Source organism: Rugamonas rivuli (assembly GCF_009380165.1).
In the GTDB taxonomy this organism is placed as follows: domain Bacteria; phylum Pseudomonadota; class Gammaproteobacteria; order Burkholderiales; family Burkholderiaceae_D; genus Rugamonas; species Rugamonas rivuli.
Genome location: NZ_WHUF01000008.1, coordinates 223,605 through 280,900, shown reverse-complemented (window position 1 = coordinate 280,900; position 57,296 = coordinate 223,605). Strand labels below are relative to the sequence as shown.

The window sequence follows — 57,296 nt, the reverse complement described above, 5'->3', positions numbered from 1 at the left end:
CCGATAATGGCAACCACGATCATCAGTTCGATCAGGGTGAAGCCGGCTTGTGCTTGTTTCTTCATCATTTTCACGGATTTCATTTTCGACTCCTGGGGGTGTGTTGAACATCAAAATTTGGTAGGACACTTAGCTATGAGCAATTGGTGTGCCACCCAATTTCCGGGGTGAAAACCCGCAAAATCTGCCAAAAACTGTCGCTTTTCGCCACCAGGGCTGCCGTTTTTTGTCAATCGCAGCGACGCAATTTGTCAACCGGCTAGGACGCTGACAAATATTGTCAGGCGATTCTGAGGGGCCCCATGCGTGCCGCCCAAGTCGCCCGGCCTGCCGGGCACTGATCGTCGAGCGTCAAAAAATCGTCGGAAACGAAAAAACCCGCCAGTCTGAACGCGATCTTGATCGCGCTCAGACTGGCGGGTTTTTTTTCGTCTAACCCAGGAGCGTTATGGGACGATGTTGTTCTTGGTCAGCGCTTGCGACGCTGCGGTGTTGGTGACGGTGGTGGTCACGTTCCAGGTTACGTTAGCTGCACCGGCGGCGATGGTCGGGGTAAAGGTTGCGGTTTTGCCATCGATGTTTTTGCCGACGCCGGTGGCGAAGGTTTCAACGATCACGCCGTCGGTAACGGTGGCGGCGGACACTTCCTTGGTCACGGTGAAGGTCGGTACGCCTTTGGCGCCGGCGTTGCAACCGGTCAGATCGCCTCCACTTTCCTGAGCGCACAGTGCCACCGCAGTCTTGATCGAATCGATCGCGCCCTGGGCATTCGCCATCTTGGCTTTCACCGTGTAATCGCTGTACGCCGGGATCGCCACGGCGGCCAGGATACCGATAATGGCGACTACGATCATCAGTTCGATCAGAGTGAAGCCGGCCTGTGCTTGTTTCTTCATCATTTTCATGGGTTGCATTTTCGACTCCTGGGGGTGTGTTGAACGACAAAATTAGATGGGACACCCAGCTATTCGCAATTGATGTGCCACCCCGTTTTGCTGCTCAAAACCGCCAAATCTGCCAAAAACTGTCGCTTTAGGCTGCTCGGACTGCCGTTTTTTGTCAGTCGTGGCGTCGCAATTTGCCTGCTTGCCACGTAGCTGACAAATATTGTCAGGAGATGCGAAAGGCCATGTGCGTGCCGCCCAGGTCGATCACGTCGCCATGGTTCAAGCGCTGCGGCTGCTTGCCGAGGGGGATGTCGTTGACCAGCGGCGCCTGCGCGCCCTCCTGGTGGGTGATGGTGTAGGCGTCCGGGTGGCGATGGATCACCACCACCTGCACGCCGGCGCGGCCGAGCGTGGTCTGCGGCTTGGTCAGCGCCATTTGTTTGCCGGCATTGTTGCCGTTTAAGACTTCGATCTGCGCCAGCACGGGCGCCGCCGCCATCATCGGCCGTACGCCGTCGGCGACAAACTCGACCTGGAACTTGGCCATCTTGATCACATCCTGGTGCTGCAGGAAGTGCTTGCCGATACGGTGGCCGTTGACGAAGGTGCCGTTGGTGCTGTGCAGATCTTCCAGAAAGGAGTCGTCAAGGATGGTGACGATGACCGCGTGGTCGCCGCTGACGGCCGGATGCGTCAGCACGATGTCGTTGCGCGGGTGACGGCCGATGGTCATCCGCTCTTTGCTCAGTTGTACTTGCTGTTCTAATTGTCCGTCCCGCGAGATAAGGATCTTCGCCAATCTGTTCTCCAATGAAAAAGGGGAGCCTGAGCTCCCCTTCATTATTCCACATTAAAGCAAGCTGTTATTACAGCATGGCTTTCAGCAGACGCGCCATTTCGGACGGGTTTTTGGTGACGGTGATGCCGCAAGCTTCCATGATTTCCAGTTTGGCTTGTGCGGTGTCAGCGCCGCCGGAGATCAGCGCGCCGGCGTGGCCCATGCGCTTGCCCGGAGGAGCGGTAACACCGGCGATGAAGCCGACGACCGGTTTTTTCATGTTGTCTTTGATCCAGTAAGCCGCGTTGGCTTCGTCTGGACCGCCGATTTCGCCGATCATGATGACCGCGTCGGTATCAGGATCGTCGTTGAACATCTTCATGACGTCGATGTGCTTCAGACCGTTGATCGGGTCGCCGCCGATGCCGACTGCCGACGATTGGCCCAGGCCCAGTGCGGTCAGCTGACCGACTGCTTCATAGGTCAGGGTGCCCGAACGCGAAACCACGCCGATACGACCCTTGCGGTGGATGTGGCCTGGCATGATGCCGATCTTGATTTCGTCAGGGGTGATCAGGCCTGGGCAGTTAGGGCCCAGCAGCAGGGTTTTCGAACCGGCTTTAGCCATGCGATCCTTCAAAGCCATCATGTCGCGGACAGGGATGCCTTCGGTGATGCAAATAGCCAGATCCATTTCAGCTTCGACAGCTTCCCAGATCGCGGCGGCCGCGCCTGCTGGCGGTACGTAGATGACCGACACGTTGGCGCCGGTTTCTTTTTTCGCTTCGGTAACGTTAGCGAAAATAGGAATGCCTTCGAAGTCTTCGCCGGCTTTCTTAGGGTTCACGCCTGCTACGAAAGCAGCTTTGCCGTTCGCGTAGTCGCGGCACATGCGGGTGTGGAACTGGCCGGTCTTGCCGGTGATCCCTTGAGTAACAACTTTGGTATCTTTATTGATCAGAATGGACATGTTGATTCCTTAATTAAGCTTGACCGGCAGCGGCTGCTACGACGCTCTTCGCTGCATCTTCCATGGTGTCGGCAGCGATGATAGGCAGACCGGAATCGGCCAGCATCTTCTTGCCCAGGTCTTCGTTGGTGCCCTTCATGCGGACGACCAGTGGCACTTTCAGCGAAACAGCTTTCGATGCGGTGATCACGCCTTCGGCGATCACGTCGCAGCGCATGATGCCGCCGAAGATGTTGACCAGGATGGCTTTCAGGCCTGGGTTTTTCAGCATGATCTTGAACGCTTCGGTCACTTTCTCAGCCGTGGCGCCACCGCCTACGTCCAGGAAGTTGGCTGGCTCACCGCCGAACAGCTTGATGGTGTCCATGGTAGCCATGGCCAGGCCGGCGCCGTTCACCAGGCAGCCGATGTTGCCGTCCAGGGAGATGTAGGCCAGGTCGAATTTCGATGCTTCGACTTCAGCTGGATCTTCTTCGTCCAGATCGCGGTAAGCGACGATTTCCGGTTGACGGAACAGCGAGTTGGCGTCGAAGTTGAACTTGGCGTCCAGAGCGATGACCTTGCCCGAACCGGTCAGGATCAGCGGGTTGATTTCGGCCAGCGACGAGTCGGTTTCCCAGTAGGCTTTGTACAGGCCTTGCAGGTTGGTGACGGCGTCGGCGATCGAAGCTTCCGGCACACCGATCTTGGCGGCGATGCCAGCGGCTTCAGCGTCGGTCAGGCCGATCGACGGATCGATGGCGATCGAGTGCAGCAGTTCTGGGTGGGACTCGGCAACTTCTTCGATGTCCATGCCGCCTTCGGAGGAAGCCATCAGCACAACGCGCTGCGATACGCGGTCGGTGACCAGCGAAACGTACAGTTCTTTCTTGATGTCCGCGCCTTCTTCGATCAGCAGGCGGCGTACTTTCTGGCCTTCAGGGCCGGTCTGGTGCGTGACCAGCTGCATGCCCAGGATCTGCTCGGAGAATTCTTTAACTTGTTCCAGCGATTTGGCAACTTTAACGCCGCCGCCTTTACCACGGCCACCGGCGTGGATTTGTGCTTTCACAACCCAGACCGGACCGCCCAAGGTTTCAGCAGCTTTGACTGCTTCTTCAACGGACATGCACGGAATACCGCGCGGAACCGTCACTCCGAATTTTCGGAGGATTTCTTTGCCTTGATACTCATGGATTTTCATGCTGGCTTCCCTTCTGATGCTGATGTGTAAAAATCGGTTGATACTGCGAAATGTGTGAATCTAGTAAGCAGAGATTGCTACGCGCCACCTGGTGCTGCTTTGGCCACCCAGCGCGGGTAAAACTGTGCCACTGCTGCGCCGTCGGTGCGCAGGGCATGGCATTTGTCGAGTTGAAACGGCTTGTGGCGCGGCACGCCTTGGTCCTCGGTGGCCGCGTCGTTGGTCGACCAGACATCGTTGGCGAACGCCTGCACCGCGGCCGTGGGCAGGATCTGCGCCAGTTCGGTCAAATGGGTGCAGCCGGAAATACCGGCCAGGCGTTGCTTGAGCTCGTGGCGGAAACCCTTCATCAGGTTCAGGCCGACCAGCTGTTTTTTGTAATCGGGGGCGATGGTGTCGCAGTGGCCGGGATACGGAACGGCATCGGATGCGGCTTCGGCATCGACGATGTTCAGTTGCAGATCGACGGTCAAACGCAGGTGCAGGTCATGCAGGGGAGTGCCGGCAGCGCGCGGGCCGGAGGCCAGCATGGTGTCGATGACTTTGATATCGGTGATATGGGCGTCAAGATCCCACAGCCCGTCATCGCGTGCGTACGCTTGGACGGCAATTGCGCGCGTGTGCCGGAGCGCACGTCGGGTAACTGGAGTTGACAGGGACATAAGACCGATGCCGCTCTCGCGGCAGAAATTTAGTAAGCAGCCATGTGCTGATCGCACGTGTCCGCAGCTTCTACGGACAACTACCGCACCTGCGGCGCTGCAAAAACCCCAAAAGTGTAGCACATCGGTGCCTCAAGTTGCGTCAGAACATAACTTTGAGCATTGAAAATGGCGGTTTCGAGAGCTTTTTGGCAAGAAATTCACCAGTCTTATTTCAGTCATGGAAACATTGCATGGTGCGGCGCGGCAATGTTCTAGTCGTCTTCCGGGGCGCCCTTGAGCGCGGTCTGCACGGCGCGCTGGGAAAATCCCCGTTGCAGCAGGAAGCGCATCTGCTTGTTGCGTTCCTGTGGATCGGCGGCCACGGTGCCGAACTTGCGGTTCCAGACTTCGACGCAGCGCTCGGTTTCGCCTTCGGCCAGGCCGGCCTTCAATTCCTGCAATTCCTCGCCCTTGATGCCGTGGCTTTGCAGCTCGGCGACGATGCGGCTGTTGCCGAAGCGGGCCGAACGGCGGTGGATCAGTGCTTCCGAAAAGCGTTCCTGCGACAGCCAGTTGTTCTTTTCCAGCAGGTCGAGCAGAGCTTCGACGTCGTCGCCCTCTTCCGCGTAGCGCGCCAGCTTGCGGGCCAGCTCCATGCGGCTGTGTTCGCGCATCGACAGGTAGCGCAGGGCGCGGCCCTTCAGGCTGAGTTGCGGTGCTGCCATAAAAACCCTCTGCACAATGAGAAAACCACCGCTTGCACAGGCAAGGCGGTGGTTCGGGATAAAGCGGACGCGCTGATTACGCGGCGTCGGCCTTGTCGCCCTTGTCCGCCTTGTCGACGGATTTCAGCTTGACGACGGTGTCGCCCTTGTCGGCGGCCAGCGGTGGCAGTGCGCGCACGCCCAGCGATTCGCGGACCTTGTTTTCGATTTCCCATGCCAGCTCAGGACGCTCTTGCAGGAAGATACGGGCGTTGTCCTTGCCCTGGCCGACGCGCTCGCCGTTGTAGCTGTACCAGGAACCGGACTTCTCGACAATCTTCGCTTCCACGCCCAGGTCCAGGATCTCGCCTTCGCGCGAGGTGCCGGCGCCGTACAGGATGTCGAAGTGCGCTTCCTTGAACGGCGGCGCGATCTTGTTCTTGACGACCTTGACCTTGGTTTCGTTACCGATCACCTCGTCGCCCGATTTGATCGAGCCGGTGCGGCGGATGTCCAGGCGAACGGAGGCGTAGAACTTCAGCGCGTTACCGCCGGTGGTGGTTTCCGGGCTGCCGAACATGACGCCGATCTTCATACGGATCTGGTTGATGAAAATGACCAGGGTGTTGGTGCGGTTGATCGAACCGGTCAGCTTGCGCAGCGCCTGGGACATCAGACGGGCTTGCAGGCCCGGCAGCGAATCGCCCATGTCGCCTTCGATCTCGGCGCGTGGGGTCAGCGCGGCGACGGAGTCGACCACGACCATGTCCACCGAACCGGAGCGCACCAGCGCGTCGCAGATTTCCAGGGCCTGTTCGCCGGTGTCCGGCTGCGAGATCAGCAGTTCGTGCAGGTTGACGCCCAGTTTCTGTGCGTAGCCGACGTCCAGCGCGTGTTCGGCGTCGATAAAGGCGCAGGTGCCGCCCAGTTTTTGCATTTCCGCGATGGTTTGCAGGGTCAGCGTGGTTTTACCCGACGATTCCGGACCGTAGATTTCCACCACGCGGCCGCGCGGCAGGCCGCCGACGCCCAGGGCGATATCCAGACCCAGCGAACCGGTCGACACGACCTGTACGTCCTCGATCGGCGTGTTGGCGTCCATGCGCATTACGGAGCCTTTGCCGAATTGCTTTTCAATCTGTGCCAGCGCGGCAGCCAGCGCCTTAGCCTTTTCAGATGCAGGTACAACAGCTTTTTTATCGTCCATAATGTTCTTTCAACCAGTAGGTGGGTGCAAATTCGTCGGTACAGGCAGCACTGTATAAAAAAACAGTGCTTAATGCAAGCACGATTTTTAAACAATTTTTGAGACAGCACAAAAACTCGCCACCTTGAGGGAAATGAAACACAATACAAGCTTCTGCAGCCGGAGTGTCTTACATGCGTATTTTACTTGCCGAGGATGACAGCGTACTGGCCGACGGCCTGACCCGCTCGCTGCGCCAGTCCGGTTATGCCATCGATTGCGTCAGCAACGGCCAGGAAGCCGATACCGCCCTCTCGACCCAGGAATTCGACCTGCTGATCCTCGACCTGGGCCTGCCCAAGCTGTCCGGCCTGGAAGTGCTGCGCCGGCTGCGCGCCCGCGCCTCGCTGCTGCCGGTGCTGATACTGACGGCGGCCGATTCGATCGAGCAGCGCGTCAACGGCCTCGACCTGGGCGCCGACGATTACATGGCCAAACCCTTCGCGCTGTCCGAACTGGAAGCCCGGGTGCGGGCGCTGACCCGGCGCGGCGCCGGCGGCGGCGCCACCGTGGTCAAGCACGGCCCGCTCAGCTACGACCAGGTCGGCCGCAGCGCCTACATCAACGAGCAGATGCTGGACCTGTCGGCGCGCGAGCTGGGCTTGCTGGAAATCCTGCTGGCCCGCACCGGCCGCCTGGTGTCCAAGGAGCAGCTGGTCGACCACCTGTGCGAATGGGGCGAGGAAGTGAGCAACAACGCGATCGAAGTCTATGTGCACCGGCTGCGCAAGAAGATCGAGGTCGGCGGCATCCGCATCGCCACCGTGCGCGGACTGGGCTACTGCCTGGAGAAATACTCGGACGCCGCCAAGTGATACCGCCGGCCGCACCGCAACCGCCGTCAGAACTGGAGCTGGACTACCAGCCGCCCGCGGCCGAGGCCGACGACGATATCCAGCACTCGCTGTTCGGCGAGATCCTCGACTGGATGCTGGCACCGCTGCTGTTGCTGTGGCCGATGAGCATCGCCATCACCTACCTGGTCGCCAAGTCCATCGCCAACCAGCCCTTCGACCACGCGCTGGAAGACAGCGTCACCGTGCTGGCGCAGCAGGTGCACGCGGTGGACGGCAAGGTCATCAAGGGCCTGTCCGGCCCGGCCCGCGACATCCTGCGCGCCGATGATGTCGACAGCGTCTACTTCCAGATCCAGGGTCCGCGCGGCGAACATGTGGACGGCGACCGCGACCTGCCGCCGCCGGTCATCGACGAGGACGACAAGCCGCGCGCCAGCGTGCGCTTCCGCAACGACACCATGCACGGCACGCCGGTGCGCGTGGCCTACGCCTACGTGCGGCTGGAGCGCGCCGGCGGCGACGAGCCGCAGCTGGCGCTGGTGCAGGTGGCCGAGACGCTGGAAAAGCGCGGCCAGCTGGCCAACGCCATCATCAAGGGCGTGATCCTGCCGCAGTTCATCATCCTGCCCATCGTGCTGGCCCTGGTGTGGTTTGCGCTGGCGCGCGGCCTGTCGCCGCTGGCGCAATTGCAGGAACGGATACGTGCGCGCAGCTCGGACGACCTGAGCCCGATCGCCTCCAACCAGGTGCCTGAGGAAATCTCGCCGCTGGTCAATTCGCTCAACGACATGCTGGCGCGGCTGTCCTTGTCGATCGAGATGCAGAAGCGCTTCATCGCCGACGCCGCGCACCAGATGCGCACGCCGCTGGCGGGCATGCGCATGCAGTCCGAACTGGCGCTGCGCCAGACCGACAGCGGCGAAATCCACCGCTCGCTGGAGCAGTTGGCCAAGAGTTCGGAGGCAGCCACGCGCCTGGTCAATCAACTGCTGGCCCTGGCCCGCGCCGAGAACCAGCCGCAGGCCGGCACCGCCATGCTGCCGCTGGAACTGTCGGAGCTGGCGCGCAGCGCAGTGCAGGACTGGGTGCCGGCCTCGTTCGCCCAGCGCATCGACCTCGGCTACGAAGCGCCGGCCGCGCCGGTGCAGATCGTCGGCAATCCGACCATGTTGCGCGAGCTGCTGTCCAACCTGATCGACAATGCGCTGCGCTACACGCCGGCCGGCGGCAGCGTCACCGTGCGGGTGCGCGCCGGTGACGAGCACAGCCTGCTGGAAGTCGAGGACACCGGGCCGGGCATCGCGCCGGCCGAGCGCACGCGGGTGTTCGAACGCTTCTACCGCATCCTCGGCAACAGCGCCGAGGGCAGCGGCCTGGGCCTTGCCATCGTGCGCGAGATCGCCCAGCAACACGGCGCCGAAGTCGACATCTACAACAACCCGCGCGCGCAGCTGGCCAAGCTGCCGGGCGCGCTGTTCCGGCTCAGCTTCCCGCTGCCGCCGCAAGCACCGGAAGAAGAAAGCGAAGCGCCCTACTATGGCTAACCCTCCGCTCACCCGCGCCCGGCACTGGCAAAAGACGCGCCGCCTGACCGCCATCCTGCTGCTGCTCTGGCTGGCCACCGGCTTTTGCGCCGCCTTCTTCGCGCGCGAGCTGACCGGGCTGAGCGTGTTCGGCTGGCCGCTGTCGTTCTACCTGGCGGCGCAGGGCGCGTCGCTGGTCTACCTCGCCATCCTGGCCATCTACGCGTGGCGCATGCGGCGGCTCGACCGCGCCGCCGCGCCGGATTTACCGGAGCGGCGCGCATGAGCACCCAGCGCAGCTTCTTCCGCCGCCTGAGCAGCTACTACCTGCTGTTCACGGCCGGCTTCGCCTGCTTCCTGGTCGCGCTCGCCGTGCTGGAGCAGGAAGGCATGTCGCGCGTCTGGATCGGCTACCTGTTCATGTTCGCCACCATCGTGCTGTACGCGTCGATCGGCGTGCTGGGCCGCACCTCCAATGTGCTCGAATACTATGTCGCCGGCCGCCGGGTGCCGGCCATGTTCAACGGCATGGCCACCGCCGCCGACTGGATTTCCGCCGCCAGCTTCATCAGCCTGGCCGGCGGCCTGTATCTGCACGGCTTCGACGGCCTGGCCTACATCATGGGCTGGACCGGCGGCTACTGCCTGGTGGCGCTGCTGATCGCGCCGTATCTGCGCAAGTTCAGCCAGTACACCATCCCCGACTTCCTGGCCGCCCGCTACGGCGGCGGCCACGGCGACAACCGCGGCGGCCGCGCCGTACGCATCCTGGCGGTGGCCGCCACCATCATCGTCTCCTTCACCTACGTGGTGGCGCAGATCTACGCGGTCGGGCTGATCGCTTCGCGCTTCACCGGCGTCGATTTCTCGGTCGGCATCTTCCTCGGCCTGGCCAGTATTCTGGTGTGCTCCTTCCTCGGCGGCATGCGCGCCATCACCTGGACCCAGGTGGCGCAATACATCATCATCCTGGTGGCCTTCCTGATGCCGGCGGTCTGGCTGTCCGGCAAGCACAGCGACAACCCCATTCCGCAAGTCGCCTACGGCAAGCTGCTGCCCAAGCTCAGCGCGCGCGAGCAGGTGCTGCAAAACGATCCGCGTGAAGCCGAGGTGCGCGCCATCTTCCGCCAGCGCGCCGACGACTACGAAGCCCGCATCCGCAAGCTGCCGGCCTCGTGGGAAGCGGGCCGCATCGAAGTGCAGCGCAAGCTCGACAGCGTCAAGCTGCGCAACGCTTCGCTGCTCGACATCCGCAACGCCGAGCGGGCGCTGATCGCCTATCCGAAAAACGCCGACGAGGCGGCGCGCAGCTGGGCCGAGGCGCGCACGCAAAACCTGGCACGCGCCGAACCGATCACGCCGCACGCCACGCCCTATCCCGGCGACAAGGAAACTTCGGACATCAAGCGCAACAACTTCCTGGCGCTGGTGTTCTGCCTGATGATGGGCACGGCCGCGCTGCCGCACATCCTGATGCGCTCCTACACCACGCCGTCGGTGCACGAGACCCGCGTGTCGGTGTTCTGGACGCTGTTCTTCATCCTGCTGATCTACCTGACCATCCCGGCGCTGGCGGTGCTGGTCAAGTACGACATCTACAGCGCGCTGGTCGGCAGCGACTATGCCCACCTGCCCAACTGGGTGTCGTACTGGGCCAATGTGGACAAGCTCAATCCGCTGTTCAGCATCAGCGACATCAACCACGACGGCGTGGTGCAGCTGGCCGAGATCACCATCGACGCCGACGTGCTGGTGCTGGCCACGCCGGAGATCGCCGGCCTGCCCTACGTGGTGTCCGGCCTGGTGGCGGCGGGCGGCCTGGCCGCCGCGCTGTCGACCGCCGACGGCTTGCTGCTGGCGATCTCCAACGCGCTGTCGCACGACGTCTACTACAAGATCGTCGACCGCGCCGCCTCGACCCAGAAGCGGGTGACGATCTCCAAGCTGCTGCTGCTGGGCGTGGCCTTCATCGCCGCCTATGCGGCCTCGCAAAAGCCGGGCGACATCCTGTCGCTGGTGGGCGCGGCCTTCTCGCTGGCCGCCTCGACGCTGTTCCCGGCGCTGGTGCTGGGCGTATTCTGGAAGCGCGCCAATTACCAGGGCGCGCTGGCCGGCATGACGGCCGGCTTCACCGTCTGCCTGTACTACATGCTGCACACCAATCCCATCCTGGGCGGCAGCGCGGCCGGCCAGTGGCTGCACATCGCGCCCATGTCGGCCGGCATCTTCGGCGTACCGGCCGGGCTGCTGACGATGATCGCGGTCAGCCTGCTCACGCCGGCGCCGGACCAGCAGACCAGCGCGATGGTCGACTACATCCGCGCGCCGGAACTTTAAGATACACGGCGAGTGTGGCGGATTTAACAACTTGATGCTATTGTCCGGTGATACGCCACTCCGAATCCACCTATGACACTCCGCACCATCCTGCTACTGGCCTGCGCCCTCGGCCAGGCTTTCTCCACCGCCCAGGCGGCCGACGCGCCGCCGGCCCGGCCGTCGGTCGAAGACTTCTTCAGCAACCCCGAATTCAGCGGGGCATTGCTGTCGCCCAGCGGCAAATACCTGGCCGTGAAAGTCGGCGCCAAGGACAAGCGCGACCGCCTCGCCGTGGTCGAGCTGGGCCCGAACACGGTCAAAGTGGTGGGCAATTTCAGCGATGCCGACATCGGCAGGTTCCAGTGGATCAGCGACCAGCGCCTGGCCTTCACCGCCGCCGACCGCACGCTGGCCCAGGGCGACCAGCGCTACGCGCCCGGCCTGTACGCGATCAACCGCGACGGCACCGGCTTCCGCCAGCTGGCGATGCGCAACGGCACGCCCTTCATCACCAGCGGCTTCAGCGGCATACAGACGCGCGATCTGCTGCCCTGGCACACGTATATGCTGGACCAGGACGGAGCGCAGGATTCCGAATCCATGTATGTGCTCAACAGCAGCATCAGCGGCCCCGGCCAGGTGGACTACATCGACCTGCAGCGCATCAACACCGTGACCGGCCGCGTGGCGACCACCATCGCCCGTCCCGGCGCGAGCATGGGCTGGCTGCTGGATAACAAGGGCGAGCCGCGCCTGACGATGACCTCGAAAGACCGCACCAGCGAAATCTACTACCGCGATCCGGCCAACAATGAATGGCGCCGGCTGACCGCGTTCGACAGCTACACCGGCGGCAAGGGCGCCTTCACGCCGCTGGCGTTCGGGCCGAACGGCACGCTGTACGTCGTCATCAACCGCAAGAGCAACATCGCCTCGGTGCACAGCTACGATTTCGCCACCAACAAGATTTCCGACGATCCGGTGGTGACGCTGGACGGCTACGATTTCGACGGCCACCTGATCATGGACCAGCACAAAATCCTCGGCGTGCGCTACATGACCGACGCCGCCGGCACCGTGTGGTTCGACGCGGCGATGAAGGCGATGCAGGACAAGATAGACGGCATGCTGCCCAACACCATCAACCTGCTGACGCCGCCGACGCGGCCGGAAGCGCCATGGGTGCTGGTCACGTCCTTCAGCGACGTGTGGCCGTCGCGCACCTTCCTGTACAACCGCGACACCATGCAGCTGAGCGCGGTCGGCGCCAGCCACCCGACCATCAACCCGACGCAGATGGCGCACAGGACCATGGTGCGCTACAAGGCGCGCGACGGCCTGGAGATCCCGGCCTGGCTGACCGTACCACAAGGCGGCGGCAAGAACCTGCCGATGGTGGTGCTGGTGCACGGCGGCCCTTACGTCCGCGGCGGCAACCTGGCGTGGGAGCCGGAGGCGCAGTTCCTGGCCTCGCGCGGCTACGCCGTGCTGGAGCCGGAATACCGCGGCAGCAAGGGCTTCGGCGCGCGCCACTACCTGGCCGGCTGGAAGCAATGGGGCTTGAAGATGCAGGACGATATCGCCGACGGCACGCGCTGGGCCATCGAGCAGGGCACGGCCGATCCCAAGCGCATCTGCATCGCCGGCGCCAGCTACGGCGGCTATGCCACGCTGATGGGCCTGATCAACGATCCCGGCCTGTACCAGTGCGGCATCGACTGGCTGGGCGTGACCGACATCAACCTGCTGCACGACGGCCACTGGGCCTATATATCGGACATGTCGGACGGCTGGCGCCAGTACGGCATGGTGGAGATGGTCGGCGATCCGGTCAAGGACGCGGAGCAGCTGAAGGCCACGTCGCCGCTGCTGCAGGCGGCGCGCATCAAGCAGCCGCTGCTGCTGGCCTACGGCGGCGCCGACATGCGCGTGCCGCTGCCGCATGGCACCAAGTTCTACAAGGCCGTCAAGCAGACCAATCCCAACGTCGAATGGATAGAGTATCCGGACGAGGGCCACGGCTGGGCGCTGCCCAAGACCCGCTACGACTTCTGGAACCGGGTCGAGAAATTCCTCGACAAGAATATCGGTGCGCGGTGAAAGTCGCGCTATAGTCTCGTTGCAGCAAGCCGGTTCAAACTACACGGAGGAGCGCGCATGTCGTCGGGAAAAATTCTGGTCGCACAGGGAGGCGGTCCGACCGCCGTCATCAACCAGTCGCTGGCGGGCCTGGTGCTGGAGGCGCGCCGCTTCCGCGACGTCAGCCGCGTCTACGGCGCGCTGCACGGCGTGCGCGGCATCATCAACGAAGACCTGGTCGACCTGACCCGCGAAACCAGCCACAACCTGGAGCTGGTGGCGGCCACGCCGTCGTCGGCGCTGGGCTCCACGCGCGACAAGCCGGACCTGCCGTATTGCGAGGAAATCTTCAAGGTGCTGCGCGCGCATGAGATCGAGCAGTTCTACTACATCGGCGGCAACGATTCATCGGACACGGTGCGCATCGTCAGCGAGCAGGCGCAGCAGGCCGGCTATCCGCTGCGCTGCATCCACATTCCCAAGACCATAGACAACGACCTGGTCGGCAGCGACCACACGCCGGGCTTCCCGTCGGCCGCGCGCTTTGTCGCGCAGGCGTTCGCCGGCGCCAACCTGGACAACGCCTCGTTGCCGGGCGTGTATGTGGGCGTGGTGATGGGCCGCCACGCCGGCTTCCTGACCGCCGCCGCCGCGCTGGGCAAGAAGTTCCCGGACGACGGCCCGCACCTGATCTACCTGCCGGAGCGGGTGTTCTCGCTGGAGCAGTTCCTGGCCGATGTCAAAGCCACCTATGCGCGCTATGGCCGCTGCGTGATCGCCGTGTCCGAAGGCATCCACGATGCGTCGGGCGAGCCGATCGCCAGCCTGCTGGCCAAGGAAGTGGAGCGCGACGCGCACGGCAATGTGCAGCTGTCGGGCACGGGCGCGCTGGCCGATTTGCTGTGCGACGAGATCAAGGCCAAGCTGGGCATCAAGCGCGTGCGCGGCGACACCTTCGGCTATCTGCAACGCTCGTTCATCGGCTGCGTGTCGGACGTGGACCAGCGCGAGGCGCGGGAAGTCGGCGAGAAGGCGGTGCAGTTCGCCATGTGGGGCGGGCGCGACGGCTCGGTGGCGATCAAGCGCACCGGTTTCTACTCGGTCGACTATGAATTGATGGCCTTGTCCGATGTGGCCGGCAAGACGCGCGTGATGGAGGACGAGTTCATCAGCGCCAGCGGCACCGACGTGACCGACGCCTTCCGCCTGTACCTGCGGCCGCTGCTGGGCTCCGGCATGCCCGACGCCTTCCGCCTGCGGCCGTCGCCGGTGGAGAAAATTCTCAAAAAATAGGCATCTATGACGAATAGGTCCCACCGCGGCGGGCCGTCGCAAAGCCAGAATCTAAACAAAAAAATAGCCAGGAAATTTTCGTCAACGGACAGATGAAGGAGCCAGGGAAATGATTTGTTGCCCGGCCAGTAGCTTGCTACCTGTCCGTCCTGGCAGTGGCTAAGCCACTTCTGCGAAAGAGATTTTTATGCTGCTACGTCTACGTGATGTTTTCTTCAAGCTTGAAGCTGGTGAGTTGTGCGAAGGCTGGATTTACTTCCGAGAACGGACAAATCCATCTTTAGACACAGAATGTTTTTTAGTCTCGGGGGCCGACCTTGATTCCGACGGCGACATCCCCTCGAAAGCTCGACTGGCTGGCTATCTGGTAGAAGGTCTGGATACGGAAGCCATTAAAGACTGCCTCCTATGCGCCAAGCAACTAGGGCAGAAACAGAATGCCTCTACTGAGCTGGAGTCGTTCATCTACTATTGGCGATTTGACGCCTTTCTTCCCTATTCAGGCGCCCCTGAACCTCCGCCGCCGGAGGTAGCAATACTGAATGCTGAACGCCAATTTTATGAGAGCCTTGGACAAGAAAATCTAGCGAATCCTTGTCGAAATCAAAGCTGCCATCGAGGGGCGATTCAGTACAGCGTCTTTTGCAAAGTTCATCACTTCGAAAACATTCGAAAAAAGACCTGTCCATTTACGGACTAATTCGCTCACTAGCGTCAATGGCAACCCCAAGTAGTCTACCAACTCTTGCTGAGTAATTTTGTAGGGTTCAACATAAGACAGAAAAAGATATTCTCCGGGGGCATAGTCATCATGTTCGACTCCAATCGATGCAAGGCCGTTCGCCTAAACGTCGTGCAGAATAATCTTCCGGCTAAAGTCGAGAAAGTCATCCAGATGCGTCTCAATGATGGCGACCGTGATCGGAAGCTGTAGCGCCTGATAATTGTGCACGGCGATATTGCGAAAGCCGACCATGCGCTTCATGACATCCGCGAGCGCTGAGTCTATCCATGCGGCTTGCGCCAACAAACTAAACACATCCCGAGCGCTTTGTGGAACGCCCAGCCGCTCGCGGCGTATCAGATGCTGGCCCATATCCAGCGCGGCTTCGCACGCTCGCTGAATATTCAAAATCGCGGCGTCCTGCCGCGTATGATCCGCACCGAACGTGGCAGGATTTTTGAGATACTCCTCGCGAGCAAGGGCCACGCAGCGCTCTATCGTGGCCGCCTTGTTAAGGATGACGTCATCGGCCATACACGCGCCCCTCACGTTCAATGTCTTCCAGCAGGCCCGCGCGGGCCGTATCCAGATCCGTCTTCTGGCTCAGGATCGCACATTCGTACAAAGAGGCCTGCACGTCCTTGTTCCACAGACGGGTGCCGGTGGTAATCACCTGGTACTGCAAGACCGTCGATGCGGCACGGAGGTCGATCAAATCGACGTCGCAGCCGACCAACCCGGCCAGCGATTGCGCCAGCTCCCATGTCGCCAACGGCTCCAGCTTGCCCTCAACCAGCACTGCAAGATCAAGGTCGCTGTCACCGCCCGCCTGCCCCGTTGCTCGACTGCCGAACAGGTAGACGGCCAGCAGCCCGGGCAAGCGCAGGCGCAATGCGGACACGATCTCCAGTTCAGAAATATTCGCACCCATTGCCACTCCTGCATTCAGTGTGTGGCTAAAGCTTACACTATGGCGCGAGTGCCGGCAGCAGCGGCGTGATGTTGCCGTCGGATGGCAGCGGCTTTAACTCCAGCAGCCGCATCAGCAACGGGTAGACGTCGACATTGTCGAACACCGGCAGCACCACACCCGGCTTGATGGCAGGGCCGGCGGCGATGAAGATGGCGTTCATCTCCGGCGCGGCGTTGTCGTAGCCGTGCGCACCACCCCTCACCATCGTCTTGTCGTTGAACGCCAGCAGCCAGCCGGTTTCGGCCAGGCAGATGAAAGCCGGCACACGCGCATTGCTACCGTACGCCAGCCGCGCCGGGATCTCGCCCTTGCGCCAGCACTGCATATGCTCGTGCGGCTTGAGCAGCGCGGCCGCCAGCTCATCTTCGTGTCCCGCCACCGGCTCCAGCCCCGCATACGATCCGCTGGCCACCTTGCTGTAGCTGCCCTCCGGCAGCAGCCGGTCCATGCGCACCACGCGATCGGCGCTGGTCGGCGCCATGCCGTGATCGGAAACGATGACGATGTTGGCGTCCAGATGACGCTTGGCCAGTCCGTCCAGCAGGCGGCCTATCGCCTCGTCCACCCGCGCCACCGCCCGCGTGGTCTGGCCGGCATCCGGGCCGAAGGTGTGGCCCGCGTGGTCGACGTCATCCAGGTACAGCGTGGCGAAGCCGAGCGGCTCCCCCTTCGCGCTCCCCAGCCACGACAGCAACCGGTCGACCCGCACCACGGCCGGATGCTTGCCGTCGAACGGCGGCGCCATGGTCGGCCGCACGCCATGGATGGCCGCCTCGGACCCCGGCCAGAATAGCGTGCCGGCGCGGATGCGGTGCAGCTCGGCCGTCACCCATACCGGCTCGGCCTGGTCCCACCAGCGGCGGTCGGTGACGGCGGCCTCGTTGTCCAGGCTGAAGCGCACGCTGGGGATCGTCGCGTCGTCCATATTGTTGCCCACCACGCCGTGATGGTCGGGCCGCAGCCCCGTCACCAGCGTGTAGTGGTTGGGGAAGGTCAGCGACGGAAACGACGGCCGCATCGCCACCGCCCGCGCGCCTTTGGCCGCCAGCCGGTTCAGATTGGGCGTGACGCCGCGCTCCAGGTAATCGGGACGCATGCCGTCGATCGATACCAGGATAGTCAGCGGCGCCGCCGTGGCGCAGCAGCTCGCGGCCAGCAGCAACAGGCCGGCCAGTTTTTTCAGGCTTGATGTCATTGTTCAGGGTCCAGGCATAAAAAAAGCGGACGACGCCGGGGCGTGGTCCGCTTTTTGGAAAGTGCTTATCGTTTAAACGACGATGGTCTGGTGCTCGTCACCCACGCGGGCGCGGATCGCGCCGATGGTGTAGACGGTCTCGCCGGCTGCTTCCAGCTGGGCGATGGCGGCTGCCGCGTTTTCTTTCGATACGATGACGGTCATGCCGATGCCGCAGTTGAACACGCGGTGCATTTCAGCGTCGGCCACGCCGCCGTGCTGTTGCAGCCAGGTGAACAGCGGAGGCATGGTCCACGATTTGCCGTCCAGCTCGGCCACCAGGCCAGGCTGCAGTACGCGCGGAATGTTCTCGACCAGGCCGCCGCCGGTGATGTGCACCATGCCTTTGACTTCCATCGAAGCCATCAGCGCCAGCAATGGCTTGACGTAGATGCGGGTCGGCTGCATCAGCACGTCCGACAGCTTGCGGCCGTGGAAGTCGCCTTCCAGGTCCGGCTTGGCCACTTCGATGATCTTGCGCACCAGCGAGTAACCGTTGGAATGCACGCCCGACGACGCCAGGCCCAGGATCACGTCGCCCGGCACGATCTTGGTGCCGTCGATGATTTTCGATTTTTCCACGGCGCCGACCGCGAAACCGGCCAGGTCGTATTCACCGGCCGGGTACATGGACGGCATTTCCGCCGTTTCGCCGCCGATCAGCGCGCAACCGGCTTGTTCGCAACCCTGGGCGATGCCCTTGATGACGTCGGTCGCGGTGGCCACGTCCAGCTTGCCGCAGGCGAAGTAGTCGAGGAAGAACAGCGGCTCGGCGCCCTGCACCAGGATGTCGTTGACACTCATCGCGACCAGGTCGATGCCGACCGTGTCATGGCGGTTCAGCTCGAATGCCAGTTTCAGCTTGGTACCCACGCCGTCGGTACCGGAGACCAGGACGGGCTCCTTGTACTTCTTGCTGATCTCGAACATGGCGCCGAAACCGCCCAAGCCGCCCATCACGCCTTCGCGCATGGTGCGCTTGGCAAAAGGCTTGATCGCTTCGACTAAAGCGTCACCTGCGTCGATATCGACGCCGGCGTCACGGTAGGACAGGGAAACATTAGAAGTTTGGCTCATGGTGTATTTCGCAGCGGAGGCGGTAAAATAGAAGGCGGAGACCTGTTTCGTAGCAAAAAGCCACGAAAATGCAGAAAAAGCAGCACAACAACCCGGTCAATCCGCTATTTTATCAAAATGCCCCGTCCAACAGCCGTTTTTAACCATCTAAATCACACTCCATGCCATTTCCCCTCTCGGTAGAGCAAAAGCAAACGGCATTTTGGGTAGCGGTTTGGGCAGCATTCTTCCTCTTGTTGGTCACGCTGGGACCGGTGCTGACGCCCTTCCTGGCCGCCGCCATCCTCGCCTACGCGCTGAACCCTGGCGTCGATTTCCTCGACCATCTGCGCGTCGGCCGCCTGAAAGTGCGCGTGCCGCGCCCGCTGGCCGTGCTGGTGGTGGTGGTGCTGTTCTTCGCCGCCATCGCCGCGCTGGTGCTGATCGTGGTGCCGGTGCTGCAAAAAGAGATCCCGATGCTGCAGGCGCAGATCCCCGCCTTCCTGGCCAAGGCCAACGACCTGCTGGGCCCCAAGCTGCAGGAAATGGGCGTCAAGGTGCGCCTCGACAGCGACGGCATCAAGAAGCTGGTGTCGCAGCAGATGGCCACCAGTGGCGATGAAATCTGGAGCGCCGTACTCAATTCCGCGCGCGTCGGCGGCACCGCGGTGCTGGGCTGGATCGCCACGCTGGTGCTGATCCCGGTGGTGCTGTTCTACCTGCTGCTGGACTGGCACCCGATGCTGGCGCGTATCGCCGGCTGCGTGCCGCGCCGCTGGATAGGCGCCACCATGGACATGGCCAACGAGGTCGACACCCTGCTGGCCCAGTACCTGCGCGGCCAGTTGCTGGTGATGTTCGTGCTGGCCGTGTACTACTCGGTGGCGCTGGCCATCGCCGGCTTCGACGTCGCGCTGCCGGTCGGTATCATCACCGGCCTGCTGGTGTTCATCCCCTACCTGGGCTTCGGCCTGGGCCTGGTGCTGGCGCTGATTTCGGCGGTGCTGCAATTCTCCGACTGGAGCGGCGTGGTGGCGGTGGCCGTGATCTACGGCGCCGGCCAGGTGATCGAGGGCTTTTTCCTCACGCCGCGCCTGGTGGGCGAGCGCATCGGCCTCAATCCGCTGGCCGTGATCTTCGCCTTGTTGGCCTTCGGCCAGCTGTTCGGCTTTGTCGGCGTGCTGCTGGCATTGCCCGCTTCGGCCGTGCTGATGGTGGCATTTAAGCATCTGCGCCGCCACTACCTGAGCAGCAGCTTCTATAATGCGTGACGTGGAACAGAAAAACGTTATGCAAAAGATCATAATCAGGCGAACGCCATGAAACAACTGGTGCTCGATTTAGGCGCAGACCAGGCGCACAGCCTCGCATCGTTCGAGGTGGGACAGAATGCCGAAGCGGCAGCGCTGATGGCGCAGTTCGCCGACCGCACGTCGCGCGAGCACTTCGCCTACCTGTGGGGCGCGGGCGGCGTCGGCAAGACCCATCTGCTCAAGGCCCTGGCCAGCGCCGGCAGCGAGGCCGAGCAGCTGCGCGCGCGCTATATCTCGCCGTTTTCCATCGAGTCCGAATTCGTCTACTCGCCGGAGGTGGACCTGTACCTGCTCGACGACTGCGAAAAGCTGTCGCCGCTGGCGCAGATCGACGCCTTCGCGCTGTTCAATGAAATCCGCGCCAACAACGCCTTCATGGTGTGCAGCGGCGCCGTCGCGCCGGCCGTGCTGCCGGTGCGCGAAGACCTGCGCACCCGCATGGGCTGGGGCCTGATCTACCAGATCCACGGCCTGACCGACGACGAAAAGGTGGCCGCGCTGAGCGCCGCCGCCACCGCACGCGGCTTGACGCTGTCGCCCGGCGTGATACCCTACTTGCTGTCCCATTTTCAGCGCGACATGCGGTCGCTGTCGACCATGCTGGACTCGCTGGACCAATATTCCCTCGAAACCCAACGCCCGATCACCTTGCCGCTGCTGCGCGAGTGGTTGCAGGCGGAAGCTAAAGAATGACGAATCCTGCATGAACTTAGCCTTATTTGACCTCGACCACACGCTGCTGCCGATCGACTCCGACTACGAGTGGGGGCAGTTCCTGGTGCGCATCGGCGCCGTGGACGCCGCCGAATTCGCCCGCCGCAACGACGAGTTCTTCGCCCAGTACCAGGCCGGCACGCTGGACCCGGTGGAATACCTGGAGTTCTCGCTCGGCACCCTGGCCTCGTTCCCGCAGGACCGCCTGAAAGCCATGCAGCAGCAGTACATGGCCGAAGTGGTGCAGCCGGCGATCCGCCCGGCCGCCCGCGCGCTGCTGCAAAAGCACATCGACGCCGGCGACCTGGTGGCCATCGTCACCGCCACCAACCACTTCGTCACCGCGCCGATCGCCAAGGCGCTGGGCGTGGAGCACCTGATCGCGGCCATGCCGGAAGTGGACGCCGACGGCAAGCTGACCGGAAAACTGGTCGGCACGCCGACTCAGGGCGCGGGCAAGATCACCCACACCAAGGCCTGGCTGGCGAAGATGGACAAGACGCTGGAAGACTTCGACACCGTCCACTTCTACAGCGACTCGCACAACGACCTGCCGCTGATGTCCATCGTCAGCCATCCGGTGGCGACCAACCCCAACGCCGCACTGAAAACGCACGCCACAGCCCAAGGCTGGCCATTAATTGACCTATTCAATGATTAAGAAACTGATCCGCAAAATCCTCGGCACCAAAAGCAAGGCGCGCGACACCAGCACGCCGGTGGTACTCGGCCCCGACGCCCACGGCATCGACCCGCGCCTGCTGTCGTCGAACGCGGTGCGCGTCACCAGCACCCTGCAGGAAGCCGGCTACGAAGCCTTTGTCGTCGGCGGCGCCGTGCGCGACCTGCTGCTGGGCGTGAAGCCGAAAGACTTCGACATCGCCACCAACGCCACGCCGGAGCAGGTCAAGCGCCTGTTCCGCCGCGCCTTCATCATCGGCAAACGATTCCAGATCGTGCACGTGATGTTCGGCCAGGATCTGCTGGAAGTGACCACCTTCCGTGGCACCACGCTGGACAACGCGCCGAAGGATGAACATGGCCGCGTCCTGCGCGACAACACCTTCGGCTCGCAGGCGGAGGACGCGGTGCGCCGCGACTTCACCATCAACGCCATGTACTACAACCCGGCCAACCAGCAGGTGCTGGACTACCACGGCGGCATCGAAGACATCCGCGCCAAGACGCTGCGCATCATCGGCCAGCCGGAAGCGCGCTACCGCGAAGACCCGGTGCGCATGCTGCGCGTGGTGCGGTTCGCCGCCAAGCTCAAATTCACCATCGAACCGAACACCGGCGCGCCGATCGCCGTGATGGCGTCATTGATCGACAACGTGCCCGCCGCACGCGTGTTCGACGAAATGCTCAAGCTTCTGATGAGCGGCCAGGCGCTGGCCTGCCTGCAGCAGCTGCGCAAGGAAGGCCTGCATCACGGCCTGCTGCCGCTGCTGGACGTGGTGCTGGAACAGCCGCTGGGCGCCAAGTTCGTGACGCTGGCGCTGGACTCGACCGACGCCCGCATCCACGCCGGCAAGACGGTTTCGCCGGGCTTCCTGTTTGCGTCGCTGCTGTGGCACCAGGTGCTGGAAAAGTGGACCGCCTACCGCGCCTCGGGCGAGCAGACCATCCCCGCGCTGCACCTGGCGGCCGACGACGTGCTCGATTCGCAGACCGAGAAGCTAGCCTTGCAGCGCAAGATCGGCTCCGACATGCGCGACATCTGGTCGATGCAGCCGCGCTTCGAGCGCCGCACCGGCAAGTCGCCGCACAAGCTGCTGGAGCACCTGCGCTTCCGCGCCGGCTACGACTTCCTGCTGCTGCGCTGCGCCTCGGGCGAGATCGACGCCGAGTTGGGCGAATGGTGGACCGCATTCTATGAAGGCGACGAAGCCACCCGCGAAGACCTGATCGCATCGGCCAATCAGCCGGCCGGTTCCGGCGGCGCCAAGCGCAAACGCGCACCGCGTCGCGGTGGCCGCAGCAAGGGCGGTGCTGAAGGCGGCAACGCTGGTGGCAATTCCGGCGGCGACGGCGGCGCGGAATAAGCTGCGCCCTGACGCATCATGAGCATCATCGGCACACCAGGTGAAGACGGCTTCGCCTTCACCATCGCCTACATCGGCATCGGCGCCAACCTGGGCGACGCGCGCGGCAACGTGGCCGACGCGCTGGAGCGCCTGCAACGCCTGCCCGGCTGCACGCTGATGGCGGCGTCGGGCCTGTACCGCACCGCGCCCATCGATTCGAGCGGCGACGACTACATCAACGCCGTGGCCCGCATCGCCACCACGCTGGACGCCGAAGCGCTGCTGCAAGCGCTGCACGGCATCGAACAGGCGCACGGCCGTGAACGGCCCTACCGCAACGCCCCGCGCACGCTGGACCTGGACCTGCTGCTGTACGGCGACCGGCAGATCGCCAGCGCCACGCTGACGGTGCCGCATCCGCGCATGACCGAGCGCGCCTTCGTGCTGGTGCCGCTGCTGGAACTGGCGCCGGCCATCCACATTCCCGGTCGCGGCGCAGCGCAGGACTATGCCGCCTCGGTAGCCGATCAAGGCATCAGCCCCATTATTTGACTCCCCTGCACGCGATAGCATTCAGGACTACACTATCGCCGTGTCATCACATCTTTAAAGGATTTTCCATGTCTGGTTATTTGCAAGGAAACGAAATGGCCGCGAGCCAAAAGCCTGCCGCCACCACCGCACCTGCACCGGCCAAAGCGGTCGCCAACAAGGCAGTCACCATACCCACGCTGGCGAACCTGCGCGCGGCCGGTGAAAAGATCACCATGCTGACCTGCTACGACGCCAGCTTCGCGTCGCTGATGGACCGCTGCGGTGTCGAGATCCTGCTGATCGGCGATTCGCTGGGCATGGTCTGCAACGGCCACCAGTCCACGCTGCCGGTGACGGTGGCCGAAGTGGCCTACCACACCGCCGCCGTCGCGCGCGGCAGCAAATCGGCGATGATCGTCGCCGACTTGCCGTTCGGCGCCTACGCCACGCCGGAGAGCGCGTTCAACAACGCCGTGCAGCTGATCCAGGCGGGCGCGCACATGGTCAAGCTGGAAGGCGGCGCATGGCTGGCCGACACGGTACGCTTCCTGACCGAGCGCTCGGTGCCGGTCTGCGCCCACCTCGGCCTGACGCCGCAATCGGTGCACCAGCTGGGGGGCTACAAGGTGCAAGGCAAGACCATCGAAAGCGCCGACCTGCTGAAAGCGGACGCGCTGAAACTGCAAGCAGCCGGCGCCTCGCTGCTGGTGCTTGAAGCGATTCCTACGCAGCTGGGCAAGGAAGTGACCGACCTGCTGGCGATACCGACGATCGGCATCGGCGCGGGTCCGGACTGCTCGGGCCAGGTGCTGGTGATGCACGATCTGCTGGGCGTCTTCCCAGGCCGCAAAGCGCGCTTCGTGAAGAACTTCATGGAAGGCCAGACCAGCATCGACGCCGCCGTCACCGCCTACGTCACCGCCGTCAAGGACGGCAGCTTCCCGGCGCTGGAGCACTGCTTCTAAACGAACTGTCTGACGCAGTTTTCAAACGCGGCCAATAGCTGCTTGATGTCGTTGTCGCTGGTATCCGGGCATACCAGCAGCATGTTGTGGAACGGCGTGATCAGCAGGCCTCGGTTGAGCAGGTAAAGGTGGATGATCTGTTCAAGGTCGCTGTCCAGTATCGATTGCGCTTGCGTGCCGTTTTGCGGTGGTGTCGGCGTGAACTGGAACTCGGTGCGGGCGCCGATTTGGGTGACGCACCACGGCAGCTTGTAGCGCGCGATCACGGAACGCAAGCCTTCCGCCAATTGGGCCGCCAGCGCGAACATGTGCTGGTAGGCCTGCTCCGTCATCACCTGCTCCAGATTGGCGCGAATCGCGGCCATCGCGAACATGTTGGCGCTCAGCGTGGTGCCGATGCCTGAATGACCTGGTGGCGCATCATGCTTGGCCTTCTCCACGCGCCGCGCCAGTTCCTCCGTAAATCCATAGACCGCACAAGGAATGCCGCCGCCGATAGGCTTCCCAATTACCAGCGCATCCGGCTGCATGCCATGCGCTTGCGCGTAACCTCCGGGGCCGCTGCTGATGGTGTGCGTCTCGTCGATCACCAGCAGGCTGCCGTGGCGCTTGATGAGCTGCTGCGCGGCCTCCCAATAGCCCGGTCGCGGCAGCACCATGCCGATGTTGGTCATCACCGGCTCGGCCAGCACGCAGGCGATGTCGCCCTGCTTCAACGCCGCTTCCAACGCCGGCAGGTCGTTGAACTCAACAACCACCGTGTGATCCGTCAGTTTGTGAACCTGACCAAGCAGGCTGTCGCGCTGCGTCGGCACGCCGTCCACCAGATCGACAAACACATCGTCCACTGTGCCGTGATAGCAGCCGTTGAAGACCAGCACCTTGCTGCGGCCCGTCGCAGCGCGGAGCCAGCGCAGCACGAAACGGTTGGCGTCCGATGCGGACAAGGCGAACTGCCAGTACGGCAGGCCGAAACGCCGCGCCAGCTCCGCCGCCACCGGCGCGGCGTCTTCCGAAGGCAGCATGGCGGTGTAGCCGCGCGCAGCCTGGCGCGCGATGGCCTGCGCCACCGGCGGTGGCGCGTGGCCGAACATGGCGCCGGTGTCGCCGAGGCAGAAGTCGATGTATTCGTGGCCGTCCGCGTCGCGGAAGCGGGCACCCGATGCTTCGCGTACCGTCAACGCGAACGGCGTGGACCAGTCGTTCATCCAGTGCATCGGCACGCCGAACAGCAGATGCTCCGCGGCCTGCCCCGCCAGCCGCGCCGATTCGGGATTGCGCGCGATGTAGTTGGCGCGTTCAGCGGCGGCCAGCGCCTGCGCACGCGGCCAGTTCAATCCGTCGCGGGTGCCGGCCATGGTTACACCAGCAGCATCAAGTGCTCGCGCTCCCAAGAGCTGATCACGCGGCTGTAGGTGGCAAACTCCAGTTCCTTCACTTCGCAGAAGGCCTGTACGAACAACTCGCCCAGAATCTCGCTCAGTGGCTGGCATTCGCGCAGGCGCAGAATGGCGTCCTCCAGATTGCGCGGCAGCTGGTCGTGCACATGCTCGGCGCTGTCGGCCGTCGGTGGCGATGGCGTCAAGCCTTGAGTCATGCCGAGATAGCCGCAGGCCAGCGTGGCCGCCATCGCCAGGTAGGGATTGACGTCCACGCCCGGCACACGGTTCTCCACGCGCCGGTTCAGCGGCGCGGAATTGGGAATTCGGATGCCGCAGGTGCGGTTGTCGTAACCCCAGTGCACATTGGTCGGCGCCGACATGAAGCGCGACAGGCGGCGATACGAATTCACGTGCGGCGCAAACAGCAGCGTAGCCGCCGCCGCGTATTGCTCCAGTCCCGCGATATAGTTGAAGAACAAGGCGCTAGCCTCTCCGTCGGCGCGACTGAAGATGTTCGCGCCGGTCGCGGTATCGAGCACGCTCTGGTGGATGTGCATCGCGCTGCCGGGCTCCGTCTCCATCGGCTTGGCCATGAAGGTAGCGAAGATCCCGTGCCGCAGCGCCGTCTCCCGCACTGCGCGCTTGAAGAGGAAGACGCGGTCGGCCAGCTCCAGCGCCTCGCCGTGCGTGAAATTGATCTCCATCTGGCCCGCCCCCGCTTCGTGTATCAGCGTCTCCACGCCCAGGTCGTGCTGCTTGCAGAAGGTGGAAAGCTCCAGGAAGAAAGGATCGAAGTCGTTCACGGCGTCGATGGAATACGATTGACGGCCAGATTCCGTCTTGCCGCTGCGGCCCAACGGGGGCGTCAGCGGCTCGTGCGGATTGCTGCTTCGGGCGACCAGATAGAACTCCATCTCCGGCGCCACCACCGGCTGCCAGCCGCGCTCCGCATATAGCTTGAGCACTTTGCGCAGCACGGCGCGCGGCGACAGGCCGACCGGCGAGCCATCGAAATTCTGGCAGTCGTGAATCACCAGCGCGACGTTCTCCGCCGCCCACGGCACCTGCCGCAGCGTGGCCAGGTCCGGCACGCAGATCATGTCCGGATCGGTGGCGCCGGTGTAGGGGAGATTGTTGGGCTGCTCGCCGTTGACGGTGTTGAGCAGAACGCTCTTGGGCAAGCGCATCTCACCCTCGCTGAGGAAGAGATCCTTGGGCAGTATCTTGCCACGGGCGATACCGGTCATGTCGGCGATCACGCACTCCACTTCGTGAATATTGCGGTCGCGTAGAAAGTCCTTCATGGCCTGGCTCATCGCTTGCTCCTAAAAGCGGTCGAGATAGCGCTTGGTCTCCCAGGCGCTGACGTGTTGACTGTATTCGATCCATTCAGCGCTCTTCAGCGCCACAAACTCGTTGACGATATCCGTGCCCAGCGCGGCGATCAGCCTCGTGTCGGCCTTCAGCGCGGCGGCGGCCTCGCCGAGATTCTGCGGCAGCAGTTTCAAGCCCAGCTCCGCGCGCGCCGCATCGGACATCTCGTACACATCCTGATTGACCGGTTCACCTGCGGCCAGCGCCCGGTCGATGCCATCCAGTCCCGCAGCGATCACGCCCGCCAGCGCCAGATAGGGGTTGGCCGAACTATCCGGCAGCCTCCACTCGATGCGTTGATAAACCACCCGCGCCACCGTGGTGCGGTTGTTGTCGCCATAGCCGATAAAGGCTGGCGCCCAGCTGGTGCCAGACTGCGACTGCCCGCACATTAATCGTTTATACGAATTGACTGTCGGCGCGCACAGCGCCGTCAACGCCGGGGCGTGGTTCAGCAGGCCGGCCATGAAGTGATAGGCCAGCGATGACAGGCCGAGATCGCGCCCGCCCGGCTCCGTCTCTTCACCCAGTGCGAACAGCGGCTTCCCTGCGACGTTCGCCAGCGACAAGTGGAAATGCAGCCCGCTGCCCGGACGGTCGGCGAACGGTTTGGGCATCATCGAGAACAGCATGCCCTCCTCTTCGGCGATATGCTGCGCCGCCATCTTGAAGAGCATGAAGTTGTCCGCAGCCTTGAGCGCGTCGGCGTACTTGTAGTTGACTTCAAACTGGCCGGTCGCGTCCTCGTGGTCGATCTGGAAGACGCCAAGGCCGCACTGGTCCAGCGACGTTGTCAGCTTCTCGATGAAGCCGCGCCGGCGCAGCAGACTCTTGGTGTCGTAGGATGGTTTTTCCAGCGTGTCGGCCGCTTCGGCGTCATAGCCGTCGGCACCTTTTTGCAGCAGGAAGAACTCCGGTTCCAGCCCCGTGTTTAAGGTCCAGCCGCGCTGCGCCAGCCGCTCGACCTGCTTGCGCAATACCTGGCGCGGGCAAGCATCGAAAGGCACACCCGCCACATGGCCGTCCAGCACCACGCGTGCGTAGCCCGGCAGCCACGGCATGATCTTCAATGTGGAGAGATCGGCGCGGCCATAGTATTCCGAACGTGGACCTGTGCGCGGCAAACCCGTGCCCCAGATCGACGGCCCCGAAAATCCCGCACCCGGCGAAACGATATCGTCCAGATGCGCCAGCGGTATCAGCTTTCCCTTGGCCGCACCGTGTATGTCCGTGAACTGCGCGAACACGAAGCGCACGCCTTTCGCCGCCAGCTCGCGCTGCGATTCCTCCGTCGAGCGAGCCGCCGTACTGTCTAGCCGATTTGTATCCATGTAGTTTTCAGTTCGGTGTATTTGTCGAAAGCGTGCAGCGATTTGTCGCGGCCATTGCCGGACTGCTTGTAGCCGCCGAACGGCACGGTGATGTCGTCGCCATCGTACTGGTTCACGTGCACGGTGCCAGCACGCAGCGCGCGCGCAGTCTGAATCGCCTTGCTGATATCGGCCGTCCACACGGCGGCCTGCAAGCCGTATGGAGTGGAGTTGGCCTGCTTGACGGCGTCCTTCACGTCGGTGAAGCTCAACACCGACAGCACCGGCCCGAAGATCTCCTCGCGCGCGATGGTCATGCTGCTGTCGACCTGGTCGAACAGCGTCGGCTCGACGTAGAAGCCACCGGTATCGGTGCGCGCCTGGCGGCCGCCGGACAGCAGCTTGGCACCGCCCGACTGGCCGGCTTCGATATAGCCCATCACCGTCTTCAATTGCGTCGCATCGACGATGGCGCCCATGACGGTGTTCTCGTCCAGCGGATCGCCCGGCTGGAAGCTCGGCATCATCGCCAGCGCCTTTTCGAGGAACTGGTCCTTGATCGACGCTTCGACAAACAAGCGCGAAGGCGCGTTGCAGCTCTCGCCCTGGTTGAAGTAGATGGAACCAATCGCCGCCTGCACCGCCTTGTCCAGATCGGGACAATCGGCGCAAACGATGTTGGCGGACTTGCCGCCCAGCTCAGTCCAGGCCCGCTTCAAATTGGATTGGCCGGCCATCTGCAAAATCTGCTTGCCGACACGGGTGGAGCCGGTGAAGCCGATGCAGTCCACGTCCATGTGCAGCGCCAGCGCGGCACCGGCCTCGTGTCCATAACCCGGCAGCACATTGAACACGCCCGGCGGAATGCCCGCCTCCAGCGCGATCTCCGCCAGCCGCAGCGCCGTCAACGGCGATTTCTCGGACGGCTTGAGCACCACGCTGTTACCGGCGGCCAGCGCAGGCGCGATCTTCCACGCGGCCATGATCATCGGATAATTCCACGGCACGATGGCCGCCACCACGCCGACCGCCTCGCGTGTGATCAGCGCCAGGCTGTTGGCCGCCGTCGGTGCGATCTCGTCGTAGATCTTGTCGATCGCCTCGCCGTACCAGCGCAGGCAGTTGGCGGTCGCGCCCACGTCCACGCTCTGGCTGTATTTGATTGGTTTGCCCATGTCCAGCGTTTCAAGCAGCGCCAGCTCGGGGCCGTACTTCTGCACCAGATCCGCAAACTTGATCAGCGTACGCTTGCGCTGCGCCGGCGACTTGCCAGCCCAGCGGCGGTCCTCGAACGCTGCGCGTGCGGAAGCCACCGCCACATCGACATCGGCGCCGCCGCAGCGCGCCACCATGCCAAGCTTGCGGCCGTCGATAGGCGACAGGTTCTCGAACAGCTGCTCCGATTTTGCCGAGACGCGCTCGCCGCCGATAAAGGCGCGGCCGTCGATTTGCAGGCTGTTCGCCCGCTCATGCCACGATGTTGTAGTCATATTCGTCTCCAATCCAGAATTACAGCCAGCCGCGCTGCTGGACGTCCGCGTAGGTCAGGTCCAGGCAGTGGCGAATCAGCGTTATCATCTCGTCGATCTGCGCGCAAGTCATCACCAGCGGCGGCGCGATAATCATGCGGTCGCCGACGGCGCGCATGATCATGCCGTTGCCAAACATGTAGCCACGGCAGACCATGCCCACCGCCTGCTCCTCGTCGAACGGCACATTCTCGTGCACGGTCGCGCCTTTGACGCGTACCAGATTCAACCCGGCGACGAAGCCGCAGCTGTCAGCATAGCCAACCAGCGGATGATCCGCCAGCTCGGCAAAACGCTTTTTCAGATACGGCCCGGTCTCGCCGCCGACGCGCTCGACGAGCTTCTCGTCTTCGATGATGCGGATATTCTCAAGCGCCGCAGCGCAGGCAACCGGATGGCCCGAGTAGGTAAAGCCGTGATTGAACTCGCCGCCCTTCTCGATCAGCACATCGGCCACGCGGTCGCCGACCAGCACACCACCCAGCGGCACATAGCCCGAGGTGACGCCCTTGGCAAAAGTGATCAGGTCCGGCTTGATGCCGAACAGCTCGGACGCAAACCACTTGCCCAGTCGGCCGAAGCCGCAGATCACCTCATCGGCGATCAGCAGGATGCCGTACTTGTCGCAGATGCGCTGGATCTCCGGCCAGTAGGTAGCAGGCGGAATCACGACACCACCCGCGCCCTGTATCGGCTCGCCGATGAAGGCCGCCACCTTGTCGGCCCCGACCTCCAGGATTTTCTTCTCCAGCCACGACGCCGCTTCGATGCCGAATTCGTCCTCCGTCATGCCGCGCCCGGATTCCAGATAGTTCGGCTGGCCGATATGCACGATGCCGGGAATCGGCAAGCCGCCCTGCGCATGCATGCCATCCATGCCGCCCAGCGATGCGCCGGCCACGGTGCTGCCGTGATAGGCGTTGTGGCGGCTGATGATGGTGTGGCGCTCCTTGTAGCCCAGCACATCCCAATAGCGGCGCACCATGCGCAGATTGGTGTCGTTGCCTTCCGAACCTGAGCCGGTGAAGTAGACGTGGTTGAACTGCGGCGGCGAAATCTTCACCAGCTTGGCCGCCAGCTCTACCGCCGGGATATTGGTGGTGTTGAAGAAGCTGTTATAGAACGGCAGCGTCTCCATCTGCTTGTACACAGCTTCCGAAATGCTGGTGCGGCCGTAGCCTACATTGACGCACCACAGGCCGGACATGCCGTCCAATACCTTCTTGCCTTGCGAATCCCAAAGGTAGATGCCCTCGCCGCGCACCATCACGCGCGCGCCTTTTTCGCCCAGCGCCTTGTGGTCGGTGAAGGGATGCATGTAGTGGGCCGTGTCCAGCTTCTGGATGGCGGCGGTGTCATACACTTCCGGGCGCGCTGCGGCCTTCACCGACGCGACCAGAGAGGCGCTAGGCGCCAATGAATTGTTCAACATAGTGGTTCCTATCAAAAGTGATCAGACGTGCAGCAGCAGGTGCTCGCGCTCCCACGGGCTGATGACGGTCATGAATTCCTGATGCTCCAGATCCTTGATGGCGGAGTAGACGTCGATGAAGCGGTCGCCCAGAACGCTGCGCAGCTTGTCCTCGCCACGCAGCAGTTGCAGCGCTTCCGGCAAGCCCTGCGGCAGTTCGACCATCAGGTCGTAGGCGCTGCCGACGGTCATCGGCGTCGGTTCCAGCTGCTCGGTCATGCCGAGATAGCCGCAGGCCAGCGTGACGGCCAGCGCCAGGTACGGGTTGGCGTCCGCGCCGATGATGCGGTTCTCCACGCGACGATCCTGCACGCCAGATTCCGGTACGCGGAAACCGACGGTGCGGTTGTCCATGCCCCACTGGATATTGATCGGCGCCGCCGTGTGGCGCACGATGCGGCGATACGAATTCACATACGGCGCGACGATCGCCATCGCCGACGGCATGTAGCGTTGCAGGCCGCCGATGTAGTGCTTGAAGATCGGCGCGGCCGAGCCGTCGTCCGCGCTGAAGATGTTCTTGCCGGTCTTCAGATCGACCACGCTCTGGTGCACGTGCATCGCGGAACCCGGCTCGCCCGCCATCGGCTTGGCCATGAAGGTCGCGTACATATCGTGCTTAAGCGCAGCCTCGCGCAAGGTGCGCTTGAAGAAGAACACCTTGTCGGCCAGGCCGAGCGGATCGCCGTGCAGGAAGTTGATCTCCATCTGGCCGGCGCCGATTTCGTGAATCAGCGTGTCGACGTCGAGGTTCATCATGTCGCAGTAATCGTAGATGTCTTCGAACAGCGGATCGAATTCATTCACCGCGTCGATGCTGTAAACCTGGCGGCTGGTTTCAGCGCGGCCGCTGCGGCCGATAGGCGGTTTCAAAGGCAGATCAGGATCGCTGTTTTTTGCGGTCAGGTAGAACTCCAGTTCCGGCGCTACGACAGGCTTCCAGCCTTTATCAGCATACAGCTTGAGCACGCGGCGCAGCACGGAGCGCGGCGCGAAATCGACCAGACGGCCGTCGGAGAAGTAGCAGTCGTGGATGACCTGCGCAGTCGGATCGGTGGCCCACGGCACCATGGTGATGGTAGTCGGATCGGCCTTCAGTATCATGTCGCGGTCGGTGGTGGAGATGGCACGGTCGTAGCCTGCGTCCTCCACCGGGTAGTTGCCGGTCACGGTCATGCCCAGCACCGCTTCGGGGATGCGCATGCCGCGCTCCTGGGTGAACTTACCGCGCGGGAGGATCTTCCCGCGTGCCACGCCGGTCAAGTCGGGGACCAGGCATTCGATTTCGGTGACGTGCTTCTCGTTGAGCCACAGGTCCATGTCGGTATAAGTAAAATTTTCGCGGATTGCCATGGTTCTCTCTCTTTTTTAGCGTTGATTTTTATAGTTGCGGCAGGCCTCGCCGAAAGCCTTGAATAATTTGACGGAATCGGGGTTCTCCGTCAGGCGCCACTCTGGATGCCACTGTACCGCGAGCGCAAAACTGCTGGCGTCTGCTACGCGGTAGGCTTCCACCAGGCCGTCGTCGGCGCGTGCTTCCACGGCCAGCGATGGCGCCAGTTGGGCGATGCCCTGGCCATGCAGCGAATTGACCATGATTTGCGAAGCGCCGCCCAGGATGCGTGCCAGTTGGCCGTCCGGCTCCAGCAGCACGCGATGTGACGCTGCGTATTGCTGTGCCAAAGGCTGGTCCTTGCGCTCGCGGTGATCGGCCATGCCGGGTACGTCGTGCACCGCCTGGTGCAGTGTGCCGCCCAGCGCCACGTTCACTTCCTGGAAGCCGCGGCATATCGCCAGCAGCGGTATGCCGCGCTTGAGCGCCGCCCGAATGAAAGGCAGCGTGGTGGCGTCGCGCGCAGCATCCTGCGGCAGCGATGGTTCCAGCACTTCCTGCCCATACAGGCCGGCGTGCACGTTGGAGGGTGAGCCGGTCAGCATGACGCCGTCGGCCAGCGCCAGCAGCGCTTCGAAATCCGTGGCCACGCCCAGGGCCGGCATGATGAGCGGCGTGCAGCCCGCCCCGTCGGCCACTGCGGCAACATATTTGAACTGGGCCGTGTGGTTGGCATGGGCGCCGATCTGGTTCACACAGGCGGGGACAATGACAATTGGGCTACGCATGTCTTCATCATATGCCTATTTTGGTATCATTGTGAGTGCCACTTGTTTAAAATTGATGGAACCACTTTGAGTATCATGCCGCATACCCTGTCGCCCACTTCCGATCTGCTAGCGCAAACGCTGGCCTTATCCGGCTTCCATCCGCGCCTGCCGCAGCAACGCCGTTTGTACGAGGCGGCCAAGAGCGCCATCCACCGCCAGCTGCTGGGCGCGGGCAGCAAACTGCCGTCCAGCCGCGACCTGGCGCGTGATCTCGGCATCTCGCGCAACACGGTGATCGCGGCCTTCGAACAGCTGGCGGCCGAGGGCTACGTCACCAGCGCGATGGGCAGCGGCACCTATGTGGCGGACCTGCAGGCTCAACGCGCCAGCATGCGCGGATCGGGACCGGCGCCGCGTGGATCGTCGCAGGGCCGCGCTGCGCGCTTGTCAAAACGGGGCCGCGAGTTGACCAGCTTTGCGGCCGGCCCGCGCTTCGAGATCCAGCCCTTCGCACCGGGCGAGGATGATTTCTCGTCCTTCCCCTTCAAGCTGTGGCAGCGGCTGCAAAACCGCATCTGGCGCGAGGCCCGCACAGACCTGCTGGACTACGGCCAGTCCGGAGGCCACCTGCCGCTGCGCCAGGCCATCACCGAATATCTGCGGCTGTCGCGCTCCGTGAAGGTGACGGTGGACCAGGTGATGATCACTGCCGGCACGCAGCAATCGCTGGACCTGTGCGCGCAGCTGCTGGCCGATGCAGGCGACACCGCCTGGGTCGAAGACCCGGGCTACTGGGGCGCGCGCCGCGTATTCCAGTCACGTGAACTGAAACTGCATCCGATCGCGGTCGACGACGACGGCATGGTGCTAAGGGAGTCCGACCTCGCCACCAAGCCGCGCCTGATCTATGCAACGCCGTCGCACCAATATCCGACGGGCTCCGTCATGAGTCTGGCCCGCCGACGCGAGCTGCTGAACATCGCCGTGCGCAAAGATGCGTGGATACTGGAGGACGACTACGACAGCGAATTCCGCTACACCGGCCGCCCACTGGCCGCCCTGCAAGGCCTGGACATCGACGACCGCGTGCTCTACATGGGTACCTTCTCCAAGGTACTCTACCCCGGCATCAAAGTCGGCTACCTGGTGGTGCCGCCGGCGCTGGTCGATGGTTTCAAGAGCGCGCTGTACGACCTTCAGCGCCCCGGCCAATTGACGGTGCAGGCGGTGCTGGCGGACTTCATCGCGCTAGGCCACTTCACCACCCACATCCGCAAGATACGCCAGACCTACGGCGCCCGCCGCGAGCTGCTGCGCCGCACGCTGGTGCAGCAGCTCACGCCTCGCCTCGGCGGCAAGGTGACGATCTCCAGCGAAGAATCCGGCCTGCACCTGGTGGTGCAGCTGCCCGACGACGCCGACGATGTGGCGCTGGAAGCAGCTGCCGCCGCTGCGGACATCCGCGTCAAGGCGCTATCGACCTATTACCTCGCGCAGCCGACGCGGCGCGGCCTGCTGGTCGGCTACGCCTACTGCACGCCGGAGAAGATCGCCCACTACGGCCGCATCCTGGCGGACCTGATTGCAGACGGGGTGGCAGCATGAAGACCATGCCATGGCGAGACTTCTGCGCGCTGGTCAGCAGCATCGGCGTGGTCGGGCTGGGACTCGGCGCCACGATCCCGTTGACGGCGCTGCGGCTGGACCAGCGCGGCATCGGCACCGACATCGTCGGCATCATCACCGCCGCCAGCGCCTTCGGCATCCTGGCCGCCACGCCTTTCGTCTCACGCTGGGTGGCGCGCTACGGGCCGCGTGGCTGCATGTTAGGTGCCATCGCTGCAAGCGCGCTGTCCACCGCGTTGATGGAAACGACAGACAACCTGCTGCTGTGGGGCCTTCTGCGCTTTGTGTTCGGCGCCTGCATGGGCGTGCTGTTCACCATCGGCGAGGCGTGGGTCAATCACCTTGCGCCGGTCAACTCGCGCGGCCGCGTGGTGGCCATGTACACCACTGCGTTCACGCTATTCCAGCTGATAGGCCCTGCCCTTGTGGCGGGCCTGGAGGGTAAGGTCGCGTGGCCGTTCGCCGCCTGCGGTGCGTTGTTCCTGCTCGCCCTTCCCGGCATGGCGCTGATCGCCGACGACGCTCATCATGACGAGGACGAGCCGCACGTCTCATGGCGCGCGGTGCTGCCGCGCATGCCGATGATCGCCGTCGGCGCGGCCTTCTTCGCGCTGTTCGACACGCTGGCATTGAGCCTGCTGCCGCTGTACGCGATCCGCCAGGGCATCGTCACCGAACTGGCGCTGCTGTCTGCGACAGTGGTGCTGGTCGGCGACACCGCGCTGCAATTCGCCTTCGGCTGGCTGGCCGACCATGTGGGACGGCGGCGCGTGCACACCGGCTGCGGCATCGCCGTGTGCGTGCTGCTGCCGTTGCTGCCCTTTGCGGCGGGCACGCCGTGGCTGTGGTGGATACTGCTGCTGATGCTGGGTGCGACGGCGGGGGCGATCTACATGCTGTCGCTGGTGGCGTGCGGCGCACGCTTCCAGGGACAATCGCTGGTCGCGGCCAGCGCCATAGTCAATGCCAGTTGGGGGATCACCAGCAGCGGCGGGCCGCTGGTGACAGGACTGCTGATGCAAACCACCGGCATCAATGCGCTACCGGCGGTGCTGTGGTGCGGCGCGGCGATCTTCGTCGCCTGCGCCTGGTGGGAATACAAACAGGGTTATGTAGATTAGCCTTTAGCTGCCGCAGCGACCTGCTTCTGGCGCAGGCGTTCGTTGCGTGCCATGTACAGGCTCGATGCGATCACGCCAATCGACACGACCAGGATGGTCAGCGCCGCCACCGCGTTCACGCGCGGATCGAGGCCGAGACGCGCACGCGAGAAGATCACGATAGGCATCGTCGACGAGCCGGGGCCGGACAGGAAGGCCGACAGCACCACATCATCCAGCGACAGCGTGAACGTCAGCAGCCACGCGGAACCCAGCGCCTGCGTGATGTTCGGCAGCGTCACCAGGAAGAACACCTGGTACGGACGGCAGCCCAGGTCCATCGCCGCTTCCTCCAGCGACTTGTTCATCTCCTGAAGGCGCGACTGCACCACTACCGCAGCATAGGCCATGCCCAGCAAGGTGTGGCCAAGCCAGATCGTCACCAGGCCGCGCTCCGGGAAGCCGAAGGCCTTCTGCACCGACACCAGCATCAGCAGCAGCGACAAGCCGATAATCACCTCCGGCATCACCAGCGGCGCGCTGACCATGCCCGAGAACAGCGTACGGCCGGCGAAGCGCTGGTAGCGGTTCAGCACAAACGCCGCGAACGTCCCCAGCACCACCGAAGCGCAAGCCGTCAGCAGCGCGATGCGCAGCGACAGGCCGAAGCCGCTGATGATTTCCGAATCGTTCATCAGCTCCGCATACCACTGGGTCGAGAAGCCGCTCCAGATCATGTCCTGGCGCGAGCTGTTAAACGAGAACACCACCAGCACCACGATGGGCAGGTAGAGGAACAGATAACCCAGCGACAGCCAGCCGCGCCCGAACCAGCGCTGCACGAAGTTGGAATGTCCTTTCATGGGCGGGCCTCCTGCTCTGCCTTGTATTTATTGAAGATCGCCATCGGCACCAGGATCAGCAGGATCACCACCACCGTCACCGAAGACGCCAGCGGCCAGTCGTTATTGGTGAAGAATTCGTCCCACAGCTGGCGGCCGATCATCAGCGTTTCCGGGCCGCCCAACAGCTCGGGAATCACGTACTCGCCCACCGCCGGAATGAATACCAGCATGGTGCCGGCGATGATGCCGGACTTCGACAGCGGCACCGTGATGCGCCAGAAAGCCTGCAACGGCGTCGCGCCCAGGTCGGCCGCAGCCTCCAGGAAGCGCAGGTCCATCTTCACCAGGTTGGCGTACAGCGGCAGTATCATGAACGGCAGGTAGGCGTACACCATGCCGATGATGAGCGAGAACTGCGTGTTCATCAGATGCAGCGGCTCGGTGATGAAGCCCATGCTGATCAGGAAGTGGTTCAGGATGCCGTTGTTGGCCAGGATGCCCTTCCATGCGTAGATGCGCAGCAGGAAGGAGGTCCAGAACGGCATCATCACCATCATCAGCAGCACCGGGCGCACGGTCGGCTTGGCGCGCGCCATGAAGTAGGCGAACGGGTAGCCGATGATGAGGCACAGCGAGGCCGTGATGGCGGCGAACTTGATGGAGTTCAGGTAGGTGATCGCATACAGCTCGTCCTGCGCGATGAACAGGTAGTTGGATACCTTGACCTTGAGCGTGATGACGCCGTCGGCCAGCGTCATCAAGGTACCGAAGGGGTTGCCGCCGGTGTCCGCCTCGGTGAAGCTGATACGCATCACGATCAGGAACGGCACCAGGAAGGCGAACGTCAGCCACAGGAAAGGCACGGCGATCACCACGTTGCGGCCGGTGAGCCAGCGCCCGGTCAGCAGGTTCTTGAGAAATTTCATGGCTGCGCTCCGCCTTAGCTGGTCAGCACGACGACGTCGGCGCCGTCCCACCACGCGTAGACGCGCTGGTCGCGCTTGAGCGCCGATTCGTCATGGCGGGCCGCGTTGGTGCGCGAGACCTTCATCTCCATGCCGCTGTCGAGGCGCACATGGTACAGCGTCTCGTTGCCGAAGTAGGCCATGGCCGTGATCGTGCCCTGCACGCAGTTGTAGCCATCCTCGCTGGCGTTGGCGCGCTGCGCCGCCGTCGGCGCCTCTGCCTGTACGGCGATCTTCTCGGGACGTACGGCCACCGACACCGCCATGCCCATCGTGCCGGTAATGCCGTGAGTGACGTAGTGGCGGCCTTCCGGCGTTTCGATGATGACGTGGTCCGGCTCATCGACCGCCACGCTGCCGTTGAACATATTGACGCTGCCGATGAAGTCCGCGACGAAGCGGCAGTTCGGCGTTTCGTAGATTTCGCCCGGCGCGCCCACTTGCAGGATGCGGCCTTCGCTCATCACCGCGATGCGGGTCGCCATGCTCATGGCTTCGTCCTGGTCGTGCGTCACCATCACGCAGGTGACGCCCACTTCCTCGATGATGCCGACCAGTTCCATCTGCGTGCGTTCGCGCAGCTTCTTGTCCAGGGCGCCCAGCGGCTCGTCCAGCAGCAGCAACTGCGGGCGCTTGGCCAGGCTGCGCGCCAGCGCCACGCGCTGCTGCTGGCCGCCGGACAGCTGGTGCGGCTTGCGCTTGCCGTAGGCGGTCAGCTGCACCAGCGCCAGCATCTGCTCCACGCGGGCGGCGATTTCGTCCTTCGGCAGGCCGTCGCGGCGCAGGCCGAAGGCGATGTTGTCCCACACCGTCAGGTGCGGGAACAGCGCGTACGACTGGAACATCATGTTGATCGGGCGCTCGTACGGCGGCACGCCGACGATGTCCTTGCCGCCCAGCGTGATCTGGCCCTGGGTCGGCGTTTCGAAACCGGCCAGCATGCGCAGCAGCGTGGACTTGCCGCAGCCGGAACTACCCAGCAGCGCAAAGATCTCGCCCTTGTTGATCGCCACCGACACATCGTTGACGGCGCGGACGCCGTCGAATTCCTTAACCAGGTTGCGGATCAGCAGGAAGGGTTCTCGCTCTTGGGTCATGTTATTAAAATATAAATGATATTAATAATATTACGGGAAAACCCGTGAAAATAGGCCGCCCACAGGGCCGCGCGCTTGGTCGAACCCGTGATTATAAATCACGCAATCACACATGCAACAGCAGGTGCTCCCGCTCCCACGGGCTGATGACGGTCATGAACTCCTGGTGCTCCAGTTCCTTGATCGCCGTGTAGACGTCGATGAAGCGCTCGCCCAGCACATCGCGCAGCCGGTCCTCGCGCCGCAGCAGCTCCAGCGCCTGCGGCAGCCCTTGCGGCAGCTCGAACAGATGGTCGTAGGCGCTGCCGGTGGTCATGGGCGTCGGCTCCAGCTGGTCCACCAGGCCGAGATAGCCGCAGGCCAGCGTCACCGCCATCGCCAGGTAGGGATTGGCATCGGCGCCGATGATGCGGTTTTCCACCCGGCGCTGCTCGACGCCCGATATCGGAATGCGGAAGCCCACAGTGCGGTTATCGATGCCCCACTGGATGTTGATCGGCGCGGCCGTGTGGCGCACGATGCGGCGATAGGAATTCACATACGGCGCCATGATCGCCATCACCGCCGGCGTGTAGCGCTGCAGGCCGCCGATGTAGTGGCGGAAGTGCGCCGACGGCGAACCGTCCGCCGCGCTGAAAATATTGCGGCCGGTGGCGGCGTCGCTCACGCTCTGGTGCACATGCATCGCCGATCCCGGCTCGCCCGCCATCGGCTTGGCCATGAAGGTCGCGTACATATCGTGCTTGAGCGCCGCCTCGCGCAAGGTGCGCTTGAAGTAGAAGACGTTGTCGGCCAGGGCCAGCGGGTCGCCGTGCTGGAAGTTCAGGCCCATCTGGCCGGCGCCGGTTTCGTGGATCAGCGTATCGACATCAAGATTCATCAGCGCGCAGTAGTCGTAGATGTCCTCGAACAGCGGGTCGAATTCGTTGACGGCGTCGATGCTGTAGACCTGGCGGCTGGTCTCGGCGCGGCCGCTGCGGCCCACCGGCGCCTTCAGCGGCAGGTCGGGATCGATGTTCTTCTCGGTCAGGTAGAACTCCAGCTCCGGCCCCACCACCGGCGTCCAGCCGCGTTCCGCGTACAGCTTGAGCACGCGCCGCAGCACCGAGCGCGGAGCGAAATCGACCAGCGTGCCGTCGGCGAAATAGCAATCGTGGATGACTTGCGCGGTCGGGTCGATGGCCCAGGGGACTTTGGTGATGCTGCCGGGGTCCGCGCGCAGGATCATGTCGCGGTCTGTTGAAGAGATGGCGCGGTCGTAGGCCGCGTTCTCGGTCGGGTAGTTGCCGGTGACGGTCATGCCCAGCACCGCCTCGGGGATGCGCATGCCGCGCTCCTGGGTGAATTTGGCGCGCGGCAGGATCTTCCCGCGCGCCACGCCCGTCAAGTCGGGCACCAGGCATTCGATTTCAGTGACGCGATTCTCGTTGAGCCACTGATCCATATCGGCATCGGAGAAATTTTCACGGATAGACATGTTCGCTCTCTGTGGTCATGATCAAGCGATCGATAGTCTAATTTACCATGTTTACAACCTTTCTTCCTCTACCTCCACGCGGGTTTGCACAAGAATTTTCTTGATCTCCGGGACGCAGGAACCGCAGTTGCCGCCCGCTTTCAGACAGGCCGTCACTTCGGGCACCGTCTTCAGGTCTTTTTCGATGATGGCGTTGCAGATGGTGTTGCGGCCTACGCCGAAGCAGGAACACACCGTCGGCCCGGTATCGGCGCCCTTCTCCACCGGCATGCCGACCAGCAGGCCAACGCGATCGATTTCGCTGAGCTCCGGCTTGACGAACAGGCTGGCCAGCCACGCGCGCGACGGCATGTCCTGGCGCGGCGACAAGAAGATGCATTGCTCGATGCGGTCGTTCACCACATGCACGGCGCGGTACACGCCGGCGGTGCGGTCTTCGTATTCGAGCCAGTCCGCATCCAGATCCTGCACGCCCAGCAGCGTGCGCGCCCAGTCGCTGAAGTCCTTGATGGTGTTGCGGCCGGCCAGTTCGTAACGGGCGAACTCGCGGCCCTGTATCCGCGTCCAGTGGGCCACGCTGTCGAGGCTCATCTCGGTGCGGCTGAGGATAAAGCCATGCCAGTTCACGCGGAACTGCTCGATGCGCACCGGCGTGTGCTTGAATTCCGGCTCGCCGGAAACCGGATCGACCACCGGATTGACCAGCGCGCCGACACGGGCGTCGGACGAGGTCTGGCCCGACCAGTGGATGGGAATGAACACGCTGCCGCGCGGGATGCCGCCGCCGTGCTGCACGCGCGCCACCATTGCGCCCCACTCGGAGCTGACGCGCGCCAGTTCCCCCTCGCGCACGCCGTGCAGCAGCGCGTCCTGCGGGTGGATGTCGACGAAGGACTCGGCGATGTGATCGGCCAGCGTTGCGGATTTGCCGGTGCGCGTCATCGTATGCCACTGGTCGCGCACGCGGCCGGTGTTGAGCGTCAGCGGGAAATCCTCGCTGACGGCGTTGGCCGGCGCACGCGTGGCGGTGGCGATGAAGCGCGCCTTGCCGTCGGCGTGGGCGTAGACATTGTCCTTGAACAGGCGGGCTTCCGTTTGCAGCTCGCCGGAGGCGGTGCGGCGCACCGGCCATTGGGTCGGTTCCAGTTCGTCGTACTCGCGCTGATTCAGCCCGGCCAGGCCGGACATGTCGAACGCGCGCGGCACGTCGCCGACCGCGTTGCGGAAGCCGCTCAAACGCGCATGTTCGTCGAATACGCCGTGGGCGCCGCAGAAATCGAAGCCGCCATAGCCCATGCGCTGCGCGAACAGCGACAGGATTTTCCAGTCCGGCAGCGCCTCGCCGGGCGCGGGCAGGAAGGCGCGCTGGCGCGAGATGCGGCGCTCGGAGTTGGTGACGGTGCCGTCCTTCTCGCCCCAGCCCAGCGCGGGCAGCAGCACGTCGGCGTAGGCGTTGGTGTCGGTGTTCTGCATGATGTCGGTGGCGACCACCAGCTCGCACTTTTCCAGCGCGCGGCGCACCTGGTCCGCGTCCGGCAGGCTGACCAGCGGATTGGTGGCGATCACCCACACCGCCTTGACGGTGCCCGCCTCGATGGCGCGGAACAGGTCGACCGCCTTCAGGCCAGGCTTGCCGGCGATGGCTGGCGAATCCCAGAAAGTCTGCACCACGTCGCGATGGTCGGCGCGGTCCAGGTCCATGTGCGCGGCCAGCATATTGGCCAGACCGCCCACTTCGCGGCCGCCCATGGCGTTGGGCTGGCCGGTGATCGAGAACGGCCCCATGCCCGGCTTGCCGATACGGCCGCCGATCAGGTGGCAGTTGATGATGGCGTTGACCTTGTCGGTGCCGGCCGACGATTGATTGACGCCCATCGAGAACGCGGTGATGGTCTTGCGCGTGGCGGCGAAGGATTCGTAGAACTCCATCAGCACCGGCAGTTCGATGCGGCAGATCTTCGCCACGGCGGCGGGATCGCTGCAATCGACGTTGGCCGTCTCCAGCGCCGCATCCAGGCCGTTGGTATGCTGGCCCACGAAGGCAGGATCGACCGCGCCGATGCGCGCCAGGTAGCTCAGCAGGCCGTTGAACAGCCACACGTCCGTGCCCGCCTTGACCGGCAGGTGCAGGTCGGCCAGTTCGCAGGTGGCGGTGCGGCGCGGATCGATGACGACGATCTTCATCTCAGGCCGGCTCTCCTTGGCCTTGAGGATGCGCTGGAACAGGATGGGATGACACCAAGCGGTGTTGGAACCGACCAGCACCACCATGTCGGCCAGTTCCAGGTCGTCGTAACACAGCGGCACAAGGTCTTCGCCGAAAGCGCGCTTGTAGCCGGCCACCGCCGACGACATGCACAGCCGCGAGTTGGTGTCGATGTTGGCGCTGCCGACATAGCCCTTCATCAGTTTGTTGGCGACGTAGTAGTCCTCGGTCAGCAGCTGGCCGGAGACGTACAGCGCCACCGCGTCCGGCCCATGCTCGGCGATGATGGAGCGCCATGTGCCGGCCACCCTGTCCAGCGCATCGTCCCACGATACGCGCCGCAGGCCGCCGGCATCGCGCACCTGTGGATACAGCAAACGGCCTTCCAGGCCCACAGTCTCGCCCAGGGCGGAACCCTTAACGCACAGGCGGCCCTTGTTAGCCGGGTGCAGCTTGTCGCCGGCGATGGCTATCGTGCCGTCGGCCTTGGGCGTCGCCTGCACGCCGCAGCCTACGCCGCAATAGGCGCATGTGGTGCGTACTGCCAGATGGTCGGTGGACAGGTTCAAGATGCTTGCTCGCTCAAATCATGCGGCGCGCGCGGAAAGCGCTTCGCCAAACAACAGGTTTTGCCGGATCGGCGTAATGTCGGTACGGTTCTGGATCAGGTTGAAGTACCACGGGCCGTCCTTGACGTCGCCATACAGCACGGCGCCGGTGACGCGGCCATCCCTCAGCACCAGGCGCTTGTAGACGCCGCGCCGCGCATCGCGCAGCACCAGGTCTTCGCTGCCTTCACCGCCGACGAAGTCGCCGACCGAGTACAGGTCCACGCCGGTCACTTTCAGCCGGGTCGGCGATGTCTGCTGCACGTAACGGCGCACGCCGGCGCCGGCCAGGTGCGCGCCGCAGACGCGCGCCTGGTCCCAGATCGGCGCCACCAGCCCGAAAGTGGCGCTGCGGTGCTGCACGCATTCGCCCACCGCATACACGCGTGGGTCGTAGGTTTGCAGCGTATCGTCCACGACGATGGCGCGTTCGCAGTGCAGGCCGGCCGACTTGGCCAGGTCGATATTGGGGCGCACACCGGCGGTCATTACCACCAGGTCCGCAGGGATTTCGCTGTCGTCCTTGAAGCGCACCGCGCGCACGCGGTCGGGGCCGACGATTTCGGCGGTCTGCGCGTTCATCATGAACTTCAGGCCCTTCGCTTCCAGCGCCTTTTGCAGCAGCAGCGCTGCCGGTTTGTCGAGCTGCTGGTTCATCAGCGCGTCGGTGACGTGGACTACGGTGACGGACATGCCCTGCCGTTGCAGGCCGTTGGCCGCTTCAAGGCCCAGCAGGCCGCCGCCGATCACCACCGCGTGGCGGTGATTGCGCGCCATCGCCAGCATGCTCTCCACATCCTGGATATCGCGGAAGGCCAGCACGCCGGGCAGCTGATGGCCGGGAACCGGAATGATGAAGGGCTTGGATCCGGTGGCGATCAACAGGCGGTCGTAGCGTACTTCCAGGCCGGAGCGGGCGCGCACAATGCGCTTGCGGCGGTCGATGTGTTCGACCGGATCGCCCGCATGCAGCGTGATGCCGTGCTGGACGTACCATTCGCGGGTGTTGAGCATGATGTCGTCCATACTCTTCTCGCCCGCCAGTACAGGCGACAGCAGGATGCGATTGTAGTTACCGTGTGGCTCGGCGCCGAACACGGTGATGTCGTACATGTCCGGCGCAAGCTTGTGCAGCTCCTCGACCGTGCGCATGCCGGCCATGCCGTTACCGATCACGACCAGCGCGGGTTTCACAGGCCTACCCACACTTTGCCGCCGTCGATGCGGGCGGGATAGGTGCCGACCGAATGTTCCGGCGCTTCCAGGCACTCGCCCGTTTGCAGGTCGAAGTGCTGCTTGTAGATCGGCGAGGCGACCACGATGCGCTCGCCCAGGTTGCCCACCAATCCGCGCGACAGCACGGACGCTTCGGAATTCGGATCGTAGTTATCGATGGCGAACACGCGCGCACTGCCGTCGTCCACATGGAACACGGCGACCTGCTGCTTGTTCAACAGGGCGCACACGCCGGTGTTGGGCACGATGTCGTCCAGGTTGCAGACGGCGATCCAGTTATCGGTTTGAATATCGCGATGCATAATCTTCTCCTCAAGCTGCCTTGACTGCGATCGGAATCACGCGCTTGCGCTCTTCCACTGTGGCCGGACGAATCTGGCCGCGTTCTTCCATGAACAGCACGTTCTCGTCGCCCTTCTCGCTGTTGACGAAGTGGCGGAAGCGCTTGCGGGTTTCCGGATTCTCGACAGCTTCCTTCCACTCGCACGCGTAGGTGTCGACGACGTGCTGCATATCGGCTTCCAGCTCGGCGGCGATGCCCAGCTTGTCGTTGACGACGACCTGCTTCAGGTAATCCAGGCCGCCTTCGAGGTTCTCGCGCCATACGCTGGTGCGTTGAAGGCGGTCGCCGGTGCGGGTGTAGAACATCAGGAAGCGGTCGATGTACCGGACCAGAGTGGCCTTGTCCAGGTCCGTCGCCAGCAGCTCGGCGTGGCGCGGCTTCATGCCGCCATTGCCGCACACGTAGAGGTTCCAGCCTTTTTCGGTGGCGATCACGCCCACGTCCTTGCCCTGCGCCTCGGCGCACTCGCGGGTGCAGCCGGATACACCGAACTTGATTTTGTGCGGTGTGCGCAGGCCCTTGTAGCGGTTTTCCAGTTCGATCGCCAGGCCGATGGAGTCATCGACGCCGTAGCGGCACCAGGTCGAGCCGACGCAGGACTTCACCGTGCGCAGCGACTTGCCGTAAGCGTGGCCGGATTCGAAACCGGCGGCGATCAGCTCTTCCCAGATCAGCGGCAGCTGCTCGACGCGGGCGCCGAACAAATCGACTCGGGCGCCGCCGGTGATCTTGGTGTACAGCTGGTACTTCTTGGCGACCATGCCGACCGCGATCAGGCCATCGGCCGTCACTTCGCCGCCCGGCATGCGCGGCACCACCGAGTAGGTGCCGTCCTTCTGGATATTGCCGAGGAAGTAGTCGTTGGTGTCCTGCAGGCTGGCGTGTTCCTTCTTCAGCACGAAGTCGTTCCACACCGACGCCAGGATGCTGGCCGCCAGCGGTTTGCAGACGTCGCAACCAAGGCCCTTGCCGTGCTTGGCCAGCAGATCGCCGAAGCTCTTGATCTGGCCGACTTTAATCAGGTGGAACAGCTCCTGACGCGAATACGCGAAGTGTTCGCAGACGTGGTTGTTGACGGCCATGCCGAGCTTCTTCATCTCGGCCTTCATCACCTGCGTCACCAGCGGCACGCAGCCGCCGCAGGAGGTCCCGGCGTTGGTGCAGCTTTTCAGTTCGCCGATGGTGGTAGCGCCGCCGGCAACCGCGGCGCACAGCGCGCCTTTCGACACGTCGTTGCAGGAGCAGATCTGCGCGCCTTCCGGCAGCGCATCCACACCCAGGCCTGGCTTGGCCGCGCCGTCCGATTGCGGCAGGATCAGGAACTCCGGCGATTCCGGCAGTTCGATTTTGTTCAACATCATTTGCAGCAGCGTGCCGTATTCGCTGGCGTCGCCCACCATCACGCCGCCCAGCAGGTACTTGCCGCAATCGGAGACGACGATCTTCTTGTAGATCTGTTTGCGCTCGTCGGTGAACTGGTAGGAACGGCTGCCTTCGACCTTGCCGTGCGGGTCGCCGATGCTGGCCACGTCCACGCCCATCAGTTTCAGCTTGGTGCTCATGTCGGCGCCGGCGAATTCCGCCGCTTCGCCCAGCATGTGCTTGGCCGCGACGCGCGCCATCTCGTAGCCCGGCGCCACCAGGCCGAAGATCAAGCCGCCCCACAGCGCGCATTCGCCGATGGCGTAGACGTCCGGGTCGGAGGTGACGCAGTTGTTGTTGATCTCGATGCCGCCGCGCGGGCCGATGGTCAGGCCGCTCTCGCGGGCCAGCATGTCGCGTGGGCGGATACCGGCCGAGAAGACGATCATGTCCGCATCCAGGTGGCCACCGTCGGCGAACTCCATGCGGTGCGTGCCGTCGACACCGTCGACGATGGCGGTGGTGTTCTTACCCGTGTGGACGGTCACGCCCAGCTCTTCGATTTTACGGCGCAGCACGCGCGCGCCGCCGTCGTCCACCTGCACCGCCATCAGGCGCGGCGAGAATTCGACCACGTGCGTGTCCAGCTTCATGTCGCGCAGGGCCTTGGCGCATTCGAGGCCCAGCAGGCCGCCGCCGATGACGACGCCGGTCTTGGAGCGCTGGCCGCATTCGAGCATCGCTTCCAGGTCTTCGATGGTGCGGTAGACGAAGCAGTCCTTGCGTTCCTTGCCCGGCAGCGGCGGCACGAAGGGGAAGGAGCCGGTGGCGATCACCAGCTTGTCGTAGTCCAGCACATTGCCGTCGGCGGTGGTGACGGTCTTGCGGGCGGTGTCGATGCCGGTGGCGCGGGTGTTCAGGCGCAGCACCATGTCGTCGCGGTCGAAGAAGCCCGGCTTCACCAGCGACAGGTCTTCCGCCGATTTACCGGAGAAGAATTCGGACAGGTGCACGCGGTCGTACGCGGGGCGCGGTTCTTCGCACAGCACCGTCACCTGAAGATTGGCGGCGCCGCTGTTGGCCAGGCTCTCCAGGAACTTGTGGCCGACCATGCCGTGACCGATAACGATAATTTTCATGATGCGTTTTCCTCTTAAGCTGCCAGCTTGGATGCGATGGCGGTTTCTTCGACGGCGCTGCTGCTGAAGCGGGCCGCCAGCGCGCACAGCGCGGATGCGGCGACGACGATGCCCAGGATGCTCAACGTCTGCTGCGTGTTGCCCAGGCCTTTCATCAGGAAGCCCGCAGCGACGGCGCCGACGTTGCCACCGGCGCCGATGATGCCGGCCACGCCGCCCAGGGCGCGCTTGTCGACGAAAGGCACGATGGCGTAGGTCGCGCCGCAGGCCATGTGGGTGAACAGGCCAAACACCAGCATGGCGCCGATGGCCAGTGCGGCAGTGCCGGCGTTGGCGAACATCAGCAGGCCGGCGCCTTCGCCCAGCATCAGCACGAACAGCAGCGTGACGCGGTTATTCAGGTTGCCGATGGCGGCGAATTTGTCCGACACCCAGCCGCCCAACGCACGGGCGAACAACGCCAGCAGGCCGAAGCTGCCCGCCGCCATGCCGGCTTGGGCCAGCGTCAGCTTGAAGTGGTCGACGTAGTAGATGGCGGCGATGTTGTGGATGAAGATCTCGATGCCGAAGCAGGCGCCGTAAGTGATGAACAGCAGCCATACGCGGTAATTGGCGGAGGCCAGTTTGAAGCTCTCCCAGCCACCTTTCTTTGCCCCCCCATCGATGGCGATACCTGCTGCGCGCAGTTCGCTGAAGTTCCCTTGCGGGCAGTCCTGCGTGTAGCGGTAGTAGACGCCTGCCATGACGATCATCAGCACGCCCGGTACGATCAGCGCTGCGCGCCAGCCAAAGCCCTCGCTCACGCCCAGCATGACCATGGCGGTCATCAGCAGCGGCATCACGGCCTGCGCCACGCCGCCGCCCGCATTGCCCCAGCCAGCGGCTGCCGCGTTGGCGGTGCCCACCACTTTAGGCGCGAACATCACCGAGGTGTGGTACTGCGTGATGACGAAGCTGGCGCCGGCCGCGCCGATACCGAGGCGGAAGAACAGGAAGCTCTCGTAGCTCTGCGCGAAGGCGACGCCGATCACCGGGATGGAACCCAGCAGCAGCAAGCCCGTATAGGTTTTGCGCGGGCCGAAGTGGTCGCACAGCGGGCCGACCACCAGCCGCACGAGGATGGTGATGGCGACGGCTGCGATGTTGATGTTGGCGATCTGTGCGACGCTCAGGCCGAATTCCCCTTTAATCACCGGCATCAGCGGCGCGCAGGCGAACCAGGCGAAGAAGCAGACGAAGAACGCCATCCAGGTCAAGTGGAACGCCCGCATCTGAGGCGTTGAGATCGAGAAGAGCTTGATGCTGGTAGCTTTGGTGGCCATTTTTTATCCCGTTCAGAAAACAAAAAGGCGTCCGCGCAGCCACGATCACCTAAGACCGGGTTGGGCGGACGCCGTTGTCCTGCCAACCCGTCTTTGGGTCGGCGTATGTATTCGGGGGGATCGCCGTTGATCCCTTAGCCTCTGTATTGCAAGAGGCGTGCCAGAGCGGATTGGAGGCTGCTACAGAGGGGAAGCGCCGCGCAGCGCGTGGGCTGCGCGGCCATCATGCTATGTTGCGGTGCACGATTGCACGCTATCGGTGCGCGCTGGCGGTGCAGGCAGTGTAACCCGTCAGCCGCCGATTTGTTGACGATATCTTAATGCTGACATATGCTGGCGCCCATGACCTTACGCCATTCTCTCTGCGTCGCTGCGCTGTCAGCCGGCGCCGCCCTGTTGGCCACATCCGCGTTTGCCGCACGCGTGCTGGATGAGGCGACGATCCAGATCGACGGACAAGCGCGCCGTTACTATCATCTGCACAATGCCGGGGACAGTGGGCGCGCGACGCCCATCGTGCTGCTCAGCGGATCGGGCTGCAAGGACTTCGGCAGCCGCGTGCAGTTCTTCTTCGAGCGCTACCCGTCGCCGGTGGATGTCTACTTCCTCGAAAAGATCGGCATCCAGAAAGGTGCGGATGGCCAGGCCTGTTCCGAGGCCTACAATCAGGCGGATACCTTGGAGCGCCGAGTAAACGACACCCTGGCGTTCATCGGCCAGGAGCCGGCTTTGAAGGCGCTGGGCACACGCAGCCTGGCGATACTGGGCTTCTCCGAAGGCGGGACAGTCGCGCCGCTGGTCGCCTCGCGCAGCCCGAAGATAGGCTGGCTCGCCACCGGTGGTAGCGGTGGACTGCCGCAGAGCGAAGTATTCCTGATCTTCGCCGACCGTGGCGTAGAGCCCTACGCCAAGCCGTTTTCACGCGAGATCTTCCTGAAGACCTATGCCGCGATCAAGGCCGATCCGCAAAGCCTGGACAAGGAATTCTTCGGTCATCCATATCGTTACTGGAACTCGCACCTGTTCTACGATCCGCTGACCACCTACGCCAAATTGGACATCCCGATCATCGCCGCCATGGGCGAGAAGGACGACAGCGAGGCGATCGAATCCGGACGAGCCTTGCGCGACTACTTCGCGCGCCACCCGGAAAAGAATTTCACCTTCATCGAATACCCCAACGCCGGCCACGCGCTTCAGGCGCCGGACAAGGCTAACCTCCAGGATTTCATCGGCGGCCTCGCAAAATGGTTCAAAGGCGAATCGAGCCAGTTCATTCAGGCGCAATGACGACCTCCGAATGAACATTCTGTTCTCGATACGATTAGTTGCCTGGGTTTTCATTGCGGCTGCCGTACCAGCAACCGCATGGTGCGCTTCATTCGATGAGGACTTTGCCGTTGTCTTCATTGATGCGAAAACCGAAGCGAAGTTCGGCGCCATTCCGCTCGATAGAGGCACTTTGGCTGATGGGATTAATGCCATCGCCAATGCGGGCGCCAAAGCCATCGTAGTGAAGTTTTTCCTGGACCAACCAAAGGACGAGAAAACTGACATGCGTTTGGCCCGCGCATTGTCGCGTGTCCCGACAGTTCTGCAAGCCCGTTTGGCCGATAGAGAAAATAGTTCCAATCCGCTTGACGCCAGATTCTCCATTTCTGGCCAGTTTAACGTTGCGGCTACTGGTGCGCGCGGGTGGATTCCGCTGCCTCTGTTTGCAAAACAGGCCGCCGACGTGGGATTCGTCGACTTCAATTCCGCGCTTGTGCCTACGGTAGAACAGTATCAGTCGCGCATCGTGAAATCGCTAGTCCTCTGTGCCATAGAAATGGCCGCAGGTCGGAAAGCCATTCTCAGTGCGGAGCGTCAAATACAGATAGGCTCACATATCATCAAGGTCGATGACAAGAATCAGGCTTCCGCGATATCGATTCATCCGCAGTCGATCCGCAGCGTGTCTTTCATGTCCGCGCTGGATGGCAGCGCAAGGGCGGAAATGAAGAACAAGGTGGTGATCCTCGCATATGATGGACCACACATCGATACGCTCACGGTGGGAACGGAATCCATAGGAACGCACCGGTATTTCGTCAGCATCCTGAAGTCGATATATGACGCGAAGTGAACCAGCCCCCAGATGCAGCTTGCTCAGCGTCAGGCACTGACGCGCATTGGTGCAATGAGCGTCTGCCAATCGTCCGCGCAGCGCACCACGTCGCCAACGACGATGATGCTTGGGCTGCCTAGGCCGCTGTCGCGCAGAGCCTGCGGCAGTTGGCCCAGCGTCGTAAGTAGCTGCCGCTGGTTGTCGCGCGTGGCTGACTGCACTACCGCCACCGGCGTATCGGCCGCCGCGCCGCCTGCCAGCAGGCCGGCCTGGATCGCGTCCACCCTGGCCACGCCCATGTAGATCACCAGCGTCAGGCCGCTCTGCGCCAGCGCTTTCCATTCCGGCTCAGATGCCTCGTCCTTGCCATGGCCTGTGACGAAGGTGACGCCCTGGCTCCACGAACGATGCGTCAGCGGTATGCCTATGCTGGACGGCGCGGCCAGGCCGCTGCTGATGCCCGGCACCACATCGACCTCGATGCCATGCGCGCGCAGCGATGCGCGTTCCTCGCCACCCCGGCCGAACATATACGGATCGCCGCCCTTGAGCCGTACCACGCGATGCCCCGCCCTCGCCTCGGCGATCATCAGCCGCTCGATGAATTCCTGCGGCGTGGATGCGCAGCCGCCACGCTTGCCCACCTGGATCACGCGCGCGGTCGATGGCGCAAAGGAGAGTATCTCCGGGTTGACCAGATCGTCGATCAGCACCACGTCGGCGCACTCGATGGCGCGGACGGCCTTTAACGTCAACAGTTCCGGGTCGCCGGGACCGGCGCCTACCAGGGTTACGCTGCTCATCATGTTCTCCTTATCCTGCGGCGGCCAGCGCCGCGCTGACCATTTCGTCGATCTCGCCGGTGATGTTGGACAGTACACCCGCCACCACCGAAAATTCCTTGCCCGCTTGCCCCGCCCGCGCCGCGACGATGCGTGCATTGAACGCCACCATGCGCGCCTGGCGATTGATCGTATCGATATCGGTGATCACGCCGCGCAGCTGCTTGCGCACCAGACGTGCATTCTTCTTCGCCTGCTCTTCGTAGATGCCGGTGATGGTGTTGAGGATCGCCAGCGTCGGCGTGGTGATGCGAACCAGCTCCGCCAGCAGCTCGCCGGCCTGCGACGAGCCCTGCACGATCGCCTTCAAGGTACGCTCGCCAAGGTCGGCGAAGGCGACGATCTGCCGGTCGCCATCCGGCTTGCCGAAGTAGGCGTCGTGCAGTTCGGGGCAGAACACGCCCGGCAAGCCATCCGCCTCGGCCAGCAGGGACTTGTGCGCGCCCCGGAACAGCGCCAGCGCTTCCTGCGCGGTGGCCGCGCCATCGGCATGCCCTTGCGACGCCAGCAGCGCATACAACACAATGCGCTGCGACGTGAAGCGGCGACGGCCCGACAGATTGATCAACGCCCCGAACACTTCGCCGGTCAGCGGCTTCTTTGAGGCGCCGTCCGGCGCCATGGGTGGCGTGGTCATATCCATCAGGCGGCTTCCTTCGCGGGATGCGCCTGTTTGCGGTACAGGAACTCCAGCACCGCCGTGCGGTACGCCATGTAGCGCGCATCCTGCGCCAGCGCCACGCGGTCGCGTGGACGCTCCAGCTGCACATCGACGATCTCGCCGATGGTGGCGGCCGGGCCGTTGGTCATCATGACGATGCGGTCGGACAGCAGCACCGCTTCGTCCACATCGTGCGTCACCATCACCACCGTCGAACTGGTGGCGGCGACGATCTTCAGCAACTCGTCCTGCAAGTGCGCGCGGGTCAGCGCATCCAATGCGCCAAAGGGCTCGTCCATCAGCAGCACTTTCGGCTCCATCGCCAATGCACGGGCGATGCCGACGCGCTGCTTCATGCCGCCCGAGATTTCATGCGGACGCTTGGCCTCCGCCGCCGTCAGGCCAACCAGCGCCAATGCCTGCATGGTGCGCTCCCGCAGCTGGTTGCGCGATTCGGTCTTGCCGAACACCCGCTCCACGCCGAGGAAGATGTTTTCATAACAGGTCAGCCACGGCAGCAGCGAGTGGTTCTGGAACACCACCGAGCGCTCCGGCGACGGCCCGGCGATCTCGCGGTTGGCGCATAACAGCACGCCGTCCGTGGGCTTGAGCAGGCCGGCGATCAGGTTCAGCAAGGTCGATTTGCCGCAACCCGAGTGGCCGATCAGCGTAATGAATTCGCCCTTGCGCACCGTCAGGTCGATCTCGCGCAGCGCGTGGAACACGCCCTTCCGGGTATGGAACACCATCTCCACGCCTTCGATGTCGATGAATTTTGGCTCGTCCATGATCGCAGTCCTTTAGTTGGATACTTGTTCGTAGGTGAAGGCGCGGGCCAGCGCCATCAGCGCCTGTTCCAGCAGCAGCCCGACCACGCCGATGGCGACGATGGCGATGATGATGTGCGGGACATTGAGGTTGTTCCATTCGTCCCACACCCAGAAGCCGATACCCACGCCGCCGGTCAGCATCTCCGCCGCGACGATCACCAGCCACGCGGTGCCGATCGACAGCCGCACGCCGGTCAGGATGTAAGGCAGCGCCGACGGCAGCAGGATCTTGGTCAGCACCTTCCACTCCGACAGGTTCAGCACCTTGGCCACGTTCATGTAATCCTGCGGCACGCGCTGCACGCCGACGGCGGTGTTGATGATCATCGGCCAGATCGAGCAGATGAAGATCGACCATATCGCCGCAGGGTTCGCGGACTTGAACACCAGCAGCCCGATAGGCAGCCAGGCCAGCGGCGATACAGGCTTGAGCAGGCTGATAATCGGCCCGAACATGCTGCCGACGAACTGCACGCGGCCGATCAGGAATCCCAGCGGAATGCCAACCAACGCCGCAAGCCCGAACCCCACCGCCACGCGCTGCAAGGACGCGAGGATGTTCCAGCCTATGCCCTGATCGTTCGGGCTTTTGCTGTAGAACGGATCGGAGAACAGCTTGACCGCTTCCTGCAAAGTCGCCAGCGGTGTGGGGAAGGCGCTGTTCTTGATGGTGATGATCTGCCAGACCAGCACCAGCAGCGCAGCCCCCAGCAAGGGCGCGACGATCTTCATCGCGGTGGCGGACACCTGCTGCCGCACGCGCGCCGTGGAATTGGCGGCGAGCGGGCGGCGTGGACGGCGGATCGGCGCCGCTGCTACCGGTTCGGCGCTATCGGGTTTGAGCATGGCGTTCATGGCATTCCTTTATCAGGCTTTGATCTTGAACGAGGCGGCGAACGCTTTCGGGTTCTTGCCGTCCCATACGGAACCATCCATCATCTTCGACGTGCGCAGCGGGCTTTTAGGTACCGGCGTCTTGGTCATCGCCGCCGCATCCTTGTACAAATCGATCTGGTTGACCGAGGTGGCGACGGCCAGGTAATCCGGGTCTTCCTTCAGCAGGCCCCAGCGGCGGTGCTGCGTCATGAACCACATGCCGTCCGACAGGTAAGGGAAGTTGACCGCGCCGTCGTTATAGAACTTCATGTGGTCGGGATCGTCCCAGGTCTTGCCCAGGCCATTCTGGTAGCGGCCCATGATGCGCTGGTCGATCGCGTCCTTGCTGGTGTTGACGTAGGATTTGTCGGCGATAACCTCGGCCATCTTGTTCTTGTTGGCCAGCGAGGAGTCGATCCATTTGCCGGCGTCGAGAATGGCGGCCATCATCGCGCGGCAGGTGTTCGGATACTTCTTGGCGAATTCCAGCGTCGAGCCGAGCACCTTCTCGGGATGGTCCTTCCAGATGTCCTGGGTGGTGGTGGCGGTGATGCCCACGCCGTCCATGATGGCGCGGTGGCCCCAAGGTTCGCCCACGCAGAAGCCGTCCATGTTCCCGACCCGCATATTGGCCACCATCTGCGGCGGCGGCACGGTGATGACCTTGGCGTCCTTCATCGGATTGATGCCGTTCGCGGCCAGCCAGTAGTAGAGCCACATCGCGTGGGTGCCGGTCGGGAAGGTCTGGGCGAAGGTGTATTCGCGTTTGTCGGTCTGCATCAGCTTTGCCAGCGACGGGCCATCGACGGCGCCCTTGTCGGACAGCTTCTTCGACAGCGTGATGGCCTGGCCGTTGTTGTTAAGGCTCATGAGCACCGCCATGTCCTTTTTCTGGCCGCCTATGCCCATCTGCACGCCGTAAAGCAAGCCATATAGCACATGGGCTGCATCGAGATCACCGTTGGCCAGCTTGTCGCGCACACCGGCCCAGGAGGCCTCTTTGCTCAGCACGAATTTGACGCCGTATTTTTTATCGAAGCCCAGCACCGACGCCATCACCACCGAGGCGCAATCGGTCAGCGGAATGAAGCCGATCTTGATTTCTTCCTTCTCCGGCTTGTCCGAACCCGCCGCCCATACGCCACCCGTCGACAAACCCAGCATGCTTCCTCCCGCTATAAGACCTGCGCTTTGAATGATTTGTCGGCGCTTGGTATCGACGCCGGCTTGTTGTTCTTCGTATTCCATCGCAAATCTCCAAAAAAAAAGCCTACCCACATGAACGCATTCATGTCTGGTAGACGTCGTTGTCTGGCGTACCCCACCGCCGTTGGCAGGGTGCATCGGCGCGTCATTGCGCTTGCCTACAGACAATGCAATGTCTGTGCCAGCCGGTGTTTCAGAGTGGGAAGGAGATGCGATGCGGTGCCGCTGCACAAAAAAAACGCACCGCGATTGTGCGATGCGTCATTTTGGACAGGAATCAGCCCAGTAAATCTTCGACGTCGATGATGCGCTGGGCCACCTCGGACAGCTTGAGGTTTTTGCTCATGGCCATGCTGCGCAGCTTTTGGTAGGCCTGCTCTTCGCTGAAACGTTGGCGCTCCATTAACAGGCCTTTGGCGCGCTCGATGATCTTGCGCTCGGCCAGCTTGCTCTTGGTGTCGGACAGTTCGTCCAGCAGCTTCTGCTCGCGTTTGAAGCGTGCCAGCGCCACTTGCAGCACCGGTTTGATGCGGTCGCTCTGCAAGCCGGCCACGATGTAGGCCGATACGCCGGCCGCCATGGCGGCCTCCATGCTCTCGGTGTCGTCGCTCTCGGTGAACATGACGATGGGGCGGCGCTCGTCGCGGGTGGCGATGACGATGTGCTCCAGCACGTCGCGCGCGTCGGATTCGGCGTCGACGATGATCATGTCGGGCTGGAGTTGGGCGATGCGCTCGGGCAGGTACATGTCCGGCGGCAGCGAGGCGATGATGTCGTAGCCGGCTTCCAGCAGGCCGATGCGCAATGCGCGCGCGCGTTCGGCCTGCGCGAGCAGGGAGGCGTCATCCTCGTCGCCGGCGTGGATGATGGTGTTGACGACCACTATGCGTAAATGTCTCATGACTCTTCTACAAGCAAGAATCAAACCATTCTACGGCACAAGCTCGTCTGTCTGCCAGACTCTCCGTTATTTCTGCATGCCCCAGCGGCGTATCGTCAGGCTTTCCAGTGGACGGAAAACCACGTTCTCCACCAGCAGGCCGATCAGGATGACGGCGGCCAGGCCGGCGAATACCTTGTCGGTATAGAGCTCGTTGCGGTTCTGGAAGATGTACCAGCCCAGACCGCCCTGCCCGGCCGTGGTGCCGAATACCAGCTCGGCGGCGATCAGCGTGCGCCAGGCGAAGGCCCAGCCTATCTTCAAGCCGGAGAGGATGGATGGCAGTGCGGCCGGCACCAGGATGTGCAGCACCAGCCGCAGGCCGCGCAGGCCGTAGTTGCGGCCGGCCATGCGCAGGGTGTCGGGCACGCTCTGGAAGCCGGCATAGGCGCCCAGCGCCAGCGGCCACAAGACGGCGTGCACGATGACGAATATCAGGCTGGCGCGGCCCAGGCCGAACCACAGCAGCGCCAGCGGCAGCAGCGCGATGGCTGGCAGGGGGTTGAACATGGAGGTGAGCGTTTCCAGCAGGTCGCGGCCGATGCGGGTGGATGCAGCCAGCGCGGTCAGGACGAAGGCGGCCAGCACGCCGACTGCATAGCCTTGCAGCAGGATGGCCAGCGAGGCGCGCACGCGGTCGAGCAGTTCGCCGCTGGCGATGCCGGCGATGAAGGCTTGTGCGGTTTGCAGGAAGGTTGGCAGCAGCAGGTCGTTGTCGGTCCAGACGGCGGCGGCTTGCCACACGGCGGCCAGCAGGAGCAGGATGAAGGACTTGCGCAGCCAGGCCTGCTGCCATGCGCGCTGCAGCGGCGGCGCGGCGACGGCCAACGTGCGCGGCGCGTGGTCGGAAGGGATGTATTCGTATTCCTGGCGGATCGGCGGATCGAGCAGCAAACTCATAGCGCGACGCTCCGGTCCAGCGGCTTCGCGATGACAGGCGCGTCGAACAGCAGGCTGTGGATGCGTTGTGCGGCGGCCTGGAACTCGGCGCTGCCGGCGCTGCGCAGGTCGAACTGGTGGCTGTTCAACTCCGCCCTCACCTGCCCCGGATGCGGCGACAGCAGCAGGATGCGGTTACCCACCACCAGCGCCTCCTCGATCGAGTGCGTGACGAACAGCAGCGTAAAGCGCAGCTCTTCCCACAAGCGTCCCAGCTCCTCCTGCATATTGCGCCGCGTGAGCGCATCCAGCGCGGCAAAGGGTTCGTCCATCAGCAGCACTTCCGGCTGCATGGCGAGCGCACGCGCGATGGCCACGCGCTGCTTCATCCCGCCGGACAGAGTATGCGGATGAGCGTTCTCAAAGCCGCCCAGGCCCACCTTGGCGATCCAGTGCATCGCCCGCTCCTCGGCCTCATGACGACGCAAGCGCTTCGT

General features: G+C 63.4%; 53 protein-coding genes (2 of these 53 cut by a window edge). 17 read left to right on the top strand and 36 right to left on the bottom strand.

From position 1 onward, the window contains the following. The 8 genes from GEV01_RS26670 to recA form a co-directional block, all read right to left on the bottom strand. A protein-coding gene (locus tag GEV01_RS26670) for a pilin (protein WP_152808791.1) crosses the window boundary here: on the bottom strand, positions 1-83 show its start. 385 nt of this gene lie to the left of the window's left edge; the window shows 83 of its 468 coding nt (coding positions 1-83); the start codon lies at positions 81-83; its stop codon lies beyond the left edge, outside the window. A gap of 363 nt (positions 84-446) precedes the next feature. After that, the gene (locus GEV01_RS26665) at positions 447-914 is read right to left on the bottom strand and encodes a pilin (protein WP_328595631.1); all 468 of its coding nucleotides are present in this window, start codon (positions 912-914) and stop codon (positions 447-449) included. 196 nt (positions 915-1,110) lie between these two features. After that, positions 1,111-1,728 carry an FHA domain-containing protein gene (locus GEV01_RS26660; RefSeq protein ID WP_268878377.1) on the bottom strand — a complete coding sequence of 206 codons (618 nt, stop codon included), beginning with the start codon at positions 1,726-1,728 and terminating at the stop codon, positions 1,111-1,113. A gap of 25 nt (positions 1,729-1,753) precedes the next feature. Further along, positions 1,754-2,635 carry a succinate--CoA ligase subunit alpha gene (gene sucD / locus GEV01_RS26655; RefSeq protein ID WP_152808787.1) on the bottom strand — a complete coding sequence of 294 codons (882 nt, stop codon included), beginning with the start codon at positions 2,633-2,635 and terminating at the stop codon, positions 1,754-1,756. Positions 2,636-2,648: 13 nt separating this feature from the next. Next, positions 2,649-3,818: an ADP-forming succinate--CoA ligase subunit beta gene (gene sucC / locus GEV01_RS26650; protein ID WP_152808785.1), complete on the bottom strand. Its 1,170-nt coding sequence runs from the start codon at positions 3,816-3,818 to the stop codon at positions 2,649-2,651. Positions 3,819-3,895: 77 nt separating this feature from the next. Beyond that, positions 3,896-4,480 (bottom strand): DUF2889 domain-containing protein, encoded by a 585-nt coding sequence (locus GEV01_RS26645; RefSeq protein WP_152808783.1) that lies wholly within the window; start codon positions 4,478-4,480, stop codon positions 3,896-3,898. Positions 4,481-4,734: 254 nt separating this feature from the next. After that, a complete protein-coding gene (gene recX / locus GEV01_RS26640) occupies positions 4,735-5,187 on the bottom strand; it encodes a recombination regulator RecX (protein WP_152808781.1) in 453 nt (150 codons plus the stop codon). Positions 5,188-5,263: 76 nt separating this feature from the next. Continuing rightward, positions 5,264-6,373: a recombinase RecA gene (recA, locus tag GEV01_RS26635; protein ID WP_008452540.1), complete on the bottom strand. Its 1,110-nt coding sequence runs from the start codon at positions 6,371-6,373 to the stop codon at positions 5,264-5,266. 173 nt (positions 6,374-6,546) lie between these two features. Between recA and GEV01_RS26630 the strand changes: the two genes are divergently transcribed. From GEV01_RS26630 to GEV01_RS26600, 7 genes are all read left to right on the top strand, one after another. After that, positions 6,547-7,227: a response regulator gene (locus tag GEV01_RS26630; protein WP_008452542.1), complete on the top strand. Its 681-nt coding sequence runs from the start codon at positions 6,547-6,549 to the stop codon at positions 7,225-7,227. Then, positions 7,224-8,753, top strand: a complete 1,530-nt coding sequence (locus tag GEV01_RS26625; protein WP_328595630.1) for a sensor histidine kinase — start codon at positions 7,224-7,226, stop codon at positions 8,751-8,753. The genes GEV01_RS26630 and GEV01_RS26625 overlap by 4 nt, the downstream gene beginning before the upstream one ends. Beyond that, complete coding sequence (locus GEV01_RS26620; RefSeq protein WP_152808779.1) at positions 8,746-9,018, top strand: DUF4212 domain-containing protein; 273 nt, start codon at positions 8,746-8,748, stop codon at positions 9,016-9,018. Before GEV01_RS26625 ends, GEV01_RS26620 begins: the two co-directional genes overlap by 8 nt. Then, on the top strand, positions 9,015-11,069 hold the full coding sequence (locus tag GEV01_RS26615) for a sodium:solute symporter family protein (protein ID WP_152808777.1): 2,055 nt from the start codon (positions 9,015-9,017) through the stop codon (positions 11,067-11,069). The genes GEV01_RS26620 and GEV01_RS26615 overlap by 4 nt, the downstream gene beginning before the upstream one ends. A 72-nt stretch (positions 11,070-11,141) precedes the next feature. Then, positions 11,142-13,151, top strand: coding sequence for an alpha/beta hydrolase family protein (locus tag GEV01_RS26610; protein WP_152808775.1), 2,010 nt, complete (start codon positions 11,142-11,144; stop codon positions 13,149-13,151). A 57-nt stretch (positions 13,152-13,208) separates the two neighbouring features. Beyond that, entirely contained in the window at positions 13,209-14,423 is a 1,215-nt protein-coding gene (locus tag GEV01_RS26605) for a 6-phosphofructokinase (RefSeq protein ID WP_152808773.1), read from the top strand. 187 nt (positions 14,424-14,610) lie between these two features. Continuing rightward, positions 14,611-15,123: a DUF7716 domain-containing protein gene (locus GEV01_RS26600; protein ID WP_152808771.1), complete on the top strand. Its 513-nt coding sequence runs from the start codon at positions 14,611-14,613 to the stop codon at positions 15,121-15,123. Between the two features lie 144 nt (positions 15,124-15,267). Here GEV01_RS26600 and hepT read toward each other — a convergent pair whose 3' ends face one another. From hepT to purM, 4 genes are all read right to left on the bottom strand, one after another. Further along, positions 15,268-15,681, bottom strand: coding sequence for a type VII toxin-antitoxin system HepT family RNase toxin (gene hepT, locus GEV01_RS26595; RefSeq protein ID WP_152808769.1), 414 nt, complete (start codon positions 15,679-15,681; stop codon positions 15,268-15,270). After that, on the bottom strand, positions 15,671-16,078 hold the full coding sequence (mntA, locus tag GEV01_RS26590) for a type VII toxin-antitoxin system MntA family adenylyltransferase antitoxin (protein ID WP_152808767.1): 408 nt from the start codon (positions 16,076-16,078) through the stop codon (positions 15,671-15,673). The genes hepT and mntA overlap by 11 nt, the downstream gene beginning before the upstream one ends. 37 nt (positions 16,079-16,115) lie before the next feature. Continuing rightward, positions 16,116-17,315, bottom strand: a complete 1,200-nt coding sequence (locus tag GEV01_RS26585; RefSeq protein WP_152808765.1) for an alkaline phosphatase family protein — start codon at positions 17,313-17,315, stop codon at positions 16,116-16,118. Between the two features lie 72 nt (positions 17,316-17,387). Further along, the gene (purM, locus tag GEV01_RS26580; protein WP_008452567.1) at positions 17,388-18,431 is read right to left on the bottom strand and encodes a phosphoribosylformylglycinamidine cyclo-ligase; all 1,044 of its coding nucleotides are present in this window, start codon (positions 18,429-18,431) and stop codon (positions 17,388-17,390) included. A gap of 161 nt (positions 18,432-18,592) precedes the next feature. On the opposite strand from purM, the gene GEV01_RS26575 reads away from it, so the two are divergent. The 6 genes from GEV01_RS26575 (at position 18,593) to panB (ending at position 23,963) form a co-directional block, all read left to right on the top strand. Beyond that, entirely contained in the window at positions 18,593-19,681 is a 1,089-nt protein-coding gene (locus tag GEV01_RS26575; RefSeq protein ID WP_152808763.1) for an AI-2E family transporter, read from the top strand. A gap of 48 nt (positions 19,682-19,729) precedes the next feature. After that, positions 19,730-20,416, top strand: a complete 687-nt coding sequence (gene hda / locus GEV01_RS26570) for a DnaA regulatory inactivator Hda (RefSeq protein ID WP_152808761.1) — start codon at positions 19,730-19,732, stop codon at positions 20,414-20,416. 10 nt (positions 20,417-20,426) lie between these two features. Beyond that, on the top strand, positions 20,427-21,098 hold the full coding sequence (locus GEV01_RS26565) for a histidinol-phosphatase (RefSeq protein WP_070270993.1): 672 nt from the start codon (positions 20,427-20,429) through the stop codon (positions 21,096-21,098). Further along, complete coding sequence (gene pcnB, locus GEV01_RS26560; protein ID WP_152808759.1) at positions 21,091-22,482, top strand: polynucleotide adenylyltransferase PcnB; 1,392 nt, start codon at positions 21,091-21,093, stop codon at positions 22,480-22,482. The genes GEV01_RS26565 and pcnB overlap by 8 nt, the downstream gene beginning before the upstream one ends. A gap of 18 nt (positions 22,483-22,500) precedes the next feature. Continuing rightward, positions 22,501-23,016: a 2-amino-4-hydroxy-6-hydroxymethyldihydropteridine diphosphokinase gene (gene folK / locus GEV01_RS26555; RefSeq protein ID WP_152808757.1), complete on the top strand. Its 516-nt coding sequence runs from the start codon at positions 22,501-22,503 to the stop codon at positions 23,014-23,016. 95 nt (positions 23,017-23,111) lie between these two features. Next, positions 23,112-23,963 (top strand): 3-methyl-2-oxobutanoate hydroxymethyltransferase, encoded by an 852-nt coding sequence (gene panB / locus GEV01_RS26550; protein WP_152808755.1) that lies wholly within the window; start codon positions 23,112-23,114, stop codon positions 23,961-23,963. On the opposite strand, the gene GEV01_RS26545 is transcribed toward panB, so the two are convergent. Genes GEV01_RS26545 through GEV01_RS26515 form a run of 7 tightly spaced genes read right to left on the bottom strand, consistent with a single transcriptional unit; the run spans position 23,960 to position 33,150 of the window. Continuing rightward, entirely contained in the window at positions 23,960-25,321 is a 1,362-nt protein-coding gene (locus tag GEV01_RS26545) for an aspartate aminotransferase family protein (RefSeq protein ID WP_152808753.1), read from the bottom strand. The two genes, panB and GEV01_RS26545, sit on opposite strands and share 4 nt — an antisense overlap. Before the next feature lie 2 nt (positions 25,322-25,323). Next, positions 25,324-26,661 (bottom strand): glutamine synthetase family protein, encoded by a 1,338-nt coding sequence (locus GEV01_RS26540; RefSeq protein WP_152808751.1) that lies wholly within the window; start codon positions 26,659-26,661, stop codon positions 25,324-25,326. Between the two features lie 9 nt (positions 26,662-26,670). Continuing rightward, on the bottom strand, positions 26,671-28,050 hold the full coding sequence (gene glnT, locus GEV01_RS26535; protein ID WP_152808749.1) for a type III glutamate--ammonia ligase: 1,380 nt from the start codon (positions 28,048-28,050) through the stop codon (positions 26,671-26,673). Then, positions 28,032-29,519: an aldehyde dehydrogenase gene (locus tag GEV01_RS26530; RefSeq protein ID WP_152808747.1), complete on the bottom strand. Its 1,488-nt coding sequence runs from the start codon at positions 29,517-29,519 to the stop codon at positions 28,032-28,034. The genes glnT and GEV01_RS26530 overlap by 19 nt, the downstream gene beginning before the upstream one ends. A gap of 19 nt (positions 29,520-29,538) precedes the next feature. Then, a complete protein-coding gene (locus GEV01_RS26525) occupies positions 29,539-30,990 on the bottom strand; it encodes an aspartate aminotransferase family protein (RefSeq protein ID WP_152808745.1) in 1,452 nt (483 codons plus the stop codon). Positions 30,991-31,011: 21 nt separating this feature from the next. Next, positions 31,012-32,382, bottom strand: coding sequence for a glutamine synthetase family protein (locus tag GEV01_RS26520; protein WP_152808743.1), 1,371 nt, complete (start codon positions 32,380-32,382; stop codon positions 31,012-31,014). Positions 32,383-32,397: 15 nt separating this feature from the next. Beyond that, complete coding sequence (locus GEV01_RS26515) at positions 32,398-33,150, bottom strand: gamma-glutamyl-gamma-aminobutyrate hydrolase family protein (protein ID WP_152808741.1); 753 nt, start codon at positions 33,148-33,150, stop codon at positions 32,398-32,400. 75 nt (positions 33,151-33,225) lie between these two features. Between GEV01_RS26515 and pdxR the strand changes: the two genes are divergently transcribed. Then, entirely contained in the window at positions 33,226-34,737 is a 1,512-nt protein-coding gene (gene pdxR / locus GEV01_RS26510; protein WP_152808739.1) for a MocR-like pyridoxine biosynthesis transcription factor PdxR, read from the top strand. Beyond that, positions 34,734-35,879, top strand: a complete 1,146-nt coding sequence (locus GEV01_RS26505; protein WP_152808737.1) for an MFS transporter — start codon at positions 34,734-34,736, stop codon at positions 35,877-35,879. The genes pdxR and GEV01_RS26505 overlap by 4 nt, the downstream gene beginning before the upstream one ends. Here the strand turns inward: GEV01_RS26505 and GEV01_RS26500 are convergent. The 9 genes from GEV01_RS26500 to GEV01_RS26460 all read right to left on the bottom strand — a co-directional run bounded on the left by GEV01_RS26500 (position 35,876) and on the right by GEV01_RS26460 (position 48,458). After that, complete coding sequence (locus GEV01_RS26500; RefSeq protein ID WP_152808735.1) at positions 35,876-36,721, bottom strand: ABC transporter permease; 846 nt, start codon at positions 36,719-36,721, stop codon at positions 35,876-35,878. The two genes, GEV01_RS26505 and GEV01_RS26500, sit on opposite strands and share 4 nt — an antisense overlap. Then, complete coding sequence (locus tag GEV01_RS26495; protein WP_152808733.1) at positions 36,718-37,629, bottom strand: ABC transporter permease subunit; 912 nt, start codon at positions 37,627-37,629, stop codon at positions 36,718-36,720. The genes GEV01_RS26500 and GEV01_RS26495 overlap by 4 nt, the downstream gene beginning before the upstream one ends. Before the next feature lie 14 nt (positions 37,630-37,643). Beyond that, entirely contained in the window at positions 37,644-38,765 is a 1,122-nt protein-coding gene (locus tag GEV01_RS26490) for an ABC transporter ATP-binding protein (RefSeq protein WP_152808731.1), read from the bottom strand. Positions 38,766-38,871: 106 nt separating this feature from the next. Next, complete coding sequence (locus GEV01_RS26485) at positions 38,872-40,242, bottom strand: glutamine synthetase family protein (protein WP_152808729.1); 1,371 nt, start codon at positions 40,240-40,242, stop codon at positions 38,872-38,874. A gap of 51 nt (positions 40,243-40,293) precedes the next feature. After that, positions 40,294-43,017, bottom strand: a complete 2,724-nt coding sequence (locus GEV01_RS26480) for a nitrate reductase (protein WP_152808727.1) — start codon at positions 43,015-43,017, stop codon at positions 40,294-40,296. 18 nt (positions 43,018-43,035) lie between these two features. Continuing rightward, positions 43,036-44,250, bottom strand: coding sequence for an NAD(P)/FAD-dependent oxidoreductase (locus GEV01_RS26475; RefSeq protein ID WP_328595629.1), 1,215 nt, complete (start codon positions 44,248-44,250; stop codon positions 43,036-43,038). Then, positions 44,247-44,594, bottom strand: a complete 348-nt coding sequence (gene nirD / locus GEV01_RS26470) for a nitrite reductase small subunit NirD (protein ID WP_008452610.1) — start codon at positions 44,592-44,594, stop codon at positions 44,247-44,249. Before nirD ends, GEV01_RS26475 begins: the two co-directional genes overlap by 4 nt. 10 nt (positions 44,595-44,604) lie before the next feature. Continuing rightward, positions 44,605-47,136, bottom strand: coding sequence for a nitrite reductase large subunit NirB (gene nirB, locus GEV01_RS26465; RefSeq protein ID WP_152808725.1), 2,532 nt, complete (start codon positions 47,134-47,136; stop codon positions 44,605-44,607). Between the two features lie 14 nt (positions 47,137-47,150). Next, entirely contained in the window at positions 47,151-48,458 is a 1,308-nt protein-coding gene (locus tag GEV01_RS26460) for an MFS transporter (protein WP_008452614.1), read from the bottom strand. A gap of 342 nt (positions 48,459-48,800) precedes the next feature. Between GEV01_RS26460 and GEV01_RS26455 the strand changes: the two genes are divergently transcribed. After that, the gene (locus tag GEV01_RS26455; protein ID WP_175023232.1) at positions 48,801-49,748 is read left to right on the top strand and encodes an alpha/beta fold hydrolase; all 948 of its coding nucleotides are present in this window, start codon (positions 48,801-48,803) and stop codon (positions 49,746-49,748) included. 10 nt (positions 49,749-49,758) lie between these two features. After that, on the top strand, positions 49,759-50,583 hold the full coding sequence (locus GEV01_RS26450; protein ID WP_152808722.1) for a CHASE2 domain-containing protein: 825 nt from the start codon (positions 49,759-49,761) through the stop codon (positions 50,581-50,583). Positions 50,584-50,612: 29 nt separating this feature from the next. On the opposite strand, the gene cobA is transcribed toward GEV01_RS26450, so the two are convergent. The 8 genes from cobA to GEV01_RS26410 form a co-directional block, all read right to left on the bottom strand. Continuing rightward, positions 50,613-51,368: a uroporphyrinogen-III C-methyltransferase gene (gene cobA, locus GEV01_RS26445; RefSeq protein WP_175023230.1), complete on the bottom strand. Its 756-nt coding sequence runs from the start codon at positions 51,366-51,368 to the stop codon at positions 50,613-50,615. Positions 51,369-51,378: 10 nt separating this feature from the next. Then, the gene (locus tag GEV01_RS26440; protein ID WP_152808718.1) at positions 51,379-52,050 is read right to left on the bottom strand and encodes a methyl-accepting chemotaxis protein; all 672 of its coding nucleotides are present in this window, start codon (positions 52,048-52,050) and stop codon (positions 51,379-51,381) included. Further along, positions 52,050-52,856 carry an ABC transporter ATP-binding protein gene (locus GEV01_RS26435; protein WP_152808716.1) on the bottom strand — a complete coding sequence of 269 codons (807 nt, stop codon included), beginning with the start codon at positions 52,854-52,856 and terminating at the stop codon, positions 52,050-52,052. The genes GEV01_RS26440 and GEV01_RS26435 overlap by 1 nt, the downstream gene beginning before the upstream one ends. Before the next feature lie 12 nt (positions 52,857-52,868). After that, on the bottom strand, positions 52,869-53,753 hold the full coding sequence (ntrB, locus tag GEV01_RS26430) for a nitrate ABC transporter permease (RefSeq protein ID WP_152808714.1): 885 nt from the start codon (positions 53,751-53,753) through the stop codon (positions 52,869-52,871). Positions 53,754-53,765: 12 nt separating this feature from the next. Next, positions 53,766-55,022 carry a CmpA/NrtA family ABC transporter substrate-binding protein gene (locus tag GEV01_RS26425; RefSeq protein ID WP_152808712.1) on the bottom strand — a complete coding sequence of 419 codons (1,257 nt, stop codon included), beginning with the start codon at positions 55,020-55,022 and terminating at the stop codon, positions 53,766-53,768. 235 nt (positions 55,023-55,257) lie between these two features. Next, on the bottom strand, positions 55,258-55,881 hold the full coding sequence (locus tag GEV01_RS26420; RefSeq protein ID WP_152808710.1) for an ANTAR domain-containing response regulator: 624 nt from the start codon (positions 55,879-55,881) through the stop codon (positions 55,258-55,260). A 66-nt stretch (positions 55,882-55,947) separates the two neighbouring features. Further along, positions 55,948-56,820 carry an ABC transporter permease gene (locus GEV01_RS26415; protein WP_152808708.1) on the bottom strand — a complete coding sequence of 291 codons (873 nt, stop codon included), beginning with the start codon at positions 56,818-56,820 and terminating at the stop codon, positions 55,948-55,950. After that, positions 56,817-57,296, bottom strand: the 3' portion of a protein-coding gene (locus GEV01_RS26410; protein WP_152808706.1) for an ABC transporter ATP-binding protein. The gene runs 336 nt beyond the window's last position; the window shows 480 of its 816 coding nt (coding positions 337-816); the start codon falls outside the window, past its right edge; its stop codon occupies positions 56,817-56,819. The genes GEV01_RS26415 and GEV01_RS26410 overlap by 4 nt, the downstream gene beginning before the upstream one ends.

Bases quoted from the DNA above. Each gene is read 5' to 3' on its own strand.
- GEV01_RS26660 (WP_268878377.1), bottom strand. From the start codon at position 1,728: ATGAAGGGGAGCTCAGGCTCCCCTTTTTCATTGGAGAACAGATTGGCG.
- GEV01_RS26615 (WP_152808777.1), top strand. From the start codon at position 9,015: ATGAGCACCCAGCGCAGCTTCTTCCGCCGCCTGAGCAGCTACTACCTG.
- GEV01_RS26630 (WP_008452542.1), top strand. From the start codon at position 6,547: ATGCGTATTTTACTTGCCGAGGATGACAGCGTACTGGCCGACGGCCTG.
- ntrB (WP_152808714.1), bottom strand. From the start codon at position 53,753: ATGAACGCCATGCTCAAACCCGATAGCGCCGAACCGGTAGCAGCGGCG.
- GEV01_RS26500 (WP_152808735.1), bottom strand. From the start codon at position 36,721: ATGAAAGGACATTCCAACTTCGTGCAGCGCTGGTTCGGGCGCGGCTGG.
- GEV01_RS26530 (WP_152808747.1), bottom strand. From the start codon at position 29,519: ATGACTACAACATCGTGGCATGAGCGGGCGAACAGCCTGCAAATCGAC.
- recA (WP_008452540.1), bottom strand. From the start codon at position 6,373: ATGGACGATAAAAAAGCTGTTGTACCTGCATCTGAAAAGGCTAAGGCG.
- GEV01_RS26490 (WP_152808731.1), bottom strand. From the start codon at position 38,765: ATGACCCAAGAGCGAGAACCCTTCCTGCTGATCCGCAACCTGGTTAAG.
- GEV01_RS26540 (WP_152808751.1), bottom strand. From the start codon at position 26,661: ATGAGCCAGGCCATGAAGGACTTTCTACGCGACCGCAATATTCACGAA.
- cobA (WP_175023230.1), bottom strand. From the start codon at position 51,368: ATGAGCAGCGTAACCCTGGTAGGCGCCGGTCCCGGCGACCCGGAACTG.
- purM (WP_008452567.1), bottom strand. From the start codon at position 18,431: ATGAGCCAAACTTCTAATGTTTCCCTGTCCTACCGTGACGCCGGCGTC.
- GEV01_RS26545 (WP_152808753.1), bottom strand. From the start codon at position 25,321: ATGGCCGGCACCCGCGACGGATTGAACTGGCCGCGTGCGCAGGCGCTG.
- GEV01_RS26460 (WP_008452614.1), bottom strand. From the start codon at position 48,458: ATGGCCACCAAAGCTACCAGCATCAAGCTCTTCTCGATCTCAACGCCT.
- GEV01_RS26565 (WP_070270993.1), top strand. From the start codon at position 20,427: ATGAACTTAGCCTTATTTGACCTCGACCACACGCTGCTGCCGATCGAC.
- GEV01_RS26495 (WP_152808733.1), bottom strand. From the start codon at position 37,629: ATGAAATTTCTCAAGAACCTGCTGACCGGGCGCTGGCTCACCGGCCGC.
- hepT (WP_152808769.1), bottom strand. From the start codon at position 15,681: ATGGCCGATGACGTCATCCTTAACAAGGCGGCCACGATAGAGCGCTGC.
- pcnB (WP_152808759.1), top strand. From the start codon at position 21,091: ATGATTAAGAAACTGATCCGCAAAATCCTCGGCACCAAAAGCAAGGCG.
- panB (WP_152808755.1), top strand. From the start codon at position 23,112: ATGGCCGCGAGCCAAAAGCCTGCCGCCACCACCGCACCTGCACCGGCC.
- GEV01_RS26610 (WP_152808775.1), top strand. From the start codon at position 11,142: ATGACACTCCGCACCATCCTGCTACTGGCCTGCGCCCTCGGCCAGGCT.
- glnT (WP_152808749.1), bottom strand. From the start codon at position 28,050: ATGGATACAAATCGGCTAGACAGTACGGCGGCTCGCTCGACGGAGGAA.
- GEV01_RS26450 (WP_152808722.1), top strand. From the start codon at position 49,759: ATGAACATTCTGTTCTCGATACGATTAGTTGCCTGGGTTTTCATTGCG.
- GEV01_RS26575 (WP_152808763.1), top strand. From the start codon at position 18,593: ATGCCATTTCCCCTCTCGGTAGAGCAAAAGCAAACGGCATTTTGGGTA.
- nirB (WP_152808725.1), bottom strand. From the start codon at position 47,136: ATGAAAATTATCGTTATCGGTCACGGCATGGTCGGCCACAAGTTCCTG.
- GEV01_RS26415 (WP_152808708.1), bottom strand. From the start codon at position 56,820: ATGAGTTTGCTGCTCGATCCGCCGATCCGCCAGGAATACGAATACATC.
- recX (WP_152808781.1), bottom strand. From the start codon at position 5,187: ATGGCAGCACCGCAACTCAGCCTGAAGGGCCGCGCCCTGCGCTACCTG.
- GEV01_RS26620 (WP_152808779.1), top strand. From the start codon at position 8,746: ATGGCTAACCCTCCGCTCACCCGCGCCCGGCACTGGCAAAAGACGCGC.
- GEV01_RS26420 (WP_152808710.1), bottom strand. From the start codon at position 55,881: ATGAGACATTTACGCATAGTGGTCGTCAACACCATCATCCACGCCGGC.
- GEV01_RS26505 (WP_152808737.1), top strand. From the start codon at position 34,734: ATGAAGACCATGCCATGGCGAGACTTCTGCGCGCTGGTCAGCAGCATC.
- GEV01_RS26435 (WP_152808716.1), bottom strand. From the start codon at position 52,856: ATGGACGAGCCAAAATTCATCGACATCGAAGGCGTGGAGATGGTGTTC.
- GEV01_RS26455 (WP_175023232.1), top strand. From the start codon at position 48,801: ATGACCTTACGCCATTCTCTCTGCGTCGCTGCGCTGTCAGCCGGCGCC.
- pdxR (WP_152808739.1), top strand. From the start codon at position 33,226: ATGCCGCATACCCTGTCGCCCACTTCCGATCTGCTAGCGCAAACGCTG.
- hda (WP_152808761.1), top strand. From the start codon at position 19,730: ATGAAACAACTGGTGCTCGATTTAGGCGCAGACCAGGCGCACAGCCTC.
- GEV01_RS26600 (WP_152808771.1), top strand. From the start codon at position 14,611: ATGCTGCTACGTCTACGTGATGTTTTCTTCAAGCTTGAAGCTGGTGAG.
- sucC (WP_152808785.1), bottom strand. From the start codon at position 3,818: ATGAAAATCCATGAGTATCAAGGCAAAGAAATCCTCCGAAAATTCGGA.
- sucD (WP_152808787.1), bottom strand. From the start codon at position 2,635: ATGTCCATTCTGATCAATAAAGATACCAAAGTTGTTACTCAAGGGATC.
- GEV01_RS26525 (WP_152808745.1), bottom strand. From the start codon at position 30,990: ATGTTGAACAATTCATTGGCGCCTAGCGCCTCTCTGGTCGCGTCGGTG.
- GEV01_RS26485 (WP_152808729.1), bottom strand. From the start codon at position 40,242: ATGTCTATCCGTGAAAATTTCTCCGATGCCGATATGGATCAGTGGCTC.
- GEV01_RS26520 (WP_152808743.1), bottom strand. From the start codon at position 32,382: ATGGCAATCCGCGAAAATTTTACTTATACCGACATGGACCTGTGGCTC.
- GEV01_RS26425 (WP_152808712.1), bottom strand. From the start codon at position 55,022: ATGGAATACGAAGAACAACAAGCCGGCGTCGATACCAAGCGCCGACAA.
- GEV01_RS26585 (WP_152808765.1), bottom strand. From the start codon at position 17,315: ATGACATCAAGCCTGAAAAAACTGGCCGGCCTGTTGCTGCTGGCCGCG.
- GEV01_RS26645 (WP_152808783.1), bottom strand. From the start codon at position 4,480: ATGTCCCTGTCAACTCCAGTTACCCGACGTGCGCTCCGGCACACGCGC.
- folK (WP_152808757.1), top strand. From the start codon at position 22,501: ATGAGCATCATCGGCACACCAGGTGAAGACGGCTTCGCCTTCACCATC.
- GEV01_RS26440 (WP_152808718.1), bottom strand. From the start codon at position 52,050: ATGGATATGACCACGCCACCCATGGCGCCGGACGGCGCCTCAAAGAAG.
- GEV01_RS26605 (WP_152808773.1), top strand. From the start codon at position 13,209: ATGTCGTCGGGAAAAATTCTGGTCGCACAGGGAGGCGGTCCGACCGCC.
- GEV01_RS26515 (WP_152808741.1), bottom strand. From the start codon at position 33,150: ATGCGTAGCCCAATTGTCATTGTCCCCGCCTGTGTGAACCAGATCGGC.
- GEV01_RS26665 (WP_328595631.1), bottom strand. From the start codon at position 914: ATGCAACCCATGAAAATGATGAAGAAACAAGCACAGGCCGGCTTCACT.
- nirD (WP_008452610.1), bottom strand. From the start codon at position 44,594: ATGCATCGCGATATTCAAACCGATAACTGGATCGCCGTCTGCAACCTG.
- mntA (WP_152808767.1), bottom strand. From the start codon at position 16,078: ATGGGTGCGAATATTTCTGAACTGGAGATCGTGTCCGCATTGCGCCTG.